Genomic DNA, 57,136 nt, shown 5'->3' with positions numbered 1-57,136 from the left:
TCCGCGTCTTTCAGGGGACGTTCGAGGACCGCGTAGACCTCTTTGGTCGGGGCCACGTTCCAGTCGGGCGCCAGCGTCTCCCGCGGATCCGGGTCCCACTTCTCTATTTCAAAGATTTCCGCGAGATCCTCGGGACCACGACTCGCTGCATACCTCCCACACATGACAGTCACACTGCCACGCGGCAGCCGATCAAGAGGAGCCGTCCCGGAAATGGCCGACGAAATGCCCGACCTGCACATCTTCGGCACCCAGGCCGCACCCGCCCAGTGGCTGGTAATCGCCACCGGGATAGCCGCCCTCGCCGTCGTCCTCCCGCACGGCGTCTGGCGGGTCTCGCGCAACGCGATCACCATCGCCCACGAGGGCGGCCACGGCCTGGTCGCGCTGCTCACGGGCCGCCGCCTGGACGGCATCCGGCTGCACTCCGACACCAGCGGCCTCACCGTGAGCCGGGGCCGCCCGACCGGCCTCGGCATGATCCTGACCGCCGCCGCCGGCTACACCGCTCCCCCGCTGCTCGGCCTCGGCGGTGCCTGGCTGCTCGCCGCCCACCACGTCACCCTGCTGCTCTGGCTCGCCACCGCCCTGCTGCTCGTGATGCTGGTGATGATCCGCAACGCGTACGGCGTGCTCACCGTGGTCCTCAGCAGCGCCGCCTTCCTGCTGGTGTCCTGGCTGACCTCGCCCGATGTGCAGTCGGCGTTCGCGTACGCGGTGGTGTGGTTCCTGCTGCTGGGAGGTGTACGGCCGGCCTTCGAGCTCCAGGGCAAGCGGCGCAGGCACAACAGCGACGCCGTCAAAGACACAGACGCGGACCAGCTCGGGCGGCTCACCCACGTACCACCGGCACTCTGGCTGTTCCTCTTCCACGCCGTATCGATCTGCTCGCTCATCGGCGGCGGACGGTGGCTGCTCGGACTCTAGGTTCTCCCCCCACTAAAGTGAGAGCCATGACCGAAACGCCCGTGCACCCCGCCCTCTGGCCCGCCCCTGTCGCAAGCGGAGCCGTCGACGCGACGGTCACCGTGCCCGGATCCAAATCGGTCACCAACCGTGCGCTGGTACTGGCCTCGCTGGCCGCCGAGCCCGGCTGGCTGCGCCGCCCCCTGCGCTCCCGCGACACCCTGCTGATGGCCGAGGCGCTGCGCGCCCTCGGCGTCGGCATCGAGGAGACGGTATCGTCCAGCTCCTCCGTCGCGGGCGGCCCCGACTGCTCCGGCGAGGCCTGGCGCGTGATCCCGGCCGGTCTGCACGGCCCGGCCACGATCGACGTCGGCAACGCCGGTACGGTCATGCGCTTCCTGCCCCCCGTCGCGGCCCTCGCCGACGGACCCATCCGCTTCGACGGCGACCCCCGCTCGTACGAACGGCCCCTGAACGGTGTGATCGACGCGCTGCGCGCGCTCGGCGCCCGCATCGACGACGACGGCAGGGGCGCGCTCCCGCTCACCGTGCACGGCGGCGGCGCCCTCGACGGCGGCCGGGTCCGGATCGACGCGTCCTCCTCGTCCCAGTTCGTCTCCGCCCTGCTGCTCTCCGCGCCCCGCTTCAACCAGGGCGTGGAGGTGCGGCACATCGGCGCCTCGCTGCCGTCCATGCCGCACATCCGGATGACCGTCGACATGCTGCGCTCGGTCGGCGCGCAGGTGGACGAGCCGGAGACCGGCGGCGAGCCGAACGTGTGGCGGGTCTCGCCGTCCGCGCTGCTCGGCCGCGATCTGACGGTCGAGCCGGACCTCTCCAACGCCCAGCCGTTCCTGGCGGCCGCCCTGATCACCGGCGGCAGGGTGACCGTCCCGGACTGGCCGGAGCGCACCACCCAGCCGGGCGACCAGCTGCGCCGGATCTTCACCGAGATGGGCGGTTCCTGCGAGCTCACCGCCCGGGGACTGGTGTTCAGGGGCTCCGGCTCGATCCACGGCATCGACGTGGACCTGAGCGAGGTCGGCGAGCTCACCCCGGGCATCGCGGCGGTCGCGGCGCTCGCCGACTCGCCCTCGACGCTGCGCGGCGTGGCCCATCTGCGGCTGCACGAGACGGACCGCCTGGCGGCCCTCACCAAGGAGATCAACGAGCTCGGCGGCGACGTCACCGAGACCGCCGACGGTCTGCACATCCGCCCGCGCCGGCTGCACGGCGGCATCTTCCACACGTACGACGACCACCGGATGGCCACGGCCGGGTCGATCATCGGCCTCGCCGTCGAGGGCGTCCAGATCGAGAACGTGGCGACGACCGCGAAGACGTTGCCGGACTTCCCGCGGATGTGGACCGGGATGCTGACCGGGGCCGGAAACTGAGCGGGGCCTGAGCAGATGCGCCGCTACGGCAAGAACCCCGACGAGGACGACATCCGGGTCCGCCCCAACCGCAAGGGCAACCGTCCCCGCACCAACATCCGCCCCAAGCACGAGGACGCCTCGGAGGGCATGGTCCTCACCGTCGACCGGGGCCGCCTCACCTGCCTCGTCGGTGACCGCACGATCCACGCCATGAAGGCCCGTGAACTGGGCCGCAAGGCCGCGGTGGTGGGCGACCGGGTCATGATCGTCGGTGATCTGTCCGGTGACAAGGACACTCTGGCGCGCATCGTGCGCATCTCGGAGCGCAGCTCGGTGCTGCGCCGCACGGCCGACGACGACGACCCGTTCGAGCGGGTGATCGTCGCCAACGCCGATCAACTGGCCATCGTCACCGCGCTCGCCGACCCCGAGCCGCGCCCGCGCATGATCGACCGCTGTCTGGTCGCGGCGTACGACGCGGGGCTCTCGCCGCTGCTCGTGCTCACCAAGTCGGACCTCGCCTCGGCGGACGAACTCCTGGAGAACTACGGGGCGCTGGGCGTCCCCCATGTCGTCACCTCCCGCGAGGAGCTCTACAACGGCGACGCGGCGGACCGGGTGTGCGAGCAACTCGACGGCAAGGTCACCGCCTTCGTCGGCCACTCCGGCGTCGGCAAGACGACGCTGGTCAACGCGCTGGTCCCGGAGGACCGCCGCCGGATCACCGGCCAGGTGAACGCGGTCACCGGCCGCGGCCGCCACACCACCACCTCCGCGCTGGCGCTGCCGCTGGCCAGCGAGCACGGCGGCTGGGTGATCGACACCCCGGGCGTACGGTCGTTCGGCCTGCACCACGTCGACCCGTCCCGGGTCATCCTCGCCTTCCCGGATCTGATGCCCGGCACCGAGAACTGCCCGCGCGCGTGCAGCCACGACGAGGCGGAGTGCGCGCTCGACGCCTGGGTGGCGGAGGGGCACGCCGACCCGGCCAGGCTCTACTCGCTGCGCCGGCTGCTCGCCAGCCGGGAGCGCCACGAGGGCGACTGACGGGCGGCCCGTGCATAATCGCGTCTAGGGCCTGTCCGGCGGATCTGGTCGGCTTCGGCCCGGGACGCCTTTTCGGTGCTGGTGAGCGGGGGGCTGGTACTTCCCCAAGCTCTCCACTTCGTTCGAGCAGGGGAGACCCCGTGCGAGGCGGAGGAGGGCGACATGGCGGAGCCATGGCAACCGACGGCAACGCCGCAGGGGGTCCCCCTGGCCCTCAAGGCCTTGAGGGAGGGCGTGCCAGCCCCCCGCGTGCCGACCAGATCCGCCGGACCGGCCCTGGCGATGACGAACAGTCACCTATGTTGTGGGAGGCACTGGACATGGCGTGGCTGCTGGTGGTGGTCGCCGGGATCCTGGAGACGGGGTTCGCCGTCTGTCTCAAACTGTCGCACGGCTTCACCCGGCTCGGCCCGACCATCGCCTTCGCGGCTTTCGCGCTCGGCTCGTTCGGTCTGCTGACCCTCTCCCTGAAGAAGCTGGACGTGGGTCCGGCGTACGCGGTGTGGACCGGCATCGGCGCGGCGGGCACCGCGATCTACGGCATGGTCTTCCTCGACGACGTGGTCTCCACGCTGAAGCTGGTGTCGATCTCGCTGGTGATCGTGGGCGTGATCGGCCTCCAGATCTCGGGCTCGGCGCACTGAGCCACGAGCACTCCGCTTCCCGGGTTACGACGCCGGCCGCACCGGCGTGCGGGCGAGCACCGCGCGGATCTGGGCCGCATGCCCGCCCCCGCCGTGCGCCCCGGGCAGTCCCGGATCCGGCGCCATGACGTACGAGAGGGCGAGCCGCACCACCGTCTCGCAGCAGCGCGCCAGCTCCACCGGCTCCACGGCGGGCAGTTCCTTCTCCAGCGCCGCGAGCGAGCGGTCCCGTACCGTCGCCACCAGCTCGGACGGGCCCGGAACCCCGGCGTCCGCGCGCCGCTGCGCCGGTACGGGAGAGTGCGCGCCGAGCGGGCGGCGGGCGCGCGGGGCGGGCAGCCGCTCGCCCCAGCAGCCGGTGAGCAGCGCCCGCACCAGCGCGCTGGTGCGGGCCGAGCGCACGGTCCACTCGGCGAGCGCGACCAGCCGGTCGGCCGGGGCCGCCCGCTCGGCGAGGACGCGGTCGACCCCGCGCAGATAGACGTCGGCCTCGCGCCGCACCAGGGCGCGCGCGAGGCCCTCCTTGCTGCCGAACTCGTTGTAGAGGGTCTGCCGGGACACCCCCGCGGCCGAGGCCACGTCCACCATCCGCACCGTCGGCCAGGGCCGTGTGGAGAGCGCGGAGAGACTGGCGTCCAGTAGGGCTTCTCGCGCTGTGGGCATCGCGGCTCCCCGGGCGATGGGGGTCCCCCTGCTCCTTGAGAGCCTGGGGGAGCTCGTCCTCAGGGTTGACGCGTGCCCCGGCACTGTCAATAGCCGGGGCGGGCGGTACGGGTACGCCGGCCGGTGTCCGCATCCCGGGCCATGTGGTCGCCGGAGGTGCTGGTCGATACGGTGGTGGCCATGCCCGACTACCACGATGATCTGCGTCTCGCCCACGTCCTCGCGGACGCCGCCGACGCCGCCACGATGGACCGGTTCAAGGCGCTCGACCTGAAGGTCGAGACCAAGCCGGACATGACGCCGGTGAGCGAGGCCGACAAGGCCGCCGAGGAGCTGATCCGCGGCCATCTCCAGCGGGCACGGCCACGGGACGCGGTCCTGGGCGAGGAGTACGGCCTGGAGGGCACGGGTCCGCGCCGCTGGGTGATCGACCCGATCGACGGCACCAAGAACTACGTGCGCGGGGTGCCGGTCTGGGCGACGCTGATCGCGCTGATGGAGGCGGGCGAGGGCGGCTACCGGCCGGTGGTCGGCGTGGTGTCGGCGCCCGCCCTGAACCGGCGCTGGTGGGCGGCGAAGGGGCACGGCGCCTACACCGGCCGCAGTCTGTCGCAGGCGACCCGGCTGCGGGTCTCCAGTGTGTCGCGGCTGGCGGACGCGTCGTTCGCGTACTCCTCGCTGAGCGGCTGGGACGAGCGCGGCAAGCTCGACGAGTTCCTGGATCTGACCCGGGCGTGCTGGCGCACGCGCGCGTACGGCGACTTCTGGCCGTACATGATGGTCGCGGAGGGGTCGGTGGACATCTGCGCCGAGCCGGAGCTGTCGCTGTGGGACATGGCGGCGAACGTGATCGTGGTGCAGGAGGCGGGCGGCGTCTTCACCGGTCTGGACGGCCAGGAGGGCCCGCACAGCGGCAACGCGGCGGCCTCCAACGGCCTGCTCCACGACGAGCTGCTGAACTACGTGGGCACGGCGGACTGAGGCGCGGCCCCGGCGCGGTCGCGCGGCTGAGGCGCGAGAGGGGCGTGGGTCATACTTTTACGCGCCCCTCAACTGACCTCTACCACCCTCTTGTTGACGCGCAAGCCTGATGCGACTCTAGGAGTCCCCCCACTTGTGAACTTGTGAATCCGTTCTCGTTATCCCGTACTCCCGTACGGGACACGGGGGTTCACCAAGGAGGTGGCTCCATCCATGCTCGTCCGTGACGCCATGAGCACGGTGGTCCTCACCATCGGACCCGCGCACACCCTCCGCCAGGCGGCCCGGCTGATGGCCGCGCGCCGCGTCGGAGCGGCCGTCGTCCTCGACACCGACACCAGCGGGCTCGGCATCCTCACCGAGCGCGACATCCTCAACTCCCTGGGCCAGGGCCAGGACCCGGACCGCGAGACCGCGAGTACGCACACCACCACCGACGTCGTGTTCGCGGCGCCGGGCTGGACCCTGGAGGAGGCGGCCGACGCGATGTCGCACGGCGGCTTCCGTCATCTGATCGTCCTCGACGGGGACGGCCCGGTCGGCGTGGTCTCCGTCCGGGACATCATCCGCTGCTGGGCCCCCAGCCGCCGCCACCCGGCCGAGCTGGTCGGCTGAACCGCCCCCGCCCCCGCCCCCGCGCACGCGCACGCGCACGCGCAGAGGGCCGGGCCCCCGCGGGGATCCGGCCCTCTGGCTGCCTACGACAAGCGATCCAGTGCTGTTCAGCCGCGCAGTGCCTGGACCGCGGCCTCCAGCCGCTTGCCGAAGTCTCCGTCCGCCTTGCGGAAGTTGTCGATCGCGCGCTCGGCGATGTCGTCGCGCGAGACCTTGGCGATGAAGCCGGAGAGGTTCTCGATCAGCCGGGCCTTCTCGTCCTCGGAGTACATCCGGTAGAGGTTGCCCGCCTGGACGAAGTCGTCGTCCTCGGCGTGGACCGGCGCCGCGTGGTTGCCCGTCGCGCCGGTGACCGGAACCGGCTGCCACAGCGGACGGTCCGTCTGGCGCGGGCCGCCGAAGCTGTTCGGCTCGTAGTTCTTCGCGCCCTTGTGGCGGCCGTCGTAGAGATAGCCGTCGCGGGAGTTGGTGCGCGCCTCGGTGGCGTGCGGGCGGTTCACCGGCAGGTGGTCGGCGTTGATGCCGACGCGGTAGCGGTGCGCGTCGCCGTACGCGAAGAGGCGGCCCTGGAGCATCTTGTCCGGGGACGGGCCGATGCCGGGCACGAAGTGCGCCGGGCTGAAGACGGACTGCTCGACCTCGGCGAAGATGTTCTCCGGGTTGCGGTTGAGCTCCAGCTTGCCGATCTCGATCGGCGGGTAGTCCGCGTGCGGCCACACCTTGGTGAGGTCGAACGGGTTGAAGCGGTAGCCCGCGGCGTCGGCGGCGGGCATGATCTGCACCTGCACCGTCCAGCTCGGGAACTCGCCGCGCTCGATGGCCTCGCGCAGGTCGCGCTGGTGGCTGTCCGGGTCCTCACCGGCGAGCTTGTTGGCCTCGGACTGGGTGAGGTTCTTGATGCCCTGGTCGGTCTTGAAGTGGTACTTGACCCAGAAGACCTCGCCCGCCTCGTTGTTCCACTGGTACGTGTGCGAGCCGTACCCGTTCATGTGGCGCAGCGTGGCCGGGATGCCGCGGTCGCCGAAGAGCCAGGTGACCTGGTGCGTCGACTCGGGGCTCAGACCCCAGAAGTCCCAGACGTTGTCGGCCTCCTGGGAGCCCGTGTACGGGTCGCGCTTCTGGGTGTGGATGAAGTCGGGGAACTTGATGGCGTCCCTGATGAAGAAGACGGGCGTGTTGTTCCCGACCAGGTCGTAGTTCCCCTCCTCCGTGTAGAACTTCAGCGCGAAGCCGCGCGGGTCGCGCACGGCGTCGGCCGAGCCGAGGTTGCCGGCGACGGTGGAGAAGCGCAGGAACGTCTCGGTCTGCTTGCCGACCTCGGAGAGGAACTTCGCGCGCGTCCACTGCGAGACGTCACGGGTCAGCGTGAACGTGCCGTACGCACCCGCACCGCGCGCGTGGACTATGCGCTCCGGGATGCGCTCCCGGTTGAAGTGCGCGAGCTTCTCCAGGAGGGCCTGGTCCTGGACCAGCACGGGACCGCCGATGCCCGCGGTCTCGCTGTTCTGGTTGTCGGCCACCGGCGCGCCGGCCTCCGTGGTGAGCGGTCCGTGCGTCACGTGCGCCTCCTGCGTCATTACTGCGAGTCCTGTCCCTTGGCGTTTGCCGTTTCCGATCCTACAATGGACATTGTCTAAGTCAAGTGACCATCCAAAGTCACACCCGTTCGGGATACCGCTCCCCCGGCTGTTAGGCTGGCCCTTATGAGTGACCTGTTGGAACGACTTCGCGGACGCGGCTGGCGTATGACCGCACAGCGGCGCGTCGTGGCCGAGGTCCTCGACGGGGACCACATGCACCTGACGGCGGACGAGGTCCACGCGCGCGCTGTGGCGAAGCTCCCCGAGATCTCCCGCGCGACCGTCTACAACACACTGGGCGAGATGGTGACGCTGGGTGAGGTCATCGAGGTCTCCACGGACCGCCGCGCCAAGCGGTACGACCCGAACGCGCACCAGCCCCACCAGCACCTGGTCTGCGCCCGGTGCGGCGCGATCCGCGACGTCCACCCCACCGGCAACCCGCTCTCCGACCTCCCCGCGACGGAACGCTTCGGCTTCACGATCTCGGACGTAGAGGTCACGTACCGGGGGATCTGCCCGAACTGCACGACGGCCTAGAGGGCGGCCGGCGGGACGGCGGCGGTCGCGTGAGCTGCGCCTTCCCGTTTCCCGTGGTTACGTGTGGGCTGCGCCTTCCCGTTTCCCGTGGTGGGTGGGCATGCGTGCCGCAAGGGCGGAACTGAACCGGGTGGGCACCAACACCCACCGGCCTGCACCCGGAAATGACTCAGGGCCCGGATCCATTCGGATCCGGGCCCTGAGTACTTTGGTAGCGGGGACAGGATTTGAACCTGCGACCTCTGGGTTATGAGCCCAGCGAGCTACCGAGCTGCTCCACCCCGCGTCGGTGAACCCAACAGTACGTCACCCCGCCGACCAGCGCAAACCCGATCGGCGCACCCAGCGTGCGCGCCGCGGCGCACAGGGCTATGCGGTCAGCTCCTGGTGCAGCGCCTCCCGTAGCCGCGCCGCCCGCTCCGCCACCTCCGCCGGCCCCAGCTCCACGGCCCGGGCGCACCACCGCTGCCCCTCGGCCAGCTCCCCGCACCGCGCGGCGAGCAGCGCGAGCCGCAGCGCCGCGCGCCCGTGCCCCGCGTTGGCGGCCCGGGTCCACCACAGCGCGGCCTCCCGCTCCCGCCCCTCGCGGGCGAGCAGCAGCCCGAGGTTGAAGGCGCCGTTGCGGCTGCCCGCCTCGGCCGCCTCCCGGTACCAGCGCGCGGCGCCGTCCTGGTCGCCGCGGGCCGCCGCGAGCATGCCGACGCGGACCTGGGCACGCCGGTGCCCCTGTCCGGCCGCCCGCTCGTACCACTCCTCGCACTCCGTCTTCTCGGCCGGCGGCTCGCCGAGCACCGGCGCACCCTGCGGCGGCTGGCGCGCGTCGAGCACGGTGGCGAGCCGGAACGCCGCCTCCGCGCTGCCGCCGCCCGCCGCGCACCGCAGATGCCGCTCCGCGGCCGCCTCCTCGCCGTCCCTGAGCAGCGCCATGCCGACCTGGAGGGCCGCCTCGGTGTGCCCGGCCGCCGCCGCCCGCTCGTACCACTTCAGGGCGGCGTGGTCGTCGTCGCGGCTGGCGAAGAGGATGCCCAGGTTGAAGGCCGCGTCCACGCTGCCCGCCTCGGCCGCCTTGGAGAACCACGGCTCGGCGCCGGTCGCGTCGCCGGCCTGGAGCAGCAGCACGGCGAGCGCGTTGGCCGCCTCGCGGTGCCCCGCGTACGCGGCCCGCCGGTACCACTGCTCGGCCTGCGCGGTCCGCTCCTGGGCGGCGCAGAGCAGCGCCAGGTTGTACGCCCCGTTGTCGTCCCCGGCGTCCATCGCCGCCCGGTACCAGCGCTCGGCGGTCTGCGGCTCGCCCCGGGCCGCGTGCAGCGCGCCCAGGGCGTTGGCGGCGTTGCCGTCGCCGTCCTGGGCGGCCCGCAGCCACCACACGGCCGCGCTCTCCTCGTCGCCCGCGTCCCGCAGCAGGAACCCGAGCGCGCAGGCCGCCTTGGCCTCGCCGTCCTTGGCCGAGGTCAGATACCAGCGCCCGGCCTCCTTCAGCTCGCCGCGCTTCTCCAGGATCGCGCCGAGGTGCAGCGCGGCCCGCCGATGGCCGCGCGCGGCCGCCTGGCGGTACCACTGCTCGGCCTCGGCCGCCCTGGCCTCGGTGTCCGGCTCGGCCTCGACAGCGATGTCAGACTCGCCGCCGTCATGCTCGGCCCGCTGGTCGATGAGCCGGGCGAGGCGGTACGCGGCCTCCCGGTGACCCTGCTCGGCGGCGGCGCGCAGCCAGCGCTCGGCGCCCACGTCGCTGCGGTGTTCCAGCAGGTCCGCGAGGGCGTAGGCCCCCAGCGCATGGCCCTGCTCGGCGGACTGGCGCAGCCAGTACTCGGCCGCCGGCTCGTCGCCGCGCTCGCGATAGTGGCGCCCCAGCGCGTGCGCCGCGGCGGCGGAGCCCGCGACGGCGGCGATGCGCCACCACCCGGCCGCCTCGTCGGCGTAGCCGCGCTGGTGCAGCAGCACGCCCAGGTTGTTGGCCGCGGCACGGTCGCCCTCGGCGGTGGCGCCGCGCAGATAGCGCTCGGCGCTGTCGAGGTCGCCGCGGCGCAGCAGCAGGGAGCCGAGAACGCTCATGGACGCGGCGTCGCCGCTGTCGGCAGCACGCCGGTGCCGTGCCTCGGTCTCGGCATCGGCGGCGTCATCGGAGCGCATCCGCGCAAACCGCCCTGTCTCCAACAGAGTTGCCCTGTCCCCCATAAATACCATCGTCGCACCACCCGCAACCGCCGTACACCTGGTATACCGCAGCCAGTGAGGTCACTTCAGCGTTTTGTCGACATGCCCACAGAGAGATAAGCCAAACGCAGCAGAGGCACATCCGGACGCACAAATCGACGAGGGCCCCGAACCTGATGGATCCGGGCCCTCGTCCGTGAGTAGCGGGGACAGGATTTGAACCTGCGACCTCTGGGTTATGAGCCCAGCGAGCTACCGAGCTGCTCCACCCCGCGTCGGTGAATACAACGTATCACGACGCGGAACGGAGCCTTGACCGGTTTACCCGCCGCCGGTGGTTCCGCCGGTGGACCCCTTGGCCTTGGACTCGGCCTCGGCGGCGTGCTGCAGGGCTGCCTGGAGCTCCTGCTGAGCCTTGCCGTACGCCGCGAAGTCGCCCTTCTGCAGCGCCTTCTGACCGTCGTCCCACGCCTTCTGGGCGTCCTTGATGGCCTGCTCCACCGTGGCGTTCGTCCCGGTGGACGGCGGCTTGGTGGTGTCCGTCGGCGGCTTGGTCGCGGGCGGCTCGGAGCCGTCCACGCCGAACACCGCGTTCAGCGCCTGCGCCAGGGTGTCCTTGAACACGGTCTTGTCCCCGTAGGAGACGCCGACCTTCTTCAGGAGCGGGTAGTTGGCGGAGCCACCGCGCGCGTAGACCGGCTCGATGTACAGGAACCCGCCGCCCAGTGGCACGGTCAGCAGATTGCCGTAGTCGATCTCGGAGTCGCTGCCGCGCAGGTTCCGTACGAACTCGGCGACCTCCGGCAGACCGTTCAGCTTGCTCTGCACCTGTTGCGGGCCCTGGACGTTGTCCGTGACCCGGAGCAGTCTGATCGTGCCGAAGTCCTTGCTCGCCGCGTCCGCGTCGATCGCCATGAACCCGCCCAGGTTGGGCCGCCCGTTCGGCGTGAACGTCGTGGTCAGGGAGAACTTCTTCCCCTGCGTCTCGGCGCCCGGCATCTTCATCGACAGGTAGTACGGCGGAACCGCGACGCCGTCCTTGTTGGTCGGGTCGTCCGGCACCTGCCACGCGTCACTGCCGCTGTAGAACTGGGCGGGGTTGGTGACGTGGTAGCGGGTGAGCAGCTCGCGCTGGACCTTGAACATGTCCTGCGGGTACCGCAGATGGGCCAGCAGCTCCGGGGAGATGTCGGTCTTCGGCTTCACCGTGCCGGGGAACGCCTTCATCCAGGTCTTCAGGACCGGGTCCTTGGTGTCCCACTGGTACAGCGTGACCGTGCCGTCGTACGCGTCGACGGTGGCCTTCACCGAGTTGCGGATGTAGTTGACCTGGTTCTGCTGGGCCACCACCGCGCGCTGGCGGGTGGTCAGCGAATCCGCCGTCGTCTCACCGAGCGTCGTACGCGAAGCGTAGGGATAGCCGTTGGTCGTGGTGTACGCGTCGACGACCCACTGGATCCGCTTGCCGATCTTGGCCGGGTAGGGGTCGCCGTCGATGGTCAGCCACGGGGCGACCGCCTCCACGCGCTGCTTCGGGGTGCGGTTGTAGAGGATCTTCGAGCCCTCGCCGATGGCTCCCGAGTACAGGATCTGCGGCTCGCTGAAGGCCACCGCGTACGCGGCGCGGTTGAAGGGGTTGGACAGGTTGACCCCGCCCTTGCCCTTGAAGCTCGTCGTCTCCTGGCCCTTGCCCTCGGCCTCGTAGTCGAGCTCTTTCTGCGGACCGCCGACGATCGAGTACTGCTCGGTCTTCTCGCCGTAGTAGATCTTCTGCTCGTAGTCGCCGAGCTGGCCGGTGGTCGGCAGTCCGGACTCGGTGAAGTCCGGGGAGCCCGTGGAGTCCACGCTGGTGCCCTTGGCCGCGATCACACCGTAGCCGTGGGTGTAGGTGAAGTGGTCGTTGATCCAGTTGCGCTTGTCGATGCCGTTGAGGTTCAGCTCGCGCAGACCGACGACCGTGTCCTGCTCCTTGCCGTCCTTGTCCGTGTAGCGGTCCACGTCCAGCGGTACGGCGAACTGGTAGTACTTGCGCTCCTGCTGGAGCTGCTGGAAGGCCGGGGTGACGACATTGGGGTCGATCAGCCGGTAGCTGGCGGCCGTGTCGGCGTCCGCGCGCAGCTTGCCGTTGTCCTCCGCCGCGGTCGTCCCCTTGTAGTCCTTCACCTCGGTGGCGTCGATGCCGTACGCCTCGCGCGTGGCGTCGATGTTCTTCTGGATGTACGGCGCTTCCTTGGCCTGCTCGTTCGGCTGGACCTGGAACTTCTGGACGATCGCCGGGTAGAGCCCGCCGATCAGGATCGCCGAGAGGACCATCAGGCCGAAGCCGATCACCGGAAGCTGCCAGGTGCGGCGCCACAGCGTCGCGAAGAAGAGCAGCGCGCAGATGACGGCGATGCAGAAGAGGATCGTCTTCGCCGGCAGATAGGCGTTGGCGTCCACGTACCGCAGACCCGTCCAGTTGCTGCTGGCCTTGAAGTCGCTGGACTTCACCGCCAGCCCGTACCGGTCGAGCCAGTACGCCACGGCCTTCAGGGCGACGAAGACGCCGAGCAGCACCGACAGGTGCCCGGTGGCCGCGCCGGTGGCGCGCGCTCCGGGGCTGGTGATCCGCAGCCCCCCGTACAGGTAGTGCGTGAGGGCGGCGGCGATCAGGGACAGCACGGTGGCCGCGAAGCCGAAGCCGACCAGGAACCGGTACCAGGGCAGGTCGAAGGCGTAGAAGGACACATCCAGGTGGAACTGGGGGTCCTTCTGCCCGAAGGGCACCCCGTTGACCCACAGCAGCCAGGTGCGCCACTGCCCGGAGGCGGAGGCTCCGGCGATCAGGCCGACGAGCGCGGTGATGCCCAGGAGCAGCCACTTCTTGAACGGGGCGATGCCCATCCGGTAGCGGTCCAGGCTCTGCTGCTCCAGCGACATCGCGCTGAGCGGCGGACGCAGCCGGTGCGCCAGCCAGATGTTGAGGCCGACGGCCACGGCCATCAGGAGACCGAAGACCGAGAACAGGCCGATCTTGGTCCACAGGGTGGTGGTGAATACGGACGAATAGTGCACCGATCGGTACCAGAGCCAGTCCGTCCAGAACCCGGCGAACATGACGAACACCATGGCCAGCACGGCCAGGATGCCCAGTGTCATGAGCAGGGTCCGGACCCGGCGGGACGGCCGGCCGACTCTGATCCGTGGCCCGGACGGGCCTCCGCCGCGGTCCGGCATCTGGAAAGCCAAGGTGCGCACCTCGAAGTTAGCTGTCGATTGAGCAGGCCCCGCGATCGTAGAGCCCACTCATGCAACTTACTGAGGCTTTACTCAGTTCCCGATCCCGGGGTGAAAGAGGGCAGGATGTTGCTCATGTCCAACGTTTCCCCCTCCGGCCCCCCGATGGCCGCGAGCCCCCTCACCCGCGCAGTGCTGGAAATCGACGAGTACGCGTCCGGCCTCGGCTGGGACCAGCCGGCCCGCCTGTTCGCCCTCGTCGACACGGCCAAGCTCCGTACGCAGGAGCCGGGACTCGCCTCCCAGCTCGGCCTCGACCAGGGCGACACGGCCGCCCCGCTGACCCCCATCGAGCAGGACGAGATCCCGGCCGGCCGGGCCCTCGACGACTTCCTCGGCACCATCGCCTGGCCGGACGCGGTGGTCGGCTGCGCGCTGACCGTGGAGCGCCTGATGCTTCCGCCGTCGGCCGAGACGTCCGTGCCCGAGGGCATGAACGACAAGCAGCTGGCGAAGTGGGTGGCCAAGCACCCGGACCGCCAGGAGGTCCGGATGACCGTGGCGGTGCTGCGCGACGGCGCCCGCGAGTCGGCGGTGCGGCTGCGCGAGAAGGACTCGCCGACCGAGGTGCTCACCGGCGCCGGCCTGGTCCCGGGCCTCGCCGAGGCGCTGGTCGCGACCTTCGCCGAGTAACGCGCGGTACTGACGCTACGAGACGGGTGCGCCTACGCGCGCGTGGTGAGAGACGCACTCCCGCACCACGCGCGCGTGGGCGCGGCCGGTCACTTCGCCGAGCAGCTCGGCAGACCGGCCGTGTCGCCCTTGCGGAGCTTCTCCAGCGCCTTGGTCGCGTCGTCGATGGTGGAGACCTTCACCAGGGTCAGCCCGCCGGGGGTGTCCGAGGCGGCCGCCGCGCAGTTCTCGGCGGGCGTCAGGAAGTAGCGGGCGCCCGCGCCGCGCGCGCCGATCAGCTTCATCTCGATGCCGCCGATCGGGCCGACCTTGCCCGCGTCGTCGATCGTCCCCGTACCGGCGATGAACTTGCCGCCGGTCAGATCGCCGGGCGTCAGCTTGTCGACGATGCCGAGGGCGAACATCAGCCCCGCGCTCGGGCCGCCGACGTCCGCGAGCTTGATGTCGATGGAGAACGGGAAGGTGTGGTCGGTCCCGGCCTGGATCCCCACGATCGCCCGGTCGCCGTCCTTGGCCTTGTCCGTGGTGATCGTGACGTTCTCGGAGCCCTCGGGCTCCTTGCCCGCCTTCTCCGCCGCGGCCGCCTCCTTGGCCGGGACGACCGCGAAGACCACGTTCTGGCCCGGGCGGTGCTTGGTGACCAGCTTCGCCACGTCGGCCGGCTCCTTGACGGGAGAGCCGTCGACGGACTTGATCACATCGCCCGCGTGGAGCTTGTTCTCGGCCGGGCTGCCCTTGACCACGGACGCCACGATGACCCAGGACTTCACCGGGATCTTCAGCTCGTTGAGCGCGGCGACCTTGGCGCTCTCCTGGGACTGGCTGAACTCCTCGGCGTTCTCCTGCGAGGACTGCTCCTCGGTCTTGCCGTCCGGGTAGAGCGTGTCGTGCGGCACGACCTTGTTGTCATGAGCCAGCCAGCCGTAGACGGCCTCGACCAGGTTCATGTTGTAGTCCGCACCGGTGACCCTGACCGTCGTCATGTTCAGATGGCCGGTCGTCGGGTAGGTCTTGTGCCCGGAGATCTGCAGCACGGGCTCGCCACGCGCCTCACCGAGAGTGTTCACCGTGGGGCCGGGCGACATCTCCGAGTACGGCACTTTGATGAGGACGCCCGCGCAGAGCAACGCGATGAGGATCAAGGTGGAGGCGAGCATCGTCGCGGTGCGGCGTGGCATGGAACGACAGTACGGGACGTGCCTGTCGGTGCACCGCCGGGGCCGGTCCGTACGAGGAGGGTCGGCATCCGCGTACTGGCCGGGGCGCGAGGAGCGCGCAGAGGGGGGTCAGACGGGCTCGGTTCCGGCGTGGGATTTCTCCATCGCCTCTCGGAACCGGCTGTAGCCGGCGAGTTCCGCTATGTCGCCGGTCGTGCGATTGCGGGCGGCCCAGCTCGCCCATATCGCCGCGCCGACAGCAGCGAAAAGCGGAATCAGCAGCCAGGTGAGTGCAGCCATTCCGTCCTCCCGTCCCCAAATGAGCGTCCGCAACTGACAGATCAGCAGATTAACCATCTGCGAGATCAACGCTCGGGGCAGGGGTGCGGTTACGCAAATCGGGGCGGATCCCCCCGACAGGGTTTCAGACACCCCGACCGGGCGACCCGTTCACCCGTTGGGGGCACCCTCCGGGGGCCGGCAGGCGCCGACCCGCCCTCCCGTCGCCCGACCGCCACCCCTCAACGAGGGCGCTACGCGCCGACCCACTCCTCGGTTCCGTCCGCGAACTTCTGGTTCTTCCAGATCGGGACCTCGTGTTTCAGGTCGTCGATCAGCTTGCGGCACGCCGCGAACGCCTCCCCGCGGTGCGGGCAGGAGACCGCCACGACGACCGCCAGATCGCCCACGGCCAGTTCGCCCACCCGGTGGACGGCCGCCAGCGCGCGGACCGGGAACTCGGCGACGACCTTGTCGGCCACTCGGCGCATCTCCGCCTCGGCCGTCGGATGGCACGAGTACCCCAGCGCGGCCACGTCCGCGCCGCCGTCGTGGTCGCGCACGGTGCCGACGAAGAGCGCGGTGCCGCCCGCCGAGGGGTCCCCCACGGCGCGGAACACCTCGTCCAGGGAGAGCGGGGTGTCACGGATCTCAAGCAGCCGGATCGGATCGTCCGCCGCCTGCTCGCCGGGGTGATCGGAGTGCGTCTGTGCCATGGATCCATCGTGCCGTACCGCACTGACATCGCGGTACAGCTCTTTCACCCCGTCACCCACACCCTCCGTAGGAGGGTCCTACAGCCCCCGGCGCTTGCGGGCCCTGCGGACCACCGCGGCCGCTCCCAGCAGGGCGACCGTCGCTCCGGCGGCTCCGGCGGCGGTGGCGTCCTTCCGGCCCAGCCGGCGCCCCGCCACGGTGTGTCGCCCCGCGGCCTCCTCCAGGAGCTCCGCGAGGACCTCCTCGTTGGTCCACTGCGGCCGCCAGCCCGCGTCGTGCAGCCGCCCGACGCTGACCACCCAGGGGTGCATCGTGTACGCCAGGTCGCCCGCCGGGGACGGGGTGAGCCCGATCCGGTGCAGCCGGGCCGCGGCGCCGAGCGCGACCGCCGAGGGCAGCTCCATCCGCCGGATGCCGCTGAGCTCCTCGACCTCTTCCTGTTCGAGCCACCCGTCGCAGCCGACCGCGAACTCCCCGTCGACCTTCTCCAGAGCCGCGTACTCCAGAGCGCTGCACAGGTCCTCGACGTGGCAGAACTGCCAGGTCGGACGGGATCCGGCGACCACCAGGAGGCGCGGCGACTCGAAGTAGCGGGTGAGCGCGGTGTCGGTGCCGCCGACCAGGACGGCGGGCCGGACCACCGTGACGTTGAGGCCGGGGTGGGCGCGCGGGGCGCGGCGGCCCAGGCGCTCGATCTCCAGCAGGTCGCCGACGCCGGTCGCCTCGGCGGTGGCCCGTAGCTCGGCGTCCTCGGAGAGCGGGATGTCGTTGTCGGGCAGCGCCCCGTAGACCATGGCCGAGGTGCACAGCACGACCCGGTGGACCCCGGCCGCGGCGGCCGCGGTCAGCACGGTCTGCGTACCGCGTACGTTGTACGCCGTACGGGCGGCCGCGTCGGTCTCCAGGTCGAGGTCGAGCGCCAGATGGACGACGACATCGGCGCCGCGCAGCTTCTCGGCGATCGCCGGGTCGCGCACGTCCAGGATGTGCCAGGTGGCCTCGGTCACCTCGCCCCGGCGCTCGTCGATGGCGATGACCTGCTTGATCTCCTCGGATGCGGCGAGCCGCGCGGTGAGCAGCGCGCCGATTCCGGCCGCGGCACCGGTGACCGCGACGACGGGACCCCGCGCTGCTGAGGGGGAAGGGTTTCGCGCTGCGCGAACCTGCGGATCTGGGGAACTCACCGGGCGTCTCCAGCGGTTGTCTTCAGTACGTACACGAATGACGCGTACGGACCAGGTGACGTCCATCCTGCCGCAGGCCAAGAGTCGGCGGAGCACCGAGCCCTTATCCGGCCCGGATGTCTACGCTGGTGGTGTTGGTGGGCAGTCGCCGTCGGCAGGAGCCGGCGGCCCTAGGAGCCGAGGAAACCCGTGAGTGACAACCCATTCGGATTCGGCCTTCCGCCGGAGGAGCCGGAGAACGGCGACGAGGGCAACGAGAAGGGCAAGGGCAACCAGGGCGGCCCGGCGAATCCGTTCGGGTTCGGTGCCGGGGCCGGCGGTGCGGACAATCCGTTCGCGGCGATGTTCGGTTCGCTGAACCCGAACGACCTGGGAGCGGCCTTCCAGCAGCTCGGCCAGATGCTCAGCTACGAGGGCGGTCCCGTGAACTGGGACATGGCCAAGCAGATCGCGCGCCAGACCGTGGCCCAGGGCACCGCCGACGGCACCAAGGACGAGAGCATCGGCCCGGCCGAGCGCGCCGCCGTCGAGGAGGCCGTCCGCCTGGCCGACCTGTGGCTGGACGGGGTGACGTCGCTGCCCTCGGGCGCGTCGACGGCCGTGGCGTGGAGCCGCGCGGAGTGGGTCGAGGCGACCCAGCCGGCCTGGAAGGAGCTCGTCGACCCGGTCGCCGAGCGCGTCGGCGCGGCCATGGGCGGCGTGCTGCCCGAGGAGATGCAGGCCATGGCGGGCCCGCTGATCGGCATGATGCGGTCCATGGGCGGCGCCATGTTCGGCCAGCAGATCGGTCAGGCCGTGGGCGTCCTGGCGGGCGAGGTCGTCGGCTCGACCGACATCGGACTGCCGCTCGGCCCGGCCGGCAAGGCCGCGCTGCTGCCGCTGAACATCGAGACGTTCGGCAAGGACCTGGGCGTCCCGAAGGACGAGGTCCGGCTCTACCTCGCCCTGCGCGAGGCGGCCCACCAGCGCCTCTTCGCCCATGTGCCGTGGCTGCGCTCGCACCTGTTCGGCGCGGTCGAGGGTTACGCGCGCGGGATCAAGGTCGACACGGCGAAGCTGGAGGACGCGGTCGGTCAGCTCGACGTGTCCAACCCCGAGCAGCTTCAGGAAGCCCTTCAGCAGGGCATGTTCCAGCCGGAGGACACCCCGGAGCAAAAGGCCGCCCTGGCCCGTCTGGAGACGGCTCTGGCACTGGTCGAAGGCTGGGTGGACGCGGTGGTCCACGAGGCCGCCAAGCCGCGCCTCACCTCGGCCGACGCCCTGCGCGAGACGCTGCGCAGGCGCCGGGCGACCGGCGGTCCCGCCGAGCAGACCTTCGCCACCCTGATCGGTCTCCAGCTGCGCCCGCGCCGGCTGCGGGACGCCTCGCGCCTGTGGGCCTCGCTCACGGACGCGCGCGGGGTCGACGGCCGCGACGGGCTGTGGGAGCACCCGGACATGCTGCCGACCGGCTCCGACCTGGACGACCCGGACGGCTTCGTCCACCGCGAGCAGCTGGACTTCTCGGAGCTCGACAAGATGCTCGGCGAGGCGGCTTCCCGCAGGGACGAGCCCAAGGACGGCCCCGGGGCCAAGGGCGACGACGGCAAGGGTGACGACAGCAAGGACGACGACGGCAAGTGAGCCTGCACGAAGACGCCGTCCTCGTCCTGAAGGCGTACGAGGACCAGCCCGAGCTGCGCCGGACGTATCTCGAACATCTGTCGGCGCACCCGGACGGGATGTGGAAGGCCTGCGAGGCCGGCCACCTCACGGCGAGCGCGCTGGTGATCGCCCCGGAGCGCGGGCAGGTGCTGCTGACGCTGCACCGCAAGCTGAACATGTGGCTGCAGATGGGCGGCCACTGCGAGCCGGAGGACGTCTCGCTGACGGCCGCCGCCCTGCGCGAGGCGACCGAGGAGTCCGGTGTGTCCGGTCTCACACTGCTGCCGGGCGGGCCCGTCCGGCTCGACCGGCACCCGATCCCCTCCCCCTGCAACTGGCACCTGGACGTCCAGTACGCGGCACTGGCCCTGCCCGGCGCGGTCGAGGCGATCAGCGACGAGTCGCTGGATCTGCGCTGGTTCGCCTACGACGAGGTGGCCGAGGTCGCCGACGACTCGGTGGTGCGGCTGATGAAGGCCGCGCGGGCCCGTCTCTGACGGCCTGACGGGCTGACGGACCGACCGGCAGTAACGGGTGAACGGGTAAGGGGCGGTCGCCAATGGCGACCGCCCCTTACCGACTACCGATGCCCGGTCAGCTCCAGGCGTTGCCCTGGTTCTGGGCGTGGGCGCCCTGCTGGCCCATGCCGTACTGGGCCCGCATGCCCTGGCCGATCACCGCGTTCTGCGGCGGCAGCACCTCGCTGGGCTGGACGAGCGCGAAACCCTGTCCGAGGAAGCTGAGCTCCCAGCCCTCGCCCGTGTTGCCACGGCGCCGCCACACGCCCGTGGAGTGCGTCTGCGCCTGCATCTGCACCCGCAGCGAGGTGGACCAGGCCACGATCGCGTCGGCGTCGGCGTTGACGTACTTGTCCGGGGTGACCTGGAGCATCAGCGGCTGGCCCGAGGTCATCAGGACGACCTTGCCGGTGCCGGTGATGTTGAGCTGGAACTTGCCGGTGCCGGAGATTCCGTACTGGCTGTCCACAGCGATGACGTCGTAGTGCAGTGAGGAGTCCATGGCCAGGACGTAGCCGCTGTCCACGGTCAGCCCGTCCCGGTCCACGTCCACTACGTGGACGTACTGCGCGAGGTTGGCGAGGTAGACGGTGCCCTGACCGGAGACGCGCATCAGGTCCAGGCCCTCGCCGGTGTGGGCGCGGGCCCGCTGATGGCCGTTCGACTGGTACTCGCCGTCGAACTCCATCAGCCCCTGGTAGGCGACCATCGAGCCCTTGCGGGCGAGGATGTCGTCGTGACCGGTGAGCACCACCCGCAGCATCTGCGAGTGGTGCGCGCTGTAGCGCTCCTGGGACTGCTGCTCGGTGTAGCTGAAAAGCGGGCTCTGCATGGTGTTCTCGCTCCCCCTCAGCCCCGGGCCCGCAGGCGGTCGGTGCTGTCCTCACTCGGCTGTACGACGACGATCCCCTGGCCCGAGAAGGCCATCTGGTACGCCTCTCCGCTGCCCCGGCCGATCAGCGAGGACGCCTTGAAGCTGCGCTTGCCCTTCACCTTGAGGTTCGGGGACCAGGCCACGAGGGCGTCCGGGTCGACGTACGTCTCGTCCTCGCCGCTTCCGCAGTCGACGACGACCGGCGTGCCGCGTGAGGTCAGGGCGACCCAGCCGGTGCCGGAGATCTTCACGTTGAACAGGCCCTGACCCGCGAACTTGGCGAGGCCCTTGACCCGCTCGACGCCCCACTGGAGGCTCGCGTCGAAGGCCAGCACATTGGTGCCGTTGACGGACAGCGCATCGTTGTTGAGCTGGACGACGACCACATTGGCGCCGTAGTCGGCGAGGTAGAGCAGTCCGTCGCCGGTGCACTTCATCAGCGGCGCGCCCTCACCGGTGATCCAGTCACGGGCGATCTGGCGCACGGCCGGCGGGTTCGGCTCGTACTGGATGAAGCCTTCGTAGGCGACCATCGAGCCCACGCGCGCGAAGAGGTCCTGTCCGGTGGCCATGGCCACCTTGACCATGGCGCTGCCGTGGTTCTCCATCCGGGCGGCGACGGGGGTGGGGGCATAGCCCGCGAGCTGCTGGTTCATTGTCCGGGCTCCCTCAGACCTCGTACGGCTGGACGACGATGAAGTTCCCGGGCGCGCCGCGGAACTGCAGGTTGACGGACTCGCCGCTGTGGCCGGGGTAGGCGTTGCGGCGCAGCCGCACCTGGCTGGAGACGATCACCTGCGAGGCGGACGACCAGGCCACGATCGCGTCGCTGTCCGCGAACGTGGTCGGGGTGACCGGGAGCACCACCGGGGTGCCGTGGGTCATCACCACGAGCGTGCCGGTGCCCTGGAACTGCATGGTGAACAGCGCGCCACCGGGGATGCCGTGGCCCTCGATGCGGCGGACCTCGTACTGGAGCGACTCGTCGAAGGCCAGGACGTGCTCGGCGGAGACACAGATGCCGTCGCCCTGGAGCTCGATGGGGTGCAGATGGGCGCTGTTCTCGGCGAGGAAGACCTGGCCTCGGCCGCTGCAGCGCATCAGCTGCATCTCCTGGCCGGTCGCGTTGCCGACGATCCGGCCGGCGAACCCGGCGCCCTTGTAGCCGAAGTCGACCTTGCCCTGGTACATCACCATGCTGCCCTGGCGGGCCAGCACCGGGGAGCCGCCGGCGCCGAGGTCGACCCGGACGAGCTGCTTGTTCTGCGGGGTCCAGCGCTGTCCGGTGGGCAGCTCCTTGTACTGCTGGATGGCGCCCGCGAGGCCGCCGCCGGGCTGCGGCATCCCTTGCGGGACACCGGGCTGCTGACCGTACGGGGCGGGCTGGCCGTAGGGGGCCGGCTGACCGTAGGGCGCGGGCTGGCCGTACGGGGCGGGTGCGCCGGGCGGCGGGGCCTGGCCGGGGTACTGACCCGGGACCTGGCCGTACGAGGGCTGCTGGGGCGGCTGTCCGTACGGGGCCGGGGGGGCCGGGGGCGGGACGGTGCCGGGCGGCAGGGTCATGGGCGCGGCGATGGTCGGCGCCGCGTGGATCTGCGGGCTGGGCGCCGGCGCCGGGGGCGGCGTGGATCCCGGCGGCGGCGGTGCGTAGTGCTGCGCGGGAGCCGGGGCCGGGGCGGGGCCGCCGAACTGCGGGGCCGGCTGCGGGGGCTGGGGCTGCTGCGGTGCGGCCGGGGCGCCGAACTGGGGCGCGGGGGCGGTCCGGGCGGGCGGGGAGAAGCCCGGAGCGGCGCCCTGCGGCTGCTGCGGCGCCGCGGGCTCCTCCTCGGCGACCTCGCCGCCGAAGTTCTTCAGCAGCGCCTCCAGACCGCCGTCGAAGCCCTGGCCGACGGCCGCGAAGCGCCAGACGTCCTTGAGGTAGAAGTCGCCCAGCATCACCGCGCGCTCGGTGCTGAACTCGGCACCCGTGAACGCGTATCTGACGACTTCTTCGCCGCCGGCGACGACTCTGATGTACCCGGAGCCGACCTGCGACATCTGGCCCGCGCCGTCGAGCGTCGCGGTGAACGAGAGCTTGTGGACGTGGGCCGGGACGCGGTCCAGGGTGATGCGGAACGACTCGGTGTCACCGGCCTGGGCGCCCAGGAGCTGGATGGACTCCTCGGGCGACTTGGGCTGGTTGAAGAAGATGAAATACCGGTCGTCGGACAGCTGCTCGTTCGCGTCGAGGCCGAAGCAGCTGATGTCGAAGGACAGCCCGGGGGCGCCGATCTGCACGCCTACATACAGATCCGTTCCCGCTGTCAGGTCACTGATCTTGGCCTTGTGGCCGCGCTGGAATTCCCTGGCCATGCGTAACGACCGTCCCCCATCCCGAGTGTGATTGGTCGCGCCAGGCTAACGGCTGCCTACGACAATCGGCCAAGCCGGTGGCACGCCGGTACGCATTCGGTACACGATCGGCGAGATCACTCTCCGCGAGCGGCGGGCAGATGGGGCAGCCGGTCGGCCGCCACCACCCCTTCGAGGTATCCACGCGCGCGTTCCGTACGGGGGTAGGCGTCGAGCAGCCGCCAGAAGCGGGGCCCGTGGCCCGGCACCAGGAGGTGGGCCAGCTCGTGGACGAGGACATAGTCGACGACGTACTCGGGCATACCCTGGAGCCGGTGCGAGAGCCGGATGCTGCCCTCCGCCGGGGTGCACGAGCCCCAGCGGGTGTTCTGGTTGGTGACCCAGCGCACCGAGGCGGGACGCGCGCGACCGTCGAAGTACAGGTCGGACAACCGCTCGGCGCGCTCCGTCAGTTCCGCGTCGCCCAGCATCCGCTTGCTCTCCTGGGCGGCGAGCTTGTCGAGCATCACGTTCACCCAGCGCTGCTCCTCGGCCTCGGACATCCGGGCCGGAATCAGCACGATGGTGCGGTCGCCCTCGCGGTACGCGGAGACCGTCCTGCTGCGCCGGGCGCTCCTGCGCACCTCGACCGCGCTCGTCGCATGACCGCGGGGCGGCGGACTTGTCGGACTGCGGGGCGGGCTTCCGGCACTCTGCAGTGGGTCGGCGGGCACGCCCCGACGTTACCCGCTGTCAGTGGGGGAAGTCCCGCCTCCGGGAGGGTTCACCCATGATCCATTCCGGGCGTGCACCATTTGAATGACTAATACCCCCGCCTGTGGACAACTTTCCGCACGAGTTCGCCGCACCCGGCATTCTGGCAACGGATCGCAGGACGGATCGTGACCGGACGAAGCATGGCGGCTCATGCCGGATGGCCCATGACCGGCTCGTGATCGGACGGTGGCTCGCGCCCGGAAGCGGACGCGCGGAACAACGGGGGTTGACATGCATCCGATGCTGAAGCCGGCACTGCGCCGGGCGTGGCGCGACCGGCAGACCGTGCAATTCGGGGTGACACCCGCGCGGGCGGTGGTGGTCTCGCCCGTGGACACTGCCACGGGGAGTTTCCTGGAGCTCCTGGACGGCACCCGCGGCCTGCCGCTGCTGTACGAGGAGGCCAGGGCCCTGGACCTGTCGCCCGGCCAAGTGGACGCGCTGGTGGAGCGGTTGACCGAGGCCGGGGTGGTCGACGACCCGACGGCCGGCGGCCCGGCGGCGGAGGCGCTGCGCGGGCGGGCCGAGGCGTTCGACCGGACCAGATCCGATCTGGCCTCGCTCTGCCTGGTCCATCCCGAACCGGGCGGCGGGGCGCAGCGGTTGGCGGCCCGCCGGTCCCTGAAGGTGCAGGTGCGGGGCGCGGGGCGGGTGGGGGCGACGATCGCCTCGGTCCTCGCCGCGTCGGGGGTGGGGCGGGTGGAGGTGCTCGACGGCGGGAGGGTGCAGCCGTGGGACGTGGCGCCCGGCGGCATGCCCGAGCAGGCGGTGGGCGAGCGCAGGGTCCCGGCGGCCCAGCAGCTCGTGCGGGGCGCGGCGCCGGGCCGTCCGCCCCGGTCCGGCGAGGGCGACGAGCCGACCGGGCTGTCACTGATCGTGGTGGCCCCCAGGGACGGGCTTGATGTGTACGCACCGGATCCGGTGACCGGCGCGGAGTGGGTGGCGGCGGGCATCCCCCATCTGTACGCGGGAGTTGTGGAGGCGACCGGGCTCGTGGGGCCACTGATCCTGCCCGGTGGCACCGGGTGCGCGGGCTGCCTGGCGCTGGAGCGGGCCGAGCGCGATCCCGGCTGGCCCCGGATGCTGGCGCAGTGGCGCTCGGGCCGCCGTCAGGGTGCCGTACCGGCCTGCGACCTGGCGCTCGCGACCGCCGTGGCGGGGCTGGCCGCGGCGCACGCACTGGCCTTTCTGGACGGCGACCTCCCGGCGTGTACGGGCACGCGTTGGGAGGCGTCGCTGCCGATGCTCGGCTGGCGGCCGCGGCGCCTCGGGGCCCGGCTCGACTGTCCCTGCGGCGCTGGTGGGAACAGTGAAGGGGAGGACACCTCGGGGGGCGCACGGCCGCAGGACACAATGGCCCGGTAACCGCTGTCAACGACGCACTGCCGCGAGGCGCGCGGCACGGCCGGCTGGGATTTGGAGGGGCGCATGTCTGATCTTCCCCGGAAGGCGGTCACCCGGACCGCCAAGTTGGCTGCGCTGCCACTTGGTTTCGCCGGGCGTGCCACCTGGGGCCTGGGCAAACGGATCGGGGGCAAGTCCGCGGAGATAGTCGGCCGCGAGATCCAGCAGCGCACCGCCGAGCAGCTCTTCAAGGTCCTGGGCGAACTCAAGGGCGGGGCGATGAAGTTCGGGCAGGCCATGTCCGTCTTCGAGTCGGCGCTGCCCGAGGAGATCGCCGGTCCCTACCGGGCCGCGCTGACCAAGTTGCAGGAGGCGGCGCCGCCCATGCCGACCCGTACCGTGCACGCGGTGCTCGCGGAGCGGCTCGGGGAGGAGTGGCGCGAGCTGTTCCTGGAGTTCGAGGAGAAGCCCGCCGCGGCGGCCTCGATCGGGCAGGTGCACCGGGCGGTCTGGCACGACGGGCGCGAGGTCGCGGTCAAGGTGCAGTACCCGGGCGCCGGGGAGGCGCTGCTCTCGGACCTGACGCAGTTGAGCCGGTTCGCCCGGCTGCTCGGGCCGCTGATCCCGGGCATGGACATCAAGCCGCTCATCTCGGAGCTGCGCGACCGGGTCTCGGAGGAGCTGGACTACGAGCTGGAGGCACAGGCCCAGCGGGAGCACGCGGCGGAGTTCGCGGACGACCCGGATGTGGTGGTACCCGATGTGGTCCACCAGCGCGACCAGGTCCTGGTGACCGAGTGGATCGACGGGACCCCGCTGTCCGAAGTGATCGCGGACGGTACTGAGGAGCAGCGCGACCGGGCGGGTCAGCTGCTGGCGAGGTTCCTCTTCTCGGGTCCGGCGCGGACCGGGCTGCTGCACGCGGACCCGCATCCGGGCAACTTCCGGCTGCTGCCGCCGGAGAAGGAGGACGGCGCATGGCGGCTGGGCGTGCTGGACTTCGGGACGGTGGACCGGCTGCCGGGCGGGCTGCCCCGGACGATCGGCGACTCGCTGCGGATGACGCTCGAAGGCGACGCCGAGGCCGTCTACGCGCTGCTGTGCGAGGGAGGCTTCGTGAAGGAGTCCATAGACCTCGACCCGGACGCGGTCCTGGACTATCTGCTGCCCATCATCGAGCCCGCGCAGGCGGACGAGTTCACCTTCACCCGTGCCTGGATGCGCGGGCAGGCGGCCCGGATCGCCGACCCGCGCTCCCCCGCGCACCAGTTGGGCAAGCAGCTCAATCTGCCGCCCGCGTATCTGCTGATACACCGGGTGACGCTCTCCACCATCGGGGTGCTGTGCCAGCTGGACGCGACGGTCCGGCTGCGGGACGAGCTGGAGCAGTGGGTGCCCGGGTTCCTGCCCGCCGATGTGGAGGAGCTGGGCGGGGTGGAGAACCTGATGATCCTGGACGCCGGGGAGCCGGACGACGAGGAGGACGAGCAGCCCGCCGGGGCGTGAGCTCCGTCGGGGCCGGCGGGGCGGGGCCGCGCGCGGGTCACCACCACACGGAGTCGAGTCTGCTCTCGATCGCCCGGAGGTTGGCGCGCGCGCAGGCGTCGCAGAAGTAGCGACGCTCACCGTTCTCGACGGAATAGGTCCAGGTCGGCGGAGTGCTCTCGGCGGGGGTGCCGCAGCGCGAGCACACAACGGTCTCGGCAACCGGCTGAGTCGGGTCGTCCATTTCGTGACGATACCGCCGCGGCCGGTGGTTGCGGGCACAACGCACCGCGGGGGCGGGTCCGTTCGGACCGGCCCCCGCGGGCTCATTCGTCACTTCGCGCTCTGTTCGGCGGTGCCGTCGTTACTGCATGACGGCCATGGCCAGGGCGCGGCGGGCACGCATCGACACGCGCTCGGCGCGGCGCTGCATCCGCCGGGCGGCGATCAGGCGAATGGCCTGCCGCTCGGCCTCGGCTTCCCGCATGCGCTCGTGCATATGGGCACGGGCGAGGGCTTCTGGCATGAGTTGCATTTCGAGGGTCCTGTTCTGACGCGAGGCGTTCGCGCCGGTGGTGGTGAAGTCTGGGGTCGCGGAGCCCATGAGCTCGCTGGCGGACGTCGTCATCGGGGCCTGCTTCTGGGGGTCGTTCGTGAGGGGGCGGTCGATGGTTCCCGGGCGGTTCATACAGCAACCGGGTTCTTGCGCGGGCGGCCACGCGGCCGCTTGCGGGCTACGACCACGCCCTGGACGAAGAGCTCGCCGCCCCAGACACCCCAGGGCTCGCGCCGCTCCTTGGCCCCGGCGAGGCAGGCCTCGACCAGCGGGCAGGTGCGGCAGAGGGACTTGGCGTACTCGACGTCTGCCGGGGACTCGGCGAAGAAGACCTCCGGGTCGAACGAACGGCAGGGGACGGGTACGCCGAGGTTCTCGATGGCGTCGTCGAGCGCGGTGAGCGCGGTGAGGGGAGTCAAGGCGGGGTCCTCCGTGAGACCGGGCGGGGGGATCGTCTGGGCGGGCGGTACGGACGGGGCGTGCGCTTCGAGTTGCACGGTGTTTTCTTCCTCGTCTTTGTTGTCGTTCCGGCCGGTCGGCCGGGTTTCGGCTGGTACCGAGACCCCTTCGCGCTGTCATCCCCGTTCGGGGACAAACAGAAGGGCCGCGGATCCCTGGTGGGGTTCCGCGGCCCTGAAGGCGCCTGCCTGATCCTGGATCAGGCTGGATCGCTCCAGGGTTCGAGCCCACGGAAGGCCCACATCGTGTGGTGCTGCGTCGTCTGCTTCTCGGCTCCGGCGCCGGCGGCCGCAAAGGCATAGGCCTGGGCCTGTCCCTTCACTACTGCTGCTTCCGGTGCCTGGGTCGGTCGCTCATTGCCGTTCCGCACGGGGAGGCTCGCCAGGGAGGACGGAATGACGACCGAGAGGCCGAGCAGACCGGAGACACCGGTGGACAGACCGGTGCGCTGGAGAGAGGAGCCGAGCGGGCAGGTGGCGACGACCGAGCGATCGGTCATTTTGGCGGTGCGGATGCTGGTGAAGTTCATGAAGCTGGTCACTGGTCTCGCCTCCTCTCGGCGTCTCGGGGAGCTGGGGCCCGGGGGCCTTGTCCCATGCGTATTCGGATAAGTACAGCAAGTAGAGCACGGACGCAGGGCCTTGAGAAGCCGCTGTTTCCGTGGTTAAGAACCTATGGGGATTCCTGGGGCGGGCGCAAACTATTTTTGCGACGAGTTTTCAAGAGGTCTCCTCGTCGCTCCCGCCAACCTCTTCACCTGCGCAGATGGCCAGGACATCGGTGCCGAAGCGGTCCAGCTTGCGGGCGCCGACACCTGAGATCACCGCGAGCTCCCCGCCGCTGGACGGCACGGCCTCCGCGATCGCCATCAGGGTCTTGTCGGTGAACACGCAGTACGGCGGCTGCCCCAGCAGGCTCGCCTGGCCCGCCCGCCAGTCGCGCAGCCGCTCGTACAGACCCTCGTCCATGTCGGAGGGGCAGTCCTCGCAGCGCATCAGCTTCATCTCACCGGCTTCGGTGAGCGTCTTGCCGCACACCCGGCACAGCACCGGGCCGCGCCGGGTCCGTCTGCGGGCGGCGCCCCGCTCGATCCCGCCCGTGGAACCCGCCGACGAGGAGCGGGCGCCGAGAGCCGCGGAGCCCGGCCGCAAACCGTTCAGGAAGCGGCTGGGGCGCCGCGACGGCCGTCCGCCGGGAGACCGCGAGAGCGACCAGGACAAGGCGAGGTGCACCCGGGCCCGGGTGACGCCCACGTACAGCAGTCGGCGCTCCTCCTCGACCTGCTCGTCGGTCTTCGCATATGTGATCGGCATCATGCCTTCGGTGAGACCGACCAGGAAGACCGCGTCCCACTCCAGCCCCTTCGCGGCGTGCAGCGAGGCCAGGGTGACGCCCTCGACCGTCGGCGCGTGCTGCGCGGCCGCGCGCTCGTCGAGCTCGGCCACCAGATCGGAGAGCGTCGCGCCCGCCTTGGCACGCGCGAAGTCCTCCGCAAGCCGGACCAGCGCCGCCAGTGACTCCCAGCGGTCGCGGACCGCGCCGGAGCCCGCCGGGGGCGCGGACGTCCAGCCCTTGGTGCCGAGGACGGCCCGGACCTGGGACGGCAGGTCCACGGCGTCGTCGAGCAGCGAGTCGTTGCCCCCCGCCCGGGCCGCGCCGCGCAGGGCGACGCCCGCCTCCCTGACCTCGGGCCGCTCGAAGAACCGCTCGGCGCCGCGCAGCTGGTAGGCCACGCCCGCGTCGGCGAGGGCCTGCTCGTAGATCTCCGACTGCGCGTTGATCCGGTAGAGCACGGCGATCTCGCCGGCCGAGATCCCGGAGGCGATGAGGTCGCGGATGCGCCGGGCGACGCCCTCGGCCTCGGCGGGCTCGTCCCCGTACTCCGTATAGACCGGCTCGGGGCCCGCCTCGCGCTGGGAGACGAGTTCGAGGCGGTGCTCGGCGGCGCGGCCGCGCGCCTGGCCGAGCAGGCCGTTGGCGAGGTGCACCACCTGGGGGGTCGAGCGGTAGTCCCGCACCAGCTTCACCACCGTCGCGTTCGGATGGCGGGTGCGGAAGTTCAGCAGGTGGTCGGGGGTGGCGCCGGTGAACGAGTAGATCGTCTGGCTGGCGTCGCCGACGACGCAGAGGCTGTCCCGCTCGCCGAGCCACAGCTCCAGGAGCCGCTGCTGGAGCGGGCTGACGTCCTGGTACTCGTCGACCACGAAGTGCTGGTACTGGCCGCGGATCTGCTCGGCGATGTCGTGCCGGTCCTGGAGCACGCCGACGGTGAGCAGCAGCACATCCTCGAAGTCGATCATCCCCCGGTCGCGCTTGAGCTCCTCGTACGCCCCGTAGATCTGGGAGATCTCGGCGGGGTCGCGCGGGGCGTCGCGCAGGGACTTGGCGACCGCCGCCGGGTAGTCGGCGGGGACGGTCTGGGTGACCTTCGCCCACTCGATCTCGCCCGTGACGTCCCGCAGCTCGCCCCGGTCGAGCCGGACGCGGCAGCGGGCGCCCGCCTCCGCGACCAGCTGGACCTTGCGCTCGACCAGCCGGGGCAGCTCACCGCCGACCGCCTTGGGCCAGAAGTACTGGAGCTGGCGCAGGGCGGCCGAGTGGAAGGTGCGGGCCTGGACGCCACCCGCGCCGAGCTGGCGCAGCCGGCCGCGCATCTCGCCCGCCGCGCGGTTGGTGAAGGTGACGGCCAGCACACTGCTCGGCTGCAGGATCCCGGCCCGTACCCCGTACGCGATCCGGTGGGTGATCGCGCGGGTCTTGCCCGTCCCGGCGCCGGCCAGCACGCACACCGGTCCGTGCAGGGCCGTCGCGACCTCGCGCTGCTCGGGGTCGAGGCCGTCGAGCACCGCGTCCGCCGACTCGGGGACCTGTGGGAAGAGCGAGGAGTGCGTTGCTGATGTCACCCCGCCATGCTGCCAGGTCGGCGGAGGCGGACGGGACGCGTTGTCCACAGGGGGCGGGATTGGTCGTACTAATGCGGGAATGGCGGCCCGGTCGCGTACGTTCTCCCCTTGGCGCTCACCCGCCGAGTTCCATCACCAAGATCCACCCATCGAGCCGAACATGAGGAGTGCGAGAGCATGCCGGGCACTGTGACGATGTACAGCACCACGTGGTGCGGCTACTGCCGTCGGCTGAAGAGCCAGATGGACCGCGAGGGCATCACGTACAACGAGATCAACATCGAGCAGGACCCGGAGTCGGCGGCCTTCGTCGAGAAGGCCAACGGGGGCAACCAGACGGTGCCGACCGTGCTCTTCGCCGACGGCTCGACGCTGACGAACCCGTCGCTCGCGCAGGTCAAGCAGAAGATAGGCGTCTGAGCCTCCGCTCCACGCGCGCGTAGAGGGCCCCCACCGCATCGGTGGGGGCCCTCCGTGTGCCCGGGCGCGTGGCCCGCCGGGCTCAGTGCGTGGGCCTGGGCAGCGGCTTGCCGTACCAGAGCTCGATGAGGCGGGCCGCGATCGAGATGCCGTACGGCGGCAGGACCTCGCCCGACTCGAAGGCGGCGCGCAGATCCTCGCGGGAGAACCAGCGGGCCTCGTGGATCTCCTCGCCGTCCACGTTGATCTCGGACGACGTGGCCTGCGCCATGAAGCCGAGCATCAGGCTGGACGGGAACGGCCAGGGCTGACTGGCGACGTACTCGACCTCGCCGACCGTGACGCCCGCCTCCTCGAAGACCTCGCGGCGCACCGACTGCTCGATGGACTCGCCGGGCTCGACGAAGCCGGCCAGGGTCGAGAAGCGGCCCTCCGGCCAGTGCACCTGGCGGCCCAGCAGCGCGCGGTCCTCCTCGTCCGTGACCAGCATGATCACGGCCGGGTCGGTGCGCGGGTAGTGCTCGGCGCCGCACGCCTGGCAGCGGCGGATGTGGCCGGCGGCCGCGATGACCGTGCGCTCGCCGCAGCGGGAGCAGAAGCGGTGCAGCCGCTGCCAGTTCTCCAGGGCGACCGCGTGGACCATCAGGCCCGTGTCCCGGGGCGACAGGAGCAGCCCGGCCTCGCGCAGGCCCGCCGCGCGCGCGGACTGGTCCATACGGCCCGGCAGGGAGTCCTTCTGGAGCGCGAAGTAGCTCACGCCGTCGTCGTCGGTGCCCAGGAAGTAGCGGTGGGTCTCGGTGACGGGGGCCTCGAAGGCCGGGGTCATCACCAGTTCCGTACGGCCGTCGGCGGTGTCGTCGATCAGGACCTGTCCGCCGGAGACCACGAAGACCCTGGTCGTCGGGTGGCTCCAGGCGGCCGCCAGCCAGGCCTCGTCCAGGCGGTGGTGGGCCGCGCGGTCGAGGCCGGTCGCCTCGGTGAGGCTGATGGGTGTGGCGAGGCCGATCAGCCGGTCCGCGGCGGCGTCACTGCTGGTGGTGCTCACAGGTGCTTCCAACTCCCCCGGGTGGATGGGTTCAGCGGTGTTCGTTCAGCGGCGGTGCTTGAGGGCCGCGCGCGGCCCGCGGCCCTTCACCGCCGTGCGGCGGCGAGGTCGCCCCACAGGTGGGCGGTCGTCTCGACGCCCTTGAGGAGGAGGTCGACCTCGACCTTCTCGTTGGGCGCGTGCCAGCCGTCGGACGGGACGGAGATCCCCAGGAAGAGCACTGGCGCGCCGAGCACGTCCTGGAGGTCGGCGGCCGGGCCGGAGCCGCCCTCGCGCGTGAAGCGGATCTTCTGGCCGAAGGCGCGGCCCATGGCCCGTACGACGGACTGCAGGGCCGGGTGGTCCAGCGGCGTCAGACAGGGGCGGGTGCCCGCGCTGAAGGCGATCTCGTGCCGGATGCCGGCCGGGACCTGGGTGGCGACCCACTCGGTGACCAGCTTCTCGACCCGTTCCGGGTCCTGCCCGGCGACCAGCCGGAACGACAGCTTCACCATCGCCGACGAGGGGATGACCGTCTTGCCGCCGGGGCCCTGATAGCCGCCGCCGATGCCGTTGACCTCGGCGGTCGGCCGGGCCCAGACGCGCTCAAGGGTCGAGTACCCGGCTTCGCCGTGGGGGGCGCGGGACTTGGCGGTACGCAGCCACTCGGCCTCGTCGAAGGGCAGCTCGGCGACGAGCTCGCGCTCGGCGTCCGTCAGCTCGGCGATGCCGTCGTAGAAGCCGGGCACCGCGACCCGCTCGTCGGCGTCGTGCAGCGCCGCGACCAGGCGGGCGGCGGCGGTGGCCGGGTTGGGCACGGCGCCGCCGAAGGAGCCGGAGTGGATGTCCTGGTCCGGCCCGTACAGCCGGATCTCGCACTCGGCGAGGCCGCGCATGCCCGTGCACACCGTAGGTGTGTTCTCCGACCACATGCCGGTGTCGGAGACGATCACGGCGTCGGCGGCGAAGCGGTCCGCGTGCGCTTCGACGAGAGCACGGAAGTTGGGCGAGCCCGACTCCTCCTCGCCCTCGACCAGGAGCTTGAGGTTGACGGCGGGCGCGGTGCGGCCGGTGGCGGCGAGGTGCGCCCGCACGCCCAGGGTGTGGAAGAACACCTGGCCCTTGTCGTCGGCCGCGCCCCGCCCGTACAGCCGGCCGTCGCGCAGCTCCGGCTCGAAGGGCTCGGTGTGCCAGCCGTCCTCGCGCGCGGCGGGCTGCACGTCGTGGTGGCCGTAGACGAGCACGGTGGGGGCCTCGGGGTCGCCGGAGGGCCACTCCGCGTAGACGGCCGGGGCGCCCGGGGTCGAGAGGACCTCGGTGACCGGGAAGCCGGTCTCCTTGAGCTTGGCGGCCAGCCAGTCGGCGCTGCGCCGTACGTCGCCGTCGTGCTCGGGCTGGGCCGACACGGACGGGATCCGCAGCCACTGCGCGAGGTCGTCGAGGAAGGCGGCGCGGTGCTGCTCGATGTACGCGCGCACGGTGTCCTCGACTGCGGTCTGGACGGCGCTGTCCGGGGTCTCGCTCATGCCATTGAGCCTATCCGGCCGGTGGTGGTGGCATGTCCGCCGGTGTCCCGGCCGGGCCTGGTGGGGGCACTGGCGCGGCCTCCTCGCGCGCGTGGCCGTGCTCACCGCCCCGTGCGCCGGTGCCGCTCGTCCCGCCCATCAGGATCCGCTCCAGCTCGGCGCGGCCCGGCAGACGGGCGGGGCGGACCGTGTCCCCTGTACGTACGTACAGGAAGGCGGCCGTCACGGATTCCAGCGGGACGCCGTGCTGCTCGGCCCAGGCGAGGCGGTAGACGGCGAGCTGGAGCGGGTCGCCGGTGGCACCGCGGCCGGTCTTCCAGTCGACGATCTCGTACGTGCCCGCCCTCTCGCCCGGGTACACCGCGTCGATACGGCCGCGGACCGCCCGGCCCGCCAGCGTGACCTGGACCGGCGCTTCGATGCGGAGCGGGGTGCGCCGGGCGTACGGGGAGCGCTCGAACGCCTCCTTGAGGGCCGCCAGGTCGCGCTCGTCCGCGATGTCGGCGTCGCTCTCGTCGCCGCCGGGGAGCTCGTCGGGGCCGAGCATGGGCAGCGGCAGCTCCTCGAAGCGGGACTCCACCCAGGCGTGGAACCGGGTGCCGCGGCGGGCTGCCGGCTGCGGCGGCTTCGGCATCGGGCGGGCCAGCTCCTGGGCGAAGCCGTCCGGGTCCGCGGCGAGCCGCAGCAGGTCGGAGGCGGTGAGCGAGGGCGGTACCTGTACCTCGCGGCTGGTGGCGCGGGCGCGGCGGAGCTCGGTGGTGAGAGCCTCCAGGTCGCGGTCCCAGGAGGCGATGGCGCGGCGCTCCTCGGGGGTGAGGACGCGCTGCGGGGCGGAGTCGGTATGGGGGCGGGAGGGCTGGGCGGGCACGTCGGCGCGCGCGTGGCCGTCGGCCGGTGCCGGGCGCTCCGCCGGTGCCGGGCGCTGAGTCGGTGCCGGGCGCTGAGTCGGTGCCGGGCGCTGAGTCGGTGCCGGGCGCTGAGTCGGCAGGCTCTCCCAGCCGTCCTCCAGCGCGGAGAGGGCGTCCAGGTCGTCCGCGTCCCCGAAGGCGTCGAAGTCGTCGAAGTCGTCGGGCGGGAACGGGTCGTCTTCGTAGAAGCCGTCCTCGTGGAACCCGTCTCCGGAAGGGAAGTCGGCCTCCACGCGCGCGTGGACCGAGTCGTGCCGCGCGTAGTGCGGCTCGGCATCGGCCGCCCCCTCCGCGTCCAGGTACGCCAGGACCGTCCCGGCCGCCGTCCGTCGGCGTGCCAGCGACGTGGGGTCGAGCGGGAGCGGCCACGCGTGCGTGGCGGCCGACTCGCTCAGGGCCGGGTTCTCGGCGTCCTCGGCCGGTGCGTCGGCCCAGACCTCGATCTCGCCGTGGCCCGCCTCGCAGTGGGCGTACAGCGCCGCCAGGAACTCGGACGGGCCGCGTGGCTTCTTCTGGGTCGGGCCCCACCAGTGGCCCGAGCCGAGGAGCAGCGAGCGGGGACGCGTGAACGTGACGTAGCCCAGGCGCAGTTCCTCGGTGTGCTGGTGCTCCTTCAGCTCCTCCTTGAAGGCCTTGAGGCCCTTGGCGTCCCACTCCGGAGTGGCCGGGAGGGTCGGGGCGTCGCCGCGCAGCGCGTGCGGAAGGACCTTGGCCTGGGCCGTCCAGGCCTCCCGCGACTGGGTGGAGGGGAAGGTTCCGTTGACCAGGCCGGGGACGGCGACCACGTCCCACTCAAGCCCTTTGGACTTGTGGGCGGTGAGCACCTTCACCGTGTTCTCGCCGCCGGGCAGGGTGTTGTCCAGGCCCTTCTCGTACTGGGCGGCGGTGCGCAGGAAGCCGAGGAAGGCGAGCAGCGAGGCCTCGCCGTCGAGGGCCGCGAACCCCGCGCCCATGTCCAGGAAGTTGGCGAGGGTCTCGCGGCGGCGGGCGGCCAGGGCGTGCGGCGAGGCCGAGAGCTCGACCTCCAGGCCGGTGGTGGTGAGCACGCGGTGGAGCACATCCATGAGCGGATCGGCGAGCGAGCGGCGCAGATCGCGCAGCTCGGCGGCGAGCCGGGCGAAGCGGACCCGTGCCTCGGCCGAGAACGGCAGCCCGTCGTCCTGGCCGTCGCCCGACTCCAGGAAGGTGTCGAGCGCGTCCGCGAGGGAGATCACCTCAGCCGGGTCGACGCCCTCCACGGCGTCCGCGAGCCGCTGGGCCGGGTCGTCGGACCCGGCCCTCTCACGCCGTACGAGATGGCGGGCGCGGCGGCCGAGCAGGGCGAGGTCGCGGGGGCCGATGCGCCAGCGCGGGCCGGTCAGGACGCGCACGAGCGAGGCATTGGCGCCCGGGTCCTGGAGGACTTCGCAGACCGCCACGAGGTCGGCGACCTCGGGAAGGTGGAGCAGCCCGGAGAGGCCGACGACCTCCACGGGGATGTCGCGCGCGACGAGCGCGCCCTGGATCTGCGGGAAGTCCCCCGCGGTCCGGCACAGGACGGCGATCTCGCCGGGCTCCTTGCCGGTCCGGACGAGGTGCGCGAGGGAGTCCGCGAGCCAGTCGATCTCTTTCTCGTGGGTGTCGAGCAGGGCGATGCGGACCGTGCCGTCGCGCTCGGCGCCGGGGGCGGGGCGCAGCGCCTCCACGCCCGCGTGCATCGCGCGCAGCGGCGCGGCCAGCGAGTTGGCGAGGTCGAGCAGTCGGCCGCCGCTGCGGCGGTTCTCGCTGAGCGAGTGGCGGGTGGCCGGGCGGCCGTCCGCGTACGGGAAGTGGCGCGGGAAGTCGTCGAGGTTGGCCACCGAGGCGCCACGCCAGCCGTAGATGGCCTGGCAGGGGTCGCCTACGGCGGTCACGGCGTGTCCGGTCCCCTCTCCGAACAGGGCGGCGAGCAGCCGGCGCTGGGCGACCGATGTGTCCTGGTACTCGTCGAGCAGCACGACGCGGAACTCGTCGCGCAGGATCCGGCCGACCTCGGGGCGGGTGAGGGCGAGCTCGGCGGAGAGCGCGATCTGGTCACCGAAGTCGAGCAGGTCACGGGACTTCTTGGCATCCCGGTAACGGACGGTGAGGTCGAGGAGTTCCAGCCGCCCCTCGGCCGCTTCGGGCACCTTGCGCAGATCCGCGTTGCTGAGCCTGGCGCCCTCCAGCGCCCGGAGCAGCTCCTGGTCGTACGCGCGCAGCTCCTCCGGTCGTACGAGGTGCTCGGCGAGCTCCGCGTCCAGCGCCAGCAGGTCGCTGACGAGGGAGGCGAAGGACTTGGTCAGCGCGGGGTAGGGGCCGGGCGCCTCGCGCAGCACACGGGCCGCGAGCTGGTAGCGGGTGGCGTCCGCGAGCAGCCGGGAGGTGGGCTCCAGCCCTATCCGCAGACCGTGATCGGTCAGGAGCTGTCCGGCGAACGCGTGGTACGTCGAGATCCGGGGCTCGCCCGGGGGGTTGTCGGGATCGATCGCGTCCGGGTCGGTGATGCCCGCGCGGACCAGCGCCGTCCGGACCCGCTCGGCGAGCTCGCCCGCGGCCTTGTTGGTGAAGGTCAGGCCGAGGACCTGCTCGGGGGCGACCTGCCCGGTGCCGACCAGCCAGACCACCCGGGCCGCCATGACGGTGGTCTTCCCGGACCCGGCGCCGGCCACGACGACCTGCGGGGCGGGCGGGGCGGTGATGCACGCCGTCTGCTCCGGGGTGAACGGGATGCCGAGGAGCTCCTTGAGCTCTTCGGGGTCGGTGAGGATGGGCACCCCAGAGAGGCTAACGGGGACCACTGACAACCGTGGTCCCCGATCGCGCTGGTGTGAGACTCCCCGCACCCCCGCCCGGAACGCGGCCGGCCGTCAGGCCTGGCTCGTGCCCGGGCGTCGGTCCTTCAGCCGGCGTCCGGCCTCAGGCCTTCAGCCCGCCGGTCCCTCCGGAGCCGGAGCCACCGTCCGGCGTCACGCCGAGCTTCTCCAGGTCCATGACCTGATCGGCGGGCGGAGGAGTGATCGTCACCGGCTTGTCGTAGTCACTGAAGGTGACGGTGCCCGGCTCGTCGCCACCCGTCTCGGCGACCTTCAGCAGACGGGCCGGCCCCTGCTTGGCGACGTACATCGTCACGGCGGAGCCGTCGCTCTTCTTCTTGGTCAGCGTGACCGCGCGCACACCGGCGACGACGGTGTCGGCGCCCTTGGTCATCCCCGTGCGGTCGTCCTTGTCGTCGTCCATGCCCGCGACGAGCTCGGAGAGCACGCAGAACTGGCCCATGTCGTCGTCGGAGCTCTTGCCGTGGCGCTTCTTGGACTTCGAAGGGGCCTGCGTCGGCATCTTCATCCAACGGCCCTTGAGGACCTCGACCATGGCGTCGGTCTCCTGCTTCGAGGTGCCGTCCTCCTTGGCCATGGCCCGGTAGAACTCCTCGTCGCCCTTCATGTAGTAGGCCTTGGCGTCGGCCTTGAGTATGCGGGCCGTGCCGCTCTTGACACGCACGCTGCCGGAGCAGTTGCCCACCCGGGTGACCGTGACCTCCAGGCTCATGTGCTCACCGTCGGAGATGCCCGACCCCGCCACCTTCACGGTGTTCGCCGCCTTCGTCACGCCGACCGCCTTCTCGGCGATCGCGTCGGGGGTCATCCCCGCGAACGGGTCCACGGGGGTCGCGGAGGCTGTCGCGGACGGCTTCCTGGCCTCGGAAACGCCCTTGGCCCTGTTGTCACCTTCCTTGCCGCACCCAGCAAGACCGGCGACAGCGGTCGTACCGACCACCGCGACGACCAGGACGTTCCGACTGACCCGCATGCGTCTCTCCTCAGGACTGGTGAACCGGAGACATCGTGCGACTGTCGTGCCCCCGTCACTACAGCGGCCCTCCGCCCCAAAACGTCACTCCAGCACCTGCCGCCCTTCCGGCTGGGCGGAGCACGACGTACGGAAGGTGCAGTTCGTGCAGTGCTGGCCCGGGTTCGGCGTGAAGTGCTCGTCCAGGACGCGGCCCGCGGCCGTGGCCAGGAGGTCGCCGACCCACTCCCCCGCCAGCGGCTCCTGCGCCTGGATCTTCGGGTACGCCTCGCCGCCCTCCTTCTTGGGGGCGGGCTGACGCAGATGGACCAGCTCGGCGCCGCCGGACGCGGGGCGCTCGCCCGCGAACGCCTCGTCGACCGCGCCCCGCTCGACCGCCAGCTGATAGACCGCCAGCTGCGGATGCGCGGCCACCTCGTTCGCGGTGGGTGCCTGCTTGCCGGTCTTGAAGTCGACGACATAGGCGCGGCCCGCCTCGTCCTGCTCCACCCGGTCCATGGAACCGCGGATGCGGACCTCGTACTCGCCCGCCTCCAGCGTCACGTCGAAGTCGTGCTCGGTGGCTACGGGGGTGCGGCCCGTCCGGTCGAGCGTGTGCCAGCGCAGGAAGCGCTCCAGCGCCACGCGCGCGTTGTCCTTCTCCTGGGCCGACTTCCAGGGCGCGTCGAAGGCCAGCGCGTCCCACACCGAGTCCAGCCGTTCCATCAGCACGGCCAGGTCGGCGGGCGTACGCCCGGAGGCGACCTCGTCCGCCAGTACGTGCACGACATTGCCGAAGCCCTGCGCGGCGGTCGCGGGCGCGTCGGCCTTCACCTCGCGGCCCAGGAACCACTGCAGCGCGCAGGTGTTGGCGAGCTGGTCGAGCGCGCTGCCGGAGAGCACGACCGGGTGATCTCGGTCGCGCAGGGGAACCGCGGAGCGCGTCGGCTCGTTCAACCCCCACCAGCGGTCCGGGTGGGCGGCGGGGACGAGCGGCTGGCCCTCGTCGTCGGTGAGGGCCGCGAGGCGGGCGAGGCGGCGGGCGGCGGCGTCCCGCAGCGGCTCGGACGCCTCCGGGTCGACGGTGGTGGCGCGCAGCTCCGCCACCAGAGCGGCGACGGCCAGCGGGCGGCGGGGCCGGCCGGTGACGTCCTTCGGCTCCTCGCCGAGCTCGGTGAGGAAGCGGGAGGGCTGGTCGCCGTCGTCGGCCGGGGCCTTGACCGCCGTCACGACGAGACGGTCGCGCGCGCGGGTGGCGGCGACGTAGAAGAGGCGGCGCTCCTCGGCCAGGAGGGCGCCGGGGGTGAGCGGTTCGGCGAGGCCGTCGCGGCCGATGCGGTCGGCCTCCAGGAGCGAGCCGCGGCGGCGCAGGTCGGGCCAGAGCCCTTCCTGGACGCCCGCGACGACGACCAGGCTCCACTCCAGGCCCTTGGAGCGGTGGGCGGTCATGAGGCGTACGGCGTCGGGGCGCACGGCGCGGCGGGTGAGGGTGTCGGCGGCGATGTCCTGGGCGTCGACCTCCTCCAGGAAGTTGAGCGCGCCCCGGCCGCCGGTGCGCTCCTCGGCGCGCGCCGCGGTGTCGAACAGCGCGCACACCGCGTCCAGGTCGCGGTCGGCGTTGCGTCCGGCCGTGCCGCCGCGCAGCGCGGCGCGTTCGAGGCGCTGGGGCCACGGGGTGCCGCTCCACAGCTCCCACAGGGCCTCGGCCGCGGTGCCGCCGCCCTCCAGGAGCTCGCGGGCCTTGCGCAGCAGCGCGCTCAGACGCTGGGCGCCCCGGGCGTACGCGGGGTCGTGCGCGACGAGCCGCTCCGGCTCGGCGAGCACGCGCGCGAGGAGGACGTCGGAGGGCGGCGGCACCCGGTTGCCCGCCGCCCGCTCCTCGTCGCGCAGGGCGCGGCCGAGGCGGCGGATGTCGGCGCTGTCCATGCCGCCGAGGGGCGAGGTGAGCAGGTCGAGGGCGGTTTCGGGGTCGAGCCAGGTGGGCGGGGTGTTATCGGCCGCCTCACTGTCGGCGGTCGCGCCACCGCTCTCCTCGGCCCCCTCCGCCGGACCCAGCAGCGCCGCCGTCGCCACCGCCCGCAGGGCCGTCAGCAGGGGCGTCACCGCGGGCTCGTGGCGCAGGGGGATGTCCGTGCCGTCCACCTCCACCGGAACGCCCGCCGAGGTCAGGGCGCGGCGCAGGGCCGACAGGGCGCGGGTGCCCGCGCGGGTCAGGACCGCCATGTCGTGCCACGGAACGCCCTCTTCCAGATGGGCGCGCCGGATGATGTCCGCGATGTTCTCCAGCTCCGTGGAAGCCGTCGGGTAGGTGTACGACTCGACGCGCCCGCCCGCGCGTACCGCCGCCAGCTCGCGGTGCGCCCGTACCTTCTCGGACGGCAGGCGCGGCATCGGCATCCGCCGGGTCAGCAGCCGGGTCGCCTTGAGGAGCGCCTCGCCCGAGCGGCGCGACGTCGTCAGCACCTCGACCGGCGCCGGAGTGCCGTCGGCACGCGGAAACGTGTCCGGAAAGTCGAGGATCCCGTTGACGTCGGCGCCCCGGAACGCGTAGATCGACTGGTCCGGGTCGCCGAAGGCGACCAGCGTGCGCCCCCCGCCCGCGAGGGCCCGCAGCAGGCGGACCTGAGCCGGGTCGGTGTCCTGGTACTCGTCCACGAACACCGCGTCGTACGCATCGGCCAGAGCGGGCCCGTACGAGGGGGCGGAGGAGGAGATGTGGGACGGCGTGCCGGAGTGCGGCGCGCGCTCGGCGAGCAGCACCGCCCGGTGGACCAGCTCCGCGTAGTCCAGTACGCCCTGGAGGTCGAGGACATCGAGATATTCGGCCAAGAACGCGGCCGCCGCACGCCAGTCGGGGCGGCCGGTGCGCCGGGCGAAGTCGGCCAGCGCGTCCGGCCCCAGGCCCAGCTCCCGGCTGCGGGCGAGCACCGCGCGCACCTCGTCGGCGAAGCCGCGCGTGGTCAGACAGGCGCGCAGTTCGTCGGGCCAGCGGACGGGGGCGAGCCCCTCGCGCTCCAGGCCGAGCTGACCGGCCAGCAGATCGCGCACGGCCACGTCCTGCTCGGGGCCGGACAGCAGCCGCAGCGGCTCGGCGAACAGGTCGGCGTCCTGGTGGGCGCGGACCAGGGCGTAGCAGTAGGAGTGGAAGGTGGTGGCCTGCGGGCCCCGGGTGCCGCCCAGGCGCAGCGCCATCCGGTCGCGGAGCTCCACCGCCGCCTTGCGGCTGAAGGTGAGGACGAGGATCCGCTCGGGGTCGGTCCCGGCGGCCACCCTGGCCGCGACCGCCTCGACGAGCGTCGTGGTCTTGCCGGTGCCCGGTCCGGCGAGGACGAGCAGCGGCCCCCGGCCATGGTCAACCACCGCCCGCTGCCGTGCGTCCAGCAAAGGGGGGTCCACCGGCTTCAGCGGGGTACGTACCAGTCGGTACGCGCCGGCGGACCGCCGTCGTACCTGGGGGTACGTCGTACGCCCGGTGAAGGAGGAGGAGCTCACGTGGATCGCCGGTCCTGGTGGGTGTGCTGATGATGAGGGTGCGGACGGGGGCCGTGCCGACTGTCGACGGTACGCCGAAGCGCGGCCGGCACGCAGCGGGTCATCCGTACGGGCCTGCGGCCGCCCCCGGCGACGCCCGATGGCCGAAGCTGTCAGATATGAGCCGCCCCGCCGCCGACCTCGCACTCCGCGCCGGCCGCCCGCGCGGCGACCGCTGTCTCTCCGGCGCGCGCAGAACGGCTCCCCGCGCCATCGCCACCTTCCGCGCCGCCGTCCCAGCGCGCACGGCGCATGTCGAGGCGCGGCAGATGCCCCTCGGCGGCGCGGCTCGCCTCGCGCAGCGGCGTGGACTCCTCCCGGTAGTGGCCGAGGGCGCGCAGCTCGTGGCCCGGCAGCAGCGCCCCGTCCGAGCGCACCACGCGCCACCACGGCGCGGCGGCGCCGTACAACGCCATGACGCGTCCGACCTGGCGGGGACCGCCCTCGCCCAGCCATTCGGCGACGTCCCCGTACGTCATCACCCGGCCGGGCGGGATCTGCTCGGCGACGTCCAGCACCCGTTCGGCATACTCCGGGAGTTCCGGAAGCTCATCGCTCACCCTGTCCATCCTGCCGTACGCCACCGACAGTGGAGCGGGGAGCAGGCTCCCGTTGGCCGCGCGCACCATGGCCACAGGGCGCGCATCACACGGCGTACGCCCTCTCGACGCACCCTGATGCCCCCTTGCGGAGCCCGGTCATGCCACCATCATGCGGGCGGTGACCGTTGATACGAGAGCACGAAGACCAGACCGGCGAGACAGCGGACCAGACGGCGAAGGAGCGGGGCGTGCAGCCACCCGAAGCGGCGGCCGGCAGCACCCCGGAGACGGGGGCGCGGTCCGACGTACCCGCTTCCGGCGCGAAGGCCGCGCCCAGCCGGCCGGCCGCGCCCGAGGCCCCGGCCGGCTCCCCCGCGCCCGGCGCCAGGGCCTCGTCCGTGCCCCCCTCCGGCGCCACGGCCACCTCCGCGCTGCGCGGGGCGGCGGAGGAAGGATCCGGGTCCCGCTTCGAGGCCTGTGAGAGTTCGGGGGCCATCGAGCGTGTCTCCGTGGACGAACCCCTGCTCCCCGCGCGCGTGCACCGCCCCTCCGACCTCGTACGGCTGATCAGCGGCGTACTGGCCATCGCCATCGTCCTCACCATCGCCGCCATCGCCCACCACACCACGTCCGGCCTCGAACAGGACATCAGCAAGGGCTCGGACCAGGCGCCGGACGTACTGATCCGGCTGGCCGGTCTGGTCTCCTCCATCGCCGTACTGATCCTGCCGGTCGCCTTCGCCATCGAGCGGCTGATCAAACGCGACGGGCTGCGCATCGCGGACGGTGTACTCGCGGCCGTGCTCGCCCACGGAGCCGCCCTCGCCACCGATCTGTGGGTGGCCAAGTCGGCGCCCGAGTCGATCACCAGCGCGCTCACCCAGCAGTCCGGCACGGGCGGTCTCACCGACCCCGTGCATGGCTATCTCGCCCCGGTCATCGCCTATATGACGGCCGTCGGCATGGCCCGCAGACCGCGCTGGCGGGTTGCCCTGTGGGCGGTCCTGCTGCTCAACTCGTTCGCCGTGCTCGTCGGCGGCCAGACGACCGCGTTCTCGATCCTCGTCACGGTCCTGCTCGGCTGGACGGTCGCCTACGGAACGCTGTACACGGTGGGGTCGCCCAACGTCCGGCCCACCGGCCAGACCCTCCTCGCCGGGCTGCGCAACGTGGGCTTCCGGCCGCTCACCGCGATGCGCGCCGAGGATGTCCCGGACTCCATGGAGCAGGGCGACCGGGGCCGCCGCTACTTCGTGACCCTGGAGGACGCGCCGCCGCTCGACGTCACCGTCGTCGACCGCGAACAGCAGGCCCAGGGCTTCTTCTACCGGGTGTGGCGGCGGCTGACCCTGCGCTCCATCACCACCCGCCGCTCCATCCAGTCGCTGCGCCAGGCCCTGGAGCAGGAGGCGCTGCTCGCGTACGCGGCGATCGCGGCCGGGGCGCACGCGCCGAAGCTCATCGCCACCTCCGAGCTCGGCCCGGACGCCGTGATGCTGGTGTACGAGCACACCGGCGGGCGCTCCCTGGACTCGCTGGCCGACGAGGAGATCACCGACGATCTGATGCGCAGCGCCTGGCGGCAGGCGCGCGCGCTGCAGTCGCGGCGCATCGCCCACCGCAGGCTCGCGGGGGACGCGATCCTGGTGGATCGTTCCGGCACGGTCATCCTCACGGATCTGCGCGGCGGCGAGATCGCGGCCGGCGATGTGGTCCTGCGCATGGACATCGCGCAGCTCCTGGTCACCCTGGGGCTGCGGGTCGGCGCCGAGCGCGCGGTGGCCGCCGCCGTGGACGTGCTCGGCCCGGACACCGTCGCCGACAGCCTGCCGCTGCTCCAGCCGATCGCGCTGACCCGCTCCACGCGCGCGACGCTGCGCCGTCTGGCGCGCGAGCAGGCGCAGCGCGAGCGCGAGGCCGTCATCGAGGCCTCGCTCGCGGCCAAGGAGGTACGGGCAGCCGAGGCGGCGGAGGCCCGACAGCGCGAGGCCGAGGTGCCGAGCGCACCCGAGCAGCCGTCTGCCGCCGGGGACGAGCGCAAGGCCGTACGGGCCGAGAGCAAGGCCGTGCGCGCCGAGAAGAAGGCCGAGAAGGAAGCCATCGACGAGGCACTGGAGAACGTGCGCGAGGACGATCTGCTCACCCAGATCCGCGCCCAGGTGCTGCTGATCCGCCCGCAGGCGCCGGTGGAGCCGGTGCGCCTGGAGCGCATCAAGGTGAAGACCCTGCTGACGTTCGTCGCCGGTGCCATCGCCGCGTACTACCTGCTGGTGCAGATCACCCACATCAAGTTCGGCGATCTCGTCGCGAACGCGCAGTGGGGCTGGGTGGCGGCGGCCGTGCTCTTCTCGGCGCTCTCCTACCCGGCGGCGGCGGCGAGCCTGCTGGGCTTCGTCCCTGAGAAGGTGCCGTTCAGACGGGCCGTGATCGCGCAGGTCGCGGGCTCGTTCGTGAAGCTGGTCGCCCCGGCGGCGGTCGGTGGTGTCGCCCTGAACACCCGGTTCCTCCAGCGCGCGGGGGTCCGCCCCGGCCTCGCGGTGGCGAGTGTGGGCGCCTCGCAGCTCTTCGGACTCGCCTCGCACATCTCGCTGCTGCTGGTCTTCGGCTATGTGACGGGCACCGAGAAGACGCCGGACCTGTCGCCGTCCCGGACCGTGATCGCGGGTCTGCTCACGGCGGCGGTGCTGATCCTGGTGGTCACCACCATCCCCTTCCTGCGGAAGTTCGTGGTCACCCGGGTCCGGTCGCTGTTCGCCGGAGTGGTGCCGCGCATGCTGGACGTGCTCCAGCGGCCCCAGAAGCTGCTCACCGGCCTCGGCGGAATACTACTGATCACGGGCACCTTCGTGATGTGTCTGGACGCGTCCATCCGGGCGTTCGGCTCCGGCGACAACACCCTCAGCTACGCGAGCGTCGCGGTCGTCTTCCTCACCGCCAACGCACTGGGTTCGGCCGCCCCGACGCCGGGCGGTGTCGGGGCGGTCGAGCTGGCGCTCTCCACGGCCCTGACCATCGCGGGCCTGCCGGCCGAGACGGCGGCCTCGGCCGTGCTGCTCTACCGGCTGCTCACCTTCTGGCTGCCGGTGCTGCCGGGCTGGCTGTGCTTCAACTACCTGACCCGCAGGGGCGAGCTCTGACAGACCCGCGCAGGGACCCCGGCCACCCGCATGGCCTGCGGTTTCGCGCGGGTCCCGGCTGACGGGCCCACGATGGGGAGCATGGAGAACTCCGCCGCCCTGCGTGCCGCCTCTCTCGCCACCGCCACCGCCGCCGTGCTGCTCGCCGCCACCGGGTGCTCCGACAGCGGGACCAAGGAGTCGTCCCCGGCCAAGGCGTCGGCGCTCGCCTCCCAGAAGCTGAACTGGAAGAAGTGCGGCGCGCCCTCCCAGGCGGAGGGAAGCGGGGACGCGCCCTCGCCGCCGCCCGGCGGGGGCGAGTGGAAGTGCGCCACCATGCGCGTGCCCCTCGACTACGACAAGCCCGACGCCGGGTCGGTCGAGCTCGCGCTCATCCGGGCCGAGGCCCGCGAGAAGGACAAGCGCATCGGGTCGCTGATCTTCAACTTCGGCGGCCCGGGCGGCTCCGGGGTGACCACCCTGCCCGCCGCGGCGGGCGACTACGACAAACTCAGGGCCCGCTACGACCTGGTGAGCTTCGACCCGCGCGGGGTCGGCTCCAGCGCACCCGTGGAGTGCGAGAGCGACAGCCAGCTCGACCGCTACTTCGCGCAGGACTTCACACCGGACGGCGCGGCCGAGGAGAAGTCCCTCACCGACAACATGAAGTCGTTCGCCGCGACCTGCCAGTCCAACTCGGGGCGGGTCCTTCCCCATGTCGGCACCACCAGCGCCGCGCGCGACATGGACCTGATGCGCCAGGTGCTGGGCGACGACAAGCTGTACTACTTCGGCATCTCCTACGGGACCGAACTGGGCGGGGTGTACGCCCACTTGTTCCCCAAGAACGTCGGCCGGGCCGTCTTCGACGCCGTCGTCGACCCCACCAGCACCGCCGAGCAGGGCGCGCTCGGGCAGGCCAAGGGCTTCCAGCTCGCCCTCGACAACTTCGCCCAGGACTGCGTGGACCGGGGCGACAGGTGCCAGCTGGCGGGATCGAACCCGAAGGAGGTCGAGGCCGGCATCGTCAAGCTCCTCGCCGGCCTCGACAAGCAGCCCGTCCCGGGCAGCGGCACCCGCATGCTGACGCAGACCGAGGCGACCAACGGCATCGCCCAGGCCCTCTACTCCAAGGAGTACTGGCAGCTCCTGGAGCAGGGCGTGGACGAGGCGGAGGGCGGGAACGGCGCCCTCCTCCTCGCCCTTTCCGACGCGATGAACGGCCGGGCCAAGGATGGCACCTACAGCAACATCCAGGCGGCCAACACCGCCATCAACTGTGCTGATTTCAAGGATCGTTACTCACTGGACCAAACGAAGGCCAAGCTGCCGGAGTTCCGCAAGGCGTCCCCCGTTTTCGGCGACTTCCTCGGCTGGGGTCTGCTGGGCTGCACCGCCTGGTCCGTGCCCGGCCAGTGGAGCACCCCCGACGTGAGCGCGCCGGGCGCGGCGCCGATCGTGATCGTCGGCAACACCGGCGACCCGGCCACGCCGTACGAGGGCGCCAAGCACATGGCGGAGAAGCTCGGGCCGGGCGTCGGGGTGGAGCTGACGTACAAGGGGCAGGGGCACGGGGCGTACAACAGCGGCAGCAAGTGCGTGCAGGACGCGGTGAACACGTATCTGCTGGACGGCAAGGCCCCGGCGGCCGGGACGGTCTGCCAGTAGCCCGGGCGAGCTCCCGACCCGCGCCGGACGGGGCCCGGGGCCGGTTCCGCGTAGGGCCCGGGGCCCGTGCCGGGCGGGCTGGCGGGGCGTTGTCAGTGGGTCCGCCTACGATGACTGGACTTGATTGACTCGGCCTGCGGGGGGCGTTCATGAACGGTCTTGTACGTGTACGGGCAGGAGCGCTGGCCGCCGTCGCCGTGCTGGCGGCCGGGCTGCTCGCGGGCTGCGACTCCGGCGGGAAGGCCTCAAGCGCCGCTCCCCCGCCGAAGAGCACGGCCTCGGCCGCGCCGACACGGAGCACGGACGACAAGGCGCGGGCGCTTCCGGACGCGCTCACCGGGCAGCGGCCGCGCTGGAGTTCGTGCAAGAGCTCAGGATGGCAGTGCGCCGAGGTCAAGGTTCCGCTGGACTACGCGAAACCGGCCGGTGACACCATCTCCGTCGCGCTCGTGCGCAAGCAGGCGCGCGACAAAAACAAGCGGATCGGCTCGCTGCTCTTCAACTTCGGCGGCCCCGGCGGCTCGGGCGTAGAGATCCTGCCGCAGGCCGCGGACACCTTCCGCTCCCTCGACTCCCGCTACGACCTCGTCGGTTTCGACCCGCGCGGCGTCGCCAAGAGCTCCGGCGTGGTGTGCCGCGACAACAAGGAACAGGCGGACGCCGAGCGGCGGATCGACGCCACCCCGGACACCCCGGCCGAGGAGGCGGCCTTCCTCAAGGACGGCGCCGACTTCGGCGCGGGCTGCGCACGCCGCTCCGGGAAGGTCCTGCCGTATGTGGGGACGAGCAACGCGGCCCGGGACATGGACCTGCTCCGCCAGGTCCTCGGCGACGCGAAGCTCAACTACTTCGGAATATCGTACGGAACCGAACTGGGCGGCACCTACGCCCACTTGTTCCCGCACAACGTGGGGCGGACCGTCCTGGACGCGGTGGTCGACCCGACCGCCGACACGGTGGGCCACGCCCGGAACCAGGCCACGGGCTTCCAGCGTGCGCTCGACGACTACGTGAAGTCGACCGGCCAGGACCCGAAGGCGGGCACCGAGCGGATCGCGAAACTCCTGTCGCGGCTCGACGAGCGGCCGCTGCCCACGGCGGGCGGGCGCAAGCTCAACCAGAGCCTCGCACTGACCGGCATCGTCATGCCGCTGTACTCGAAGGAGAGCTGGCCCTACCTCACCCAGGCGCTCACGGAGGCCCAGGAGCGCGGCACCGGCAATCTGCTGCTGGCGATGGCCGACTCGTACAACGACCGTTCCAAGAGCGGCCGTTACGGGACGCAGAGCCACTCGCAGCGGGCGATCTCCTGCGACGACAGCAAGGCCCGGCCGACCGCCGCGCAGGCGAGGGCGCTGCTGCCCGAGTTCCGGAGGATATCGCCGGTCTTCGGGGAGTTCCTGGCCTGGGACACGGCCGGCTGGTGTGCGAACTGGCCGGTGCCGGGCGAGCGGGACGTGCCGGAGGCGAGCGCCCCGGGGGCGGGTCCGGTGCTGGTGGTGGGCACCACCGGCGACCCGGCGACCCCGTACGAGGGCGCGAAGAAGATGGCGGACAAGCTGGGCGCGGGAGTGGGGGTGCTGCTGACCAACAAGGGCGAGGGCCACGGCGCGTACACCAAGGGCAACACCTGTGTGATGCGGACCGTCGACGCGTATCTGCTGGAGGGCAAGGTCCCGGCGAACGGGACCGTCTGCTCGTCCTAGCGGACCGGGAGCGGCCGGGCTCCGGTCCGGCCGGGCGGCCGTCAGGCGTGGGCGCGCTTGAGGGTGCGCAGGATCAGCCACTGGTCGCCCCAGGCCATCGCCGTGCCCAGCACCGCCATCACGATTCCGACGACGAGGCTGCCGCTCGCCGCGCCCATCGCGAGGCCGGCGAGGCTCAGGCCGAAACGGACCGCGAAGCGGACGCCGAGCAGGCCGAGGGCGAGCAGACGGGTGCGCTTCTTCTTCCAGAGCGCCCTCATGCAGCGCATCCGGGCGCGGAGCACGGTGAGCGTGAGGGCGATGTTCAGGACGGCCACGACCGGGATCAGCCAGTAGACCACCGGGTACGCGCGGGCGATGTCGAAGACCCCGGCGAAGCAACCGGCCAGCGGGAAGTACCAGTTGGGCAGACCCTTGATCTCCGGCTGCGCCGCGGCCCCGGTCTGCACCGAGGTCCCGGGCCGCTCCTCGGTCCCCGTCCGGGCCTCGGTCCCCGTCCGGGCCTCGGTCCCCGTCCGGGCCTCGGTCCCCGTCCGGGCCTCGGTTCCAGCCGTGCGGACCTGGTTCTCGATTGCCACCGTGCTCATCACAGTGCCCCCTTCGCGTGCTCTCTCTCGCTGACAAGAAAGAGCTTCGCTCGGGGGGCACCGGCCACGGCAGAGATGACCGTCCCGGGTCCCGCAGGACAAATGTCCTGCGGCCCCGGATCAGTATCAGTAGACAGGCTTCTCCGGCTCGATCTGGTGGACCCAGCCGATCACGCCGCCGCCGACGTGGACCGCGTCCGCGAAGCCCGCGGACTTCAGGACCGCGAGCACCTCGGCCGAGCGGACGCCCGTCTTGCAGTGCAGCACGATGCGCTTGTCCTGCGGCAGGTCCTGGAGGGCGTTGCCCATCAGGAACTCGTTCTTCGGGATCAGCTTGGCGCCCGGGATGGAGACGATCTCGTACTCGTTCGGCTCGCGGACGTCGATGATCTCGATCTTCTCGTCGGCGTCGATCCACTCCTTGAGCTGCCGGGGAGTGATCGTCGAGCCGAGCGCCGCCTCCTGTGCCTCCTCGGACACGACGCCGCAGAAGGCCTCGTAGTCGATGAGCTCGGTGACGGTCGGGTTCTCGCCGCAGATCGCGCAGTTCGGGTCCTTGCGGACCTTCACCTGGCGGTACTGCATCTCCAGGGCGTCGTAGATCATCAGACGGCCGACCAGCGGTTCGCCGACGCCCGCGAGGACCTTGATCGCCTCGGTGACCTGGATGGAGCCGATGGACGCGCAGAGCACGCCCAGGACGCCGCCCTCGGCGCAGGAGGGGACCATGCCCGGCGGCGGGGGCTCCGGGTAGAGGCAGCGGTAGCAGGGCCCGTACTCGGACCAGAAGACCGAGGCCTGGCCGTCGAACCGGTAGATCGAGCCCCACACGTACGGCTTGTCGAGCAGCACGCACGCGTCGTTGACGAGGTACCGGGTGGCGAAGTTGTCCGTGCCGTCGACGATCAGGTCGTACTGGCTGAAGATGTCCATCACGTTCTCGGCTTCGAGCCGCTCTTCGTGCAGGACCACGTTCACGTACGGGTTGATCCCCAGGACCGAGTCCTTGGCGGACTCGGCCTTGGAGCGGCCGATGTCGGCCTGGCTGTGGATGATCTGGCGCTGCAGGTTCGACTCGTCGACCTCGTCGAACTCGACGATGCCGAGCGTGCCGACACCGGCGGCGGCCAGGTACATCAGGGCCGGCGAACCGAGGCCGCCGGCGCCCACACAGAGCACCTTGGCGTTCTTCAGCCGCTTCTGCCCGTCCATCCCGACATCGGGAATGATCAGGTGGCGCGAGTACCTGCGGACCTCGTCTACGGTGAGCTCGGCAGCCGGCTCTACCAAGGGTGGCAGCGACACGGAAACTCCGTCGGTCGGTATGTCAGTACGGTTGTTCTTCCCGCAACACTGCCACGCCGCTTCTCATTCCGAGATACCCGGTCCGATACGCGAGACGATTTCGTCCCAGTAGCCGGGCAGTGTCTCGAATGGGTTCATTTGTCCCCCGTCGTCGCCGCGGTCGGTGAAGTAGATCGTGCCCGCGCCCTGCCAGCGGGCGATCCGCAGGGCCTCGTCGAGGTGGGTGCGGGGCACCCCGTGGACGAAGTGGCAGAAGCGCTCCTCCGGGTAGTCGGCGGTCCACTCGGCCACTTGCGACCACCGGTACCGGCTCCACGGGCCGGTGAAGGTGACGAGCTGGTCGGCGGTCTCCGCGTAGCCGGGGTACGGGTGGGTGCCCTGGCCGAGGACCAGGTGGGCGCCCTCGCGCAGGGCCCGCAGGGTCGAAACCGTGCGTCGCACCTCCGGCAGCGCGTCCCGGTCCGTGGGACATCGGTCCAGGAGGAAGCCGTCGACGCGGTACCAGTCGAGGAACCGGTGTGCGTCGGAGATCTGCTCGCCGAAGGAGCGGGTCCCGTACGCGGTGTCGAGGTGGCCCAGGACGCGGATGCCCGCGTTGCGCAGCTTTCCGGCGGCCGCCAGGCAGTGCGGGTCGGGCCGGGCGCCGGGGCCGTCGGCGACGTTCATGACCGCCCAGTGCAGCGGGGTGCCGGGGCGGGTCAGCTCGGCCCACTCGACCGGGGCGACCAGCGGGTGCGCACAGCCGGGGACGCCGAACCCGAGCCGCCCGGAGGTCGCCGCGCGCGGGGACCCGGTTGTGGTCAGATGCGGCACGCCGCCTCCATCCAGATGTCGGCCAGGGACTCCTCCAGGTTGATCCGGGGCCGCCAGCCGAGCCGGTCGCGCGCGGTGCGGACGTCGGCCTGCTGCCAGCTGCCGCAGCCGTCGGGGTACGGGGCCTGGGGGGCTGCCAGATGCTCCAGGACGGCGTCGGCGGAGGGGCGGGGGGCGCCGATGACTCCCGGCCGCAGGCCCGGCCCGGCGTCCAGTTCGTGCAGCGCGCCGCCGTACCCGGCGACCCGGGCGAGGACGGCGGCCGCGTCGCGCAGCTTCACCGAGCGGCCGGTCCCGATGTTGACGACGCCCTGGGCGGCCGAGAGCGAGGCGGCGTGCACGGCGCGGGCCACGTCGCGGACGTCCACGAAGTCGCGCTGCACTCCGAGCCCGGCGAGTTTGAGTTCGCCGTCGCCGGACTGCATGGCCCGGCGCATCGCCTCGGCGAGGCGGCCGAGCGGGGATCCGGCGGGGGTGCCCGGCCCGACCGGCGAGAAGACCCGCAGCACGATGGCGTCCAGGCCCGAGCCGAGGACCAGCTCGGTTCCGGCGAGCTTGCTCACGCCGTACGGGCCGCCGGGGCGCGGCACGGCGTCCTCGGCGGTGGAGGACCCCGGCTGGGAGGGCCCGTATTCGGAGGCGCAGCCGAGCTGGACCAGGCGGGCGCCGCAGCCGCTGCGGCGCAGGGCCTCGCAGACGGTGGCGACGGCGACCGTGTTGTGCCGGGTCAGCTCGCGGGCGCCGCCGCGGGTGGCGCCGGCGCAGTTGATGACGACCCCGGGGTGGACGGCGTCCAGGAAGCGGGTGAGGGCTCCCGGGCTGCCGGAGGCGAGGTCGAACCGTACGTCGGCGTCGTCGCCGCGCCCGAGCGCGGTGAGCTGGACTGCCGGGTCGGCGAGCAGGCGGTCGGCGACGAAACGGCCCAGATATCCGTTGGCACCGAGTAGTAGCACCCTCATCGCGCGGCCTTTCCGTGCGGTCGGCAGGAGGCCGGGGGCAGGGCGGTCATGTGTCTCGTTCTCCTTCGGGCATCAGTGCGCGTCAATGCGTGTAGTGCTGTTCGGGGGTCGATGGGCGTGCGGAGTGGGCCGAGGCGCGGGCGAGGACCGCGGTGGCCCTGGCGAGCAGGGCGAGGGCGGCGGTGCCGCAGACGGCGGCCGGGACGGCTCCCGCGCCGCCCGCCTCGACGACGGCGGTCACCGGGCGGGCGAGGACGCCGCAGCCCGGCAGGCGGCCGGCGAGCACCAGGGCGAGGGCGGCCGCCTCGGCGCAGGCCGCCGCCCGCAGCCCGGCGGCGCCGGCCGGTGCGAAGCCGTGCAGGGCGAGCAGCCGCGCCAGGAAGAGCAGCGCGCCGGGTGCGGCGGCGGACGCGAACGAGCCGTGCCCGTACGCGAGTCGGCCGGTCAGCAGGACGGCGGCGAGGACGGACAGGAACAGGGCGACCGCGCCGAGCAGGAGCGGGCGGGAGCGGCCGGCGAACTCCTCCAGGCCGCGGCTGGTGGCGAGGCCGCGCCGGGCGCGTACGGCGAAGAGGCGGGCGCACCAGGTGGCGGGGGCGACGGCCAGAGTGAGGCCGACCGCGGCCGCCGGGTCGGCGGCCCAGCCGTCGGGGCCGGTGGGGCCGCCGTCCGGGCCACCCGCGACCAGTGCGGCCAGGAGGCCGTTGCCCGCCACGGCGTAGGCGGCGAGCCAGAGCGCCCACGGCAGCCCGGCGCCGCGGCCGGTCCGCAGGGGGCCGCGCCGGACGGCGTACGCGAGGGCGGCGCCGACGGCGGCGGTCCCGGCGCCGATCACGGCGAGCCGTGCCCCGCCGACGGTGAGCCGGCTCGCGGCCACGGTGAGGGCGCACAGGGCGCCCGGCAGCAGCGCGCGCAGCACCCGGAACACCCGCCCGGCGGGCTGGGGCGCGGGCCCCAGGTCGTGGGGCGGCGGTTCGGTGCCGCGCGGCACGCGCGCGTAGAGCTCCTCGGCGAGCGAGAACACGTCCCGGTGTCGGAAGCGGGCGGCGGTCCGGTCGGTCACCCCGTGCGCTTCGAGCCCGGCGGCGATCTCCAGCGGGTCGACGGCCCGCTCGCACAGCACCCGGTGCCGGTGCATGAGCGCCTTCACCGGGTCGGCGGAGCCCCGACGGGCGCGGGGGCGGGGGGCGGACGCGGGGGGTCGGTCCGGGGCCGAGGGCCTCCGGGGTGCGGCGGACTCCTCGGCCTCGGTGGGCTCTTGGGCCGCGACAGGTTCCTGGGCCGCAGCCGGATCACGGGCCGCAGAGGGTCCCGGATCTTCCTGGGGTGCCGGGCCCTCCGAGGCAGCCGGAGCATCCCAGGCCGAACCGGCCGCAGGGCGGGAGGAGTTGGCGGTGGCGGGCCCCTGCCGCGCCGCGCCCGCTGCTCCCGTCGCGCTCGCCGTGCCCGTCGAACCGCCCTCCCGCGAGACCGGGTTGGGTTTCGCAACCGGGAGGCGCTGGCCTCGTACGCCGGTGGGGCGCTTGCGGATCGGGTCGGCCAGCAGGGCCTCCGAGCGGATGTCCCAGGCGCCCGCGCTTTCGGGGGCGCGCGGGATGTCGTTGTCGGCGGGGCCGTCCGTCGGCCGGCTCGTCGGGGGGCGGGTCATCGTGTCGCCTCCTCGGCGTGGGCGGAGCCGGAGCGGCCGATGTGGGGCGGGGTCGGGCCGGGGCCGCTCGGGTCCGAGGGGGTCGGGGCCGAGTGTCCGGGCGCGGTACGGGAGGGGCCGGAGTGCCCAGTTGTGGAGTGGCCGGATCCGGCGGGGGCACCGGGGTCGGCCGCTGTCGCGCCGGACGGGTCCGGGTCCGTGGCACGGCCGGTCGCCCGGACCGAGCCCCTACTTCTCGCCCCGCCGCCGCGCGCACCCGCGTCCGCCCAGCTCGGGGAGTACCCGGCGACCTTGGAGGGGGCGGCCGGGGCCGCCCAGCTGCCCGGGACGTGGGCCTCGGCCGGGTGGGCGAACGGCACCGGGTCGCCGCTCGCGTCCACGGTCTCCCGGCGCACCGGGCAGTGGGACATCAGCTCCAGGTAAATGCCGCGAAATGCCGCGAGGTTCTGCTCGACCGTGAAGAGTTCGAGCGCGCGGGCACGGGCGGCGGCGCCGAGCCGTTCGCGCCGTTCGGGGTCGCGCAGCAGCGCCACGCACGCGTCGGCCAGCGCGCGGGGGTTGCGCGGCGGCACCACGAGGCCCGTGCCGCCGATGACCTCGACCACCGCGCCCGCGTCCGTGGAGACCGTGGCCCGGCCGCAGAACATCGCCTCGACCAGGCTGACGGGGAAACCCTCGACGACGCTGGAGAGCACGACGACGCTGCCGCCGGCGTACGCGTCGGCCAGCTCCGGCGCGCCGGGGCCGCCGATCTCCTCGAAGGAGACCGGGTTTTCCCCGACCGCGTGCGCGTCCACGGCCTCGTCGGGGAAGAGCTGGGCCGCGAGGGCGCGGCAGTGGGCGAGGTAGGCGGCGGACTCGGGCGACAGGGGGGAGACGGGAGCGCCGGATCCGTGGGCCCCGCCGCCGTGGCCGGAGCCGCCCGCGTATCCCGGGCTGACCCCGTAACCAGGCCCGGCGCCGTACGCCGGGCCTGTCTCATACCCATGGCCGACCCCGTATCCCGGGCCGTCGCCCCCGTACGCCGATCCGGCGCCGTACGACGATCCGCCCCCGTAGGACGACCCCTCTCCGTACCCCGAACCGGCCGCAAGGCCCGGCCCGGACCCGTAATCCGAACCGCCCGCGTACCCCGAACCGCCCACGTACCCCGAACCGCCCGACCCGCCGGAACGGCCCGCGCCGAACCCGTGGCCCGCCCCGTCGTACCCGGCGGAGCCCCGCCCGGCCGCACCGAACCCGTGGGCACCGCCGCCAAAAGCACCGCCGCCAGAAGCACCGCCACCGAAAACCGCCCCGCCGAACCCGGCCGAGCCGCGCCCCGCCGAGCCGAACCCGCGAGCGCCACCGCCGAACCCGGCACCGCCGCCGTCCCCCACGAAGTCCCGCCCGGCCCGCCGGGCACCGTACCCGCCGACCGCGCCCCCACCGCACCCCCCGCCCGATGCGGCCCCGGACGCCTGGCCCGCGTAGAAGATCCGCAGGCGCGCGTCCGGCACCGCGCGGCGGACCTCCGCGAAGGCGTGGAGCAGGGCGATGAGGTCCTTGGCCGGGTCGATACGGCCGACCCAGACCAGCGTGGCGGGGTCGCCCCCGCTCGTGTCCTCGCCGACCGCCCGGAAGCGGTCGGCGGCCATGCCGGGGTACACCGTGCGCAGCTTGGCGCGGTCGGCGCCGCACTTCTCCTGCCAGCGGCGGGTGTGGGTGTTGCCGGGGGTGATGAGCGCGGCCCGCTCGTACACCTCGGCGGCGAGCCGCCGGTGGAACGCGGCCATCAGCGCCCGCACCGGGACGCGCGCGTCGCCCGCCGCGAGGTACTGGGCGCGCAGCTGCACCCCGTACTCGGTGACCAGCAGCGGAACTCCGAAGAAGCGTTTGGCCAGCAGTCCCGGGAGCGCGGCGGAGCCGCCTCCGGCCGCATGGCAGAGGTCGACGTCGCCGAGGCCCGCCGCGTCGTACCAGTCGAGCGAGAGGGGGCGCAGGGCGCGCTCCAGGAGGTCGGCGAAGGCCAGGTAGTCGGGGACGCGCGCGGCCTGCACCGCGCGGCTAGCGCCGGGGGTGCGGCAGGCGGCCTCCAGTACGCGCACGGCCGTCTCGGAGCGCAGGGCGCCGGACAGCCCGCCGCACTCGTGGGCGAGGTCGGCCAGTCCGTACAGCGCCTCCGCGAACCGCGACGACCCGCCGGTGGGGGCGGTACCGACAACCGGCGCGCCGCCTGTGGCAGCGGTACCGACGACCGGCTCCGCGCCCGTGGCACCCGTGCCGACGACCACCTTGCCGCCCATGGCGAGGGCGTCGAAGGAGACGGTCAGGTCGGTGATGGTCAGGGCATTCGGGTCCGAGGCCCGGCCTCCGCTCCCGCCCGGCCGCTGCCCGGGCACTCCCCTCAACAGCCCTTCCCGGCCGGGCACCCCGTTCCGTGCGCGCCCCACCGCGTCCGGTCCCGAAGACGCGTTCCCGCCGTCCGCGCCGCCCGGTCCCGCCAGGCAGATCGCTCCGGCCAGTTCGCGGAAGCAGGTGGCGAAGCGGTGCCGCTCGCGGCGGCCGAGGCGGCGGGGCGGCATTGCGCTCGTGTGGGAGTGCGCCCACTCCTGCGGGGCCCACAGCGGGGCCGTGCGCACCCGGCGGACCTGGGGCGGCAGGGCCACCCAGCCGTGTTCCTCCTGGGCCGCCGTGCGGCTCAGCGCGTATATGTCGAACTCGTGCCGCGCGAGCCCGCGCACGAGCCGGTCGCACCACAGCCCGGACTTGCCGGTCGTGTACGGATACCCGCCGTCGGTGAGCAGTCCGATCCGCAATGTACGCACCCCCGATCTCCCTGGTGGGCGGCCGCCGTTGCACCGGCGACTCGCAGCGGGATGAACGTAAGCGGATACGACGGTGGCGGGGGGGGGGGGTGTGGAGAGCGGGCCCCGCGTGGGGGGATTTAAAGAGATTTTTCCGGCGCGGGG

The 57,136-nt window shown here is 72.3% G+C and carries 46 protein-coding genes and 2 tRNA genes (1 of these 48 cut by a window edge); 16 read left to right on the top strand and 32 right to left on the bottom strand.

What is annotated here, in order from left to right:
* A protein-coding gene (locus ACFWA7_RS11325; protein ID WP_385534073.1) for an SOS response-associated peptidase crosses the window boundary here: on the bottom strand, positions 1-164 show its 5' end (the start). It extends 658 nt beyond the left edge of the window; the window shows 164 of its 822 coding nt (coding positions 1-164); it begins with the start codon at positions 162-164; its stop codon lies beyond the left edge, outside the window.
* Between the two features lie 49 nt (positions 165-213).
* Here ACFWA7_RS11325 and ACFWA7_RS11320 point away from each other — a divergent pair, with 49 nt between their 5' ends.
* The 4 genes from ACFWA7_RS11320 to ACFWA7_RS11305 all read left to right on the top strand — a co-directional run bounded on the left by ACFWA7_RS11320 (position 214) and on the right by ACFWA7_RS11305 (position 3,976).
* Positions 214-927 carry a M50 family metallopeptidase gene (locus ACFWA7_RS11320; RefSeq protein WP_385822443.1) on the top strand — a complete coding sequence of 238 codons (714 nt, stop codon included), beginning with the start codon at positions 214-216 and terminating at the stop codon, positions 925-927.
* A 26-nt stretch (positions 928-953) separates the two neighbouring features.
* The gene (aroA, locus tag ACFWA7_RS11315; protein WP_385822441.1) at positions 954-2,303 is read left to right on the top strand and encodes a 3-phosphoshikimate 1-carboxyvinyltransferase; all 1,350 of its coding nucleotides are present in this window, start codon (positions 954-956) and stop codon (positions 2,301-2,303) included.
* A 15-nt stretch (positions 2,304-2,318) separates the two neighbouring features.
* Positions 2,319-3,332, top strand: coding sequence for a ribosome small subunit-dependent GTPase A (gene rsgA, locus ACFWA7_RS11310; protein ID WP_385534064.1), 1,014 nt, complete (start codon positions 2,319-2,321; stop codon positions 3,330-3,332).
* Positions 3,333-3,652: 320 nt separating this feature from the next.
* On the top strand, positions 3,653-3,976 hold the full coding sequence (locus ACFWA7_RS11305; RefSeq protein WP_329401624.1) for a multidrug efflux SMR transporter: 324 nt from the start codon (positions 3,653-3,655) through the stop codon (positions 3,974-3,976).
* Positions 3,977-4,000: 24 nt separating this feature from the next.
* On the opposite strand, the gene ACFWA7_RS11300 is transcribed toward ACFWA7_RS11305, so the two are convergent.
* Positions 4,001-4,639: a TetR/AcrR family transcriptional regulator gene (locus ACFWA7_RS11300; RefSeq protein ID WP_385822439.1), complete on the bottom strand. Its 639-nt coding sequence runs from the start codon at positions 4,637-4,639 to the stop codon at positions 4,001-4,003.
* A gap of 180 nt (positions 4,640-4,819) precedes the next feature.
* On the opposite strand from ACFWA7_RS11300, the gene hisN reads away from it, so the two are divergent.
* Together hisN and ACFWA7_RS11290 are read left to right on the top strand one after the other, a co-directional pair.
* Positions 4,820-5,620: a histidinol-phosphatase gene (gene hisN / locus ACFWA7_RS11295; protein WP_385534058.1), complete on the top strand. Its 801-nt coding sequence runs from the start codon at positions 4,820-4,822 to the stop codon at positions 5,618-5,620.
* A gap of 213 nt (positions 5,621-5,833) precedes the next feature.
* Positions 5,834-6,235 (top strand): cyclic nucleotide-binding/CBS domain-containing protein, encoded by a 402-nt coding sequence (locus tag ACFWA7_RS11290; RefSeq protein ID WP_385534055.1) that lies wholly within the window; start codon positions 5,834-5,836, stop codon positions 6,233-6,235.
* A gap of 107 nt (positions 6,236-6,342) precedes the next feature.
* Here the strand turns inward: ACFWA7_RS11290 and ACFWA7_RS11285 are convergent, their stop codons facing one another.
* A complete protein-coding gene (locus ACFWA7_RS11285; RefSeq protein WP_385534053.1) occupies positions 6,343-7,812 on the bottom strand; it encodes a catalase in 1,470 nt (489 codons plus the stop codon).
* Positions 7,813-7,938: 126 nt separating this feature from the next.
* Between ACFWA7_RS11285 and ACFWA7_RS11280 the strand changes: the two genes are divergently transcribed.
* Complete coding sequence (locus ACFWA7_RS11280) at positions 7,939-8,355, top strand: Fur family transcriptional regulator (protein WP_385534050.1); 417 nt, start codon at positions 7,939-7,941, stop codon at positions 8,353-8,355.
* A gap of 209 nt (positions 8,356-8,564) precedes the next feature.
* Here ACFWA7_RS11280 and ACFWA7_RS11275 read toward each other — a convergent pair.
* The 4 genes from ACFWA7_RS11275 to ACFWA7_RS11260 all read right to left on the bottom strand — a co-directional run bounded on the left by ACFWA7_RS11275 (position 8,565) and on the right by ACFWA7_RS11260 (position 13,725).
* A tRNA-Met gene (locus ACFWA7_RS11275) sits at positions 8,565-8,641 on the bottom strand.
* 83 nt (positions 8,642-8,724) lie between these two features.
* Complete coding sequence (locus ACFWA7_RS11270) at positions 8,725-10,539, bottom strand: tetratricopeptide repeat protein (protein WP_385822437.1); 1,815 nt, start codon at positions 10,537-10,539, stop codon at positions 8,725-8,727.
* Positions 10,540-10,710: 171 nt separating this feature from the next.
* Positions 10,711-10,784: transfer RNA gene (locus ACFWA7_RS11265), tRNA-Met, on the bottom strand.
* A gap of 46 nt (positions 10,785-10,830) precedes the next feature.
* Positions 10,831-13,725 carry a UPF0182 family protein gene (locus ACFWA7_RS11260; RefSeq protein ID WP_385822461.1) on the bottom strand — a complete coding sequence of 965 codons (2,895 nt, stop codon included), beginning with the start codon at positions 13,723-13,725 and terminating at the stop codon, positions 10,831-10,833.
* Between the two features lie 126 nt (positions 13,726-13,851).
* On the opposite strand from ACFWA7_RS11260, the gene ACFWA7_RS11255 reads away from it, so the two are divergent.
* Positions 13,852-14,418, top strand: a complete 567-nt coding sequence (locus tag ACFWA7_RS11255; RefSeq protein WP_385534044.1) for a PPA1309 family protein — start codon at positions 13,852-13,854, stop codon at positions 14,416-14,418.
* Between the two features lie 89 nt (positions 14,419-14,507).
* Here ACFWA7_RS11255 and ACFWA7_RS11250 read toward each other — a convergent pair whose 3' ends face one another.
* From ACFWA7_RS11250 to ACFWA7_RS11235, 4 genes are all read right to left on the bottom strand, one after another.
* Complete coding sequence (locus ACFWA7_RS11250) at positions 14,508-15,596, bottom strand: PDZ domain-containing protein (protein WP_385534041.1); 1,089 nt, start codon at positions 15,594-15,596, stop codon at positions 14,508-14,510.
* A gap of 108 nt (positions 15,597-15,704) precedes the next feature.
* Entirely contained in the window at positions 15,705-15,875 is a 171-nt protein-coding gene (locus ACFWA7_RS11245; protein ID WP_385822435.1) for a hypothetical protein, read from the bottom strand.
* A 233-nt stretch (positions 15,876-16,108) separates the two neighbouring features.
* Positions 16,109-16,570 carry a molybdenum cofactor biosynthesis protein MoaE gene (locus tag ACFWA7_RS11240; protein ID WP_385822432.1) on the bottom strand — a complete coding sequence of 154 codons (462 nt, stop codon included), beginning with the start codon at positions 16,568-16,570 and terminating at the stop codon, positions 16,109-16,111.
* A gap of 78 nt (positions 16,571-16,648) precedes the next feature.
* Positions 16,649-17,755 carry an SDR family oxidoreductase gene (locus ACFWA7_RS11235; protein WP_371654593.1) on the bottom strand — a complete coding sequence of 369 codons (1,107 nt, stop codon included), beginning with the start codon at positions 17,753-17,755 and terminating at the stop codon, positions 16,649-16,651.
* Positions 17,756-17,944: 189 nt separating this feature from the next.
* Here ACFWA7_RS11235 and ACFWA7_RS11230 point away from each other — a divergent pair, with 189 nt between their 5' ends.
* Positions 17,945-19,378, top strand: coding sequence for a zinc-dependent metalloprotease (locus tag ACFWA7_RS11230; protein ID WP_385822430.1), 1,434 nt, complete (start codon positions 17,945-17,947; stop codon positions 19,376-19,378).
* Positions 19,375-19,896 (top strand): NUDIX hydrolase, encoded by a 522-nt coding sequence (locus ACFWA7_RS11225; protein WP_385822428.1) that lies wholly within the window; start codon positions 19,375-19,377, stop codon positions 19,894-19,896. Before ACFWA7_RS11230 ends, ACFWA7_RS11225 begins: the two co-directional genes overlap by 4 nt.
* 97 nt (positions 19,897-19,993) lie before the next feature.
* On the opposite strand, the gene ACFWA7_RS11220 is transcribed toward ACFWA7_RS11225, so the two are convergent.
* The 4 genes from ACFWA7_RS11220 to ACFWA7_RS11205 form a co-directional block, all read right to left on the bottom strand.
* Positions 19,994-20,749, bottom strand: a complete 756-nt coding sequence (locus tag ACFWA7_RS11220; protein ID WP_385534028.1) for an AIM24 family protein — start codon at positions 20,747-20,749, stop codon at positions 19,994-19,996.
* Positions 20,750-20,766: 17 nt separating this feature from the next.
* On the bottom strand, positions 20,767-21,447 hold the full coding sequence (locus ACFWA7_RS11215; RefSeq protein WP_385534025.1) for an AIM24 family protein: 681 nt from the start codon (positions 21,445-21,447) through the stop codon (positions 20,767-20,769).
* A 13-nt stretch (positions 21,448-21,460) separates the two neighbouring features.
* Entirely contained in the window at positions 21,461-23,143 is a 1,683-nt protein-coding gene (locus ACFWA7_RS11210; protein ID WP_385534022.1) for a TerD family protein, read from the bottom strand.
* A gap of 116 nt (positions 23,144-23,259) precedes the next feature.
* The gene (locus ACFWA7_RS11205) at positions 23,260-23,856 is read right to left on the bottom strand and encodes a M48 family metallopeptidase (RefSeq protein ID WP_385822426.1); all 597 of its coding nucleotides are present in this window, start codon (positions 23,854-23,856) and stop codon (positions 23,260-23,262) included.
* Between the two features lie 274 nt (positions 23,857-24,130).
* Between ACFWA7_RS11205 and ACFWA7_RS11200 the strand changes: the two genes are divergently transcribed.
* Both ACFWA7_RS11200 and ACFWA7_RS11195 read left to right on the top strand, forming a co-directional pair.
* Positions 24,131-25,264 carry a ThiF family adenylyltransferase gene (locus tag ACFWA7_RS11200; RefSeq protein WP_385822424.1) on the top strand — a complete coding sequence of 378 codons (1,134 nt, stop codon included), beginning with the start codon at positions 24,131-24,133 and terminating at the stop codon, positions 25,262-25,264.
* 63 nt (positions 25,265-25,327) lie between these two features.
* Complete coding sequence (locus ACFWA7_RS11195) at positions 25,328-26,749, top strand: ABC1 kinase family protein (protein WP_385822421.1); 1,422 nt, start codon at positions 25,328-25,330, stop codon at positions 26,747-26,749.
* Between the two features lie 37 nt (positions 26,750-26,786).
* Here ACFWA7_RS11195 and ACFWA7_RS11190 read toward each other — a convergent pair whose 3' ends face one another.
* From ACFWA7_RS11190 to ACFWA7_RS11170, 5 genes are all read right to left on the bottom strand, one after another.
* Complete coding sequence (locus tag ACFWA7_RS11190; protein WP_385534010.1) at positions 26,787-26,972, bottom strand: hypothetical protein; 186 nt, start codon at positions 26,970-26,972, stop codon at positions 26,787-26,789.
* Positions 26,973-27,092: 120 nt separating this feature from the next.
* Positions 27,093-27,416: a hypothetical protein gene (locus ACFWA7_RS11185; RefSeq protein ID WP_385534007.1), complete on the bottom strand. Its 324-nt coding sequence runs from the start codon at positions 27,414-27,416 to the stop codon at positions 27,093-27,095.
* Positions 27,413-27,781 carry a WhiB family transcriptional regulator gene (locus ACFWA7_RS11180; RefSeq protein WP_385534004.1) on the bottom strand — a complete coding sequence of 123 codons (369 nt, stop codon included), beginning with the start codon at positions 27,779-27,781 and terminating at the stop codon, positions 27,413-27,415. Before ACFWA7_RS11180 ends, ACFWA7_RS11185 begins: the two co-directional genes overlap by 4 nt.
* 161 nt (positions 27,782-27,942) lie before the next feature.
* Complete coding sequence (locus tag ACFWA7_RS11175; protein WP_385822459.1) at positions 27,943-28,272, bottom strand: hypothetical protein; 330 nt, start codon at positions 28,270-28,272, stop codon at positions 27,943-27,945.
* Positions 28,273-28,462: 190 nt separating this feature from the next.
* On the bottom strand, positions 28,463-30,646 hold the full coding sequence (locus ACFWA7_RS11170) for an ATP-dependent DNA helicase UvrD2 (RefSeq protein WP_385534001.1): 2,184 nt from the start codon (positions 30,644-30,646) through the stop codon (positions 28,463-28,465).
* A gap of 177 nt (positions 30,647-30,823) precedes the next feature.
* On the opposite strand from ACFWA7_RS11170, the gene ACFWA7_RS11165 reads away from it, so the two are divergent.
* Positions 30,824-31,066 carry a mycoredoxin gene (locus ACFWA7_RS11165; protein WP_360839817.1) on the top strand — a complete coding sequence of 81 codons (243 nt, stop codon included), beginning with the start codon at positions 30,824-30,826 and terminating at the stop codon, positions 31,064-31,066.
* Positions 31,067-31,148: 82 nt separating this feature from the next.
* Here ACFWA7_RS11165 and nudC read toward each other — a convergent pair whose 3' ends face one another.
* From nudC to ACFWA7_RS11135, 6 genes are all read right to left on the bottom strand, one after another.
* Positions 31,149-32,111 (bottom strand): NAD(+) diphosphatase, encoded by a 963-nt coding sequence (gene nudC, locus ACFWA7_RS11160; RefSeq protein ID WP_385533998.1) that lies wholly within the window; start codon positions 32,109-32,111, stop codon positions 31,149-31,151.
* Positions 32,112-32,197: 86 nt separating this feature from the next.
* Positions 32,198-33,616, bottom strand: a complete 1,419-nt coding sequence (locus ACFWA7_RS11155) for a dipeptidase (RefSeq protein WP_385822419.1) — start codon at positions 33,614-33,616, stop codon at positions 32,198-32,200.
* 10 nt (positions 33,617-33,626) lie between these two features.
* Positions 33,627-37,328, bottom strand: a complete 3,702-nt coding sequence (locus ACFWA7_RS11150; RefSeq protein WP_385822416.1) for a UvrD-helicase domain-containing protein — start codon at positions 37,326-37,328, stop codon at positions 33,627-33,629.
* Between the two features lie 112 nt (positions 37,329-37,440).
* Positions 37,441-38,331: a hypothetical protein gene (locus tag ACFWA7_RS11145; protein ID WP_385822414.1), complete on the bottom strand. Its 891-nt coding sequence runs from the start codon at positions 38,329-38,331 to the stop codon at positions 37,441-37,443.
* Between the two features lie 84 nt (positions 38,332-38,415).
* Entirely contained in the window at positions 38,416-41,802 is a 3,387-nt protein-coding gene (locus tag ACFWA7_RS11140) for an ATP-dependent helicase (RefSeq protein WP_385822412.1), read from the bottom strand.
* A 152-nt stretch (positions 41,803-41,954) separates the two neighbouring features.
* Entirely contained in the window at positions 41,955-42,410 is a 456-nt protein-coding gene (locus tag ACFWA7_RS11135; RefSeq protein WP_385822457.1) for an MGMT family protein, read from the bottom strand.
* A gap of 221 nt (positions 42,411-42,631) precedes the next feature.
* Here ACFWA7_RS11135 and ACFWA7_RS11130 point away from each other — a divergent pair, with 221 nt between their 5' ends.
* The 3 genes from ACFWA7_RS11130 (at position 42,632) to ACFWA7_RS11120 (ending at position 48,873) form a co-directional block, all read left to right on the top strand.
* Positions 42,632-45,520, top strand: a complete 2,889-nt coding sequence (locus tag ACFWA7_RS11130; protein WP_385822410.1) for a lysylphosphatidylglycerol synthase domain-containing protein — start codon at positions 42,632-42,634, stop codon at positions 45,518-45,520.
* Between the two features lie 81 nt (positions 45,521-45,601).
* Complete coding sequence (locus tag ACFWA7_RS11125; RefSeq protein WP_385533980.1) at positions 45,602-47,167, top strand: alpha/beta hydrolase; 1,566 nt, start codon at positions 45,602-45,604, stop codon at positions 47,165-47,167.
* Between the two features lie 149 nt (positions 47,168-47,316).
* Entirely contained in the window at positions 47,317-48,873 is a 1,557-nt protein-coding gene (locus tag ACFWA7_RS11120; protein ID WP_385822408.1) for an alpha/beta hydrolase, read from the top strand.
* 41 nt (positions 48,874-48,914) lie between these two features.
* Here the strand turns inward: ACFWA7_RS11120 and ACFWA7_RS11115 are convergent, their stop codons facing one another.
* From ACFWA7_RS11115 to ACFWA7_RS11090, 6 genes are all read right to left on the bottom strand, one after another.
* Entirely contained in the window at positions 48,915-49,460 is a 546-nt protein-coding gene (locus ACFWA7_RS11115) for a hypothetical protein (RefSeq protein WP_385822406.1), read from the bottom strand.
* A gap of 126 nt (positions 49,461-49,586) precedes the next feature.
* Entirely contained in the window at positions 49,587-50,765 is a 1,179-nt protein-coding gene (gene moeZ / locus ACFWA7_RS11110) for an adenylyltransferase/sulfurtransferase MoeZ (protein WP_371654574.1), read from the bottom strand.
* Positions 50,766-50,828: 63 nt separating this feature from the next.
* A complete protein-coding gene (locus tag ACFWA7_RS11105) occupies positions 50,829-51,578 on the bottom strand; it encodes a spherulation-specific family 4 protein (protein ID WP_385822404.1) in 750 nt (249 codons plus the stop codon).
* Positions 51,566-52,537, bottom strand: coding sequence for an NAD-dependent epimerase/dehydratase family protein (locus ACFWA7_RS11100; protein ID WP_385533968.1), 972 nt, complete (start codon positions 52,535-52,537; stop codon positions 51,566-51,568). Before ACFWA7_RS11100 ends, ACFWA7_RS11105 begins: the two co-directional genes overlap by 13 nt.
* Positions 52,538-52,619: 82 nt before the next feature.
* Positions 52,620-54,185 carry a hypothetical protein gene (locus tag ACFWA7_RS11095; RefSeq protein WP_385822402.1) on the bottom strand — a complete coding sequence of 522 codons (1,566 nt, stop codon included), beginning with the start codon at positions 54,183-54,185 and terminating at the stop codon, positions 52,620-52,622.
* Positions 54,182-56,983: a DUF3492 domain-containing protein gene (locus ACFWA7_RS11090; RefSeq protein ID WP_385822455.1), complete on the bottom strand. Its 2,802-nt coding sequence runs from the start codon at positions 56,981-56,983 to the stop codon at positions 54,182-54,184. Before ACFWA7_RS11090 ends, ACFWA7_RS11095 begins: the two co-directional genes overlap by 4 nt.
* Between the last annotated feature and the right edge of the window lie 153 nt (positions 56,984-57,136).

Source organism: Streptomyces sp. NPDC059994, from assembly GCF_042737755.1.
Classification (GTDB): Bacteria; Actinomycetota; Actinomycetes; order Streptomycetales; family Streptomycetaceae; genus Streptomyces.
The sequence above is the reverse complement of the archived record's forward strand: the minus strand, read 5'-3'. Positions and strand labels throughout refer to the sequence as shown.

Bases quoted from the DNA above. Each gene is read 5' to 3' on its own strand.
- ACFWA7_RS11320 (WP_385822443.1), top strand. From the start codon at position 214: ATGGCCGACGAAATGCCCGACCTGCACATCTTCGGCACCCAGGCCGCA.
- aroA (WP_385822441.1), top strand. From the start codon at position 954: ATGACCGAAACGCCCGTGCACCCCGCCCTCTGGCCCGCCCCTGTCGCA.
- rsgA (WP_385534064.1), top strand. From the start codon at position 2,319: ATGCGCCGCTACGGCAAGAACCCCGACGAGGACGACATCCGGGTCCGC.
- ACFWA7_RS11305 (WP_329401624.1), top strand. From the start codon at position 3,653: ATGGCGTGGCTGCTGGTGGTGGTCGCCGGGATCCTGGAGACGGGGTTC.
- ACFWA7_RS11300 (WP_385822439.1), bottom strand. From the start codon at position 4,639: ATGCCCACAGCGCGAGAAGCCCTACTGGACGCCAGTCTCTCCGCGCTC.
- hisN (WP_385534058.1), top strand. From the start codon at position 4,820: ATGCCCGACTACCACGATGATCTGCGTCTCGCCCACGTCCTCGCGGAC.
- ACFWA7_RS11290 (WP_385534055.1), top strand. From the start codon at position 5,834: ATGCTCGTCCGTGACGCCATGAGCACGGTGGTCCTCACCATCGGACCC.
- ACFWA7_RS11285 (WP_385534053.1), bottom strand. From the start codon at position 7,812: ATGACGCAGGAGGCGCACGTGACGCACGGACCGCTCACCACGGAGGCC.
- ACFWA7_RS11280 (WP_385534050.1), top strand. From the start codon at position 7,939: ATGAGTGACCTGTTGGAACGACTTCGCGGACGCGGCTGGCGTATGACC.
- ACFWA7_RS11270 (WP_385822437.1), bottom strand. From the start codon at position 10,539: ATGGTATTTATGGGGGACAGGGCAACTCTGTTGGAGACAGGGCGGTTT.
- ACFWA7_RS11260 (WP_385822461.1), bottom strand. From the start codon at position 13,725: ATGCCGGACCGCGGCGGAGGCCCGTCCGGGCCACGGATCAGAGTCGGC.
- ACFWA7_RS11255 (WP_385534044.1), top strand. From the start codon at position 13,852: ATGTTGCTCATGTCCAACGTTTCCCCCTCCGGCCCCCCGATGGCCGCG.
- ACFWA7_RS11250 (WP_385534041.1), bottom strand. From the start codon at position 15,596: ATGCCACGCCGCACCGCGACGATGCTCGCCTCCACCTTGATCCTCATC.
- ACFWA7_RS11245 (WP_385822435.1), bottom strand. From the start codon at position 15,875: ATGGCTGCACTCACCTGGCTGCTGATTCCGCTTTTCGCTGCTGTCGGC.
- ACFWA7_RS11240 (WP_385822432.1), bottom strand. From the start codon at position 16,570: ATGGCACAGACGCACTCCGATCACCCCGGCGAGCAGGCGGCGGACGAT.
- ACFWA7_RS11220 (WP_385534028.1), bottom strand. From the start codon at position 20,749: ATGCAGAGCCCGCTTTTCAGCTACACCGAGCAGCAGTCCCAGGAGCGC.
- ACFWA7_RS11215 (WP_385534025.1), bottom strand. From the start codon at position 21,447: ATGAACCAGCAGCTCGCGGGCTATGCCCCCACCCCCGTCGCCGCCCGG.
- ACFWA7_RS11210 (WP_385534022.1), bottom strand. From the start codon at position 23,143: ATGGCCAGGGAATTCCAGCGCGGCCACAAGGCCAAGATCAGTGACCTG.
- ACFWA7_RS11200 (WP_385822424.1), top strand. From the start codon at position 24,131: ATGCATCCGATGCTGAAGCCGGCACTGCGCCGGGCGTGGCGCGACCGG.
- ACFWA7_RS11195 (WP_385822421.1), top strand. From the start codon at position 25,328: ATGTCTGATCTTCCCCGGAAGGCGGTCACCCGGACCGCCAAGTTGGCT.
- ACFWA7_RS11190 (WP_385534010.1), bottom strand. From the start codon at position 26,972: ATGGACGACCCGACTCAGCCGGTTGCCGAGACCGTTGTGTGCTCGCGC.
- ACFWA7_RS11185 (WP_385534007.1), bottom strand. From the start codon at position 27,416: ATGAACCGCCCGGGAACCATCGACCGCCCCCTCACGAACGACCCCCAG.
- ACFWA7_RS11175 (WP_385822459.1), bottom strand. From the start codon at position 28,272: ATGAACTTCACCAGCATCCGCACCGCCAAAATGACCGATCGCTCGGTC.
- ACFWA7_RS11165 (WP_360839817.1), top strand. From the start codon at position 30,824: ATGCCGGGCACTGTGACGATGTACAGCACCACGTGGTGCGGCTACTGC.
- ACFWA7_RS11155 (WP_385822419.1), bottom strand. From the start codon at position 33,616: ATGAGCGAGACCCCGGACAGCGCCGTCCAGACCGCAGTCGAGGACACC.
- ACFWA7_RS11145 (WP_385822414.1), bottom strand. From the start codon at position 38,331: ATGCGGGTCAGTCGGAACGTCCTGGTCGTCGCGGTGGTCGGTACGACC.
- ACFWA7_RS11135 (WP_385822457.1), bottom strand. From the start codon at position 42,410: ATGGACAGGGTGAGCGATGAGCTTCCGGAACTCCCGGAGTATGCCGAA.
- ACFWA7_RS11125 (WP_385533980.1), top strand. From the start codon at position 45,602: ATGGAGAACTCCGCCGCCCTGCGTGCCGCCTCTCTCGCCACCGCCACC.
- ACFWA7_RS11120 (WP_385822408.1), top strand. From the start codon at position 47,317: ATGAACGGTCTTGTACGTGTACGGGCAGGAGCGCTGGCCGCCGTCGCC.
- ACFWA7_RS11115 (WP_385822406.1), bottom strand. From the start codon at position 49,460: ATGAGCACGGTGGCAATCGAGAACCAGGTCCGCACGGCTGGAACCGAG.
- ACFWA7_RS11100 (WP_385533968.1), bottom strand. From the start codon at position 52,537: ATGAGGGTGCTACTACTCGGTGCCAACGGATATCTGGGCCGTTTCGTC.
- ACFWA7_RS11095 (WP_385822402.1), bottom strand. From the start codon at position 54,185: ATGACCCGCCCCCCGACGAGCCGGCCGACGGACGGCCCCGCCGACAAC.